Annotated in this window: 49 protein-coding genes (2 of these 49 only partly in view); 16 read left to right on the plus strand and 33 right to left on the minus strand. The window is 71.8% G+C overall.

All coding sequences use genetic code 11. The features are described from left to right. Positions 1–204 carry the final stretch of a FadR/GntR family transcriptional regulator gene (locus AC1ROW_RS08420; RefSeq protein WP_493018429.1) on the plus strand. 492 nt of this gene lie to the left of the window's left edge, so 204 of the gene's 696 nt are visible here — the last part of the coding sequence; the start codon falls outside the window, past its left edge; it ends in the stop codon at positions 202–204. Positions 205–217: 13 nt separating this feature from the next. Here the strand turns inward: AC1ROW_RS08420 and AC1ROW_RS08425 are convergent, their stop codons facing one another. Continuing rightward, positions 218–1432 carry a protein kinase domain-containing protein gene (locus tag AC1ROW_RS08425; RefSeq protein WP_493018430.1) on the minus strand — a complete coding sequence of 405 codons (1215 nt, stop codon included), beginning with the start codon at positions 1430–1432 and terminating at the stop codon, positions 218–220. Beyond that, positions 1429–1845, minus strand: coding sequence for a hypothetical protein (locus AC1ROW_RS08430; RefSeq protein WP_493018431.1), 417 nt, complete (start codon positions 1843–1845; stop codon positions 1429–1431). Before AC1ROW_RS08430 ends, AC1ROW_RS08425 begins: the two co-directional genes overlap by 4 nt. Positions 1846–2007: 162 nt before the next feature. On the opposite strand from AC1ROW_RS08430, the gene AC1ROW_RS08435 reads away from it, so the two are divergent. Further along, complete coding sequence (locus AC1ROW_RS08435) at positions 2008–2172, plus strand: hypothetical protein (RefSeq protein WP_493019022.1); 165 nt, start codon at positions 2008–2010, stop codon at positions 2170–2172. Positions 2173–2217: 45 nt separating this feature from the next. Here the strand turns inward: AC1ROW_RS08435 and AC1ROW_RS08440 are convergent, their stop codons facing one another. Continuing rightward, positions 2218–2559, minus strand: coding sequence for a hypothetical protein (locus tag AC1ROW_RS08440; protein ID WP_493018432.1), 342 nt, complete (start codon positions 2557–2559; stop codon positions 2218–2220). 124 nt (positions 2560–2683) lie between these two features. Here AC1ROW_RS08440 and mgrA point away from each other — a divergent pair, with 124 nt between their 5' ends. The 4 genes from mgrA to AC1ROW_RS08460 all read left to right on the plus strand — a co-directional run bounded on the left by mgrA (position 2684) and on the right by AC1ROW_RS08460 (position 8680). Then, a complete protein-coding gene (gene mgrA, locus AC1ROW_RS08445) occupies positions 2684–3721 on the plus strand; it encodes an L-glyceraldehyde 3-phosphate reductase (protein WP_493018433.1) in 1038 nt (345 codons plus the stop codon). A gap of 327 nt (positions 3722–4048) precedes the next feature. Continuing rightward, positions 4049–5629, plus strand: coding sequence for a glycosyltransferase family 39 protein (locus AC1ROW_RS08450; RefSeq protein WP_493018434.1), 1581 nt, complete (start codon positions 4049–4051; stop codon positions 5627–5629). A 59-nt stretch (positions 5630–5688) separates the two neighbouring features. After that, a complete protein-coding gene (locus tag AC1ROW_RS08455; protein ID WP_493018435.1) occupies positions 5689–6786 on the plus strand; it encodes a DUF998 domain-containing protein in 1098 nt (365 codons plus the stop codon). A 307-nt stretch (positions 6787–7093) separates the two neighbouring features. Continuing rightward, a complete protein-coding gene (locus AC1ROW_RS08460; protein WP_493018436.1) occupies positions 7094–8680 on the plus strand; it encodes a DUF4082 domain-containing protein in 1587 nt (528 codons plus the stop codon). Positions 8681–8753: 73 nt separating this feature from the next. Here AC1ROW_RS08460 and AC1ROW_RS08465 read toward each other — a convergent pair whose 3' ends face one another. Further along, positions 8754–9626, minus strand: coding sequence for a GNAT family N-acetyltransferase (locus AC1ROW_RS08465; protein WP_493018437.1), 873 nt, complete (start codon positions 9624–9626; stop codon positions 8754–8756). A gap of 148 nt (positions 9627–9774) precedes the next feature. On the opposite strand from AC1ROW_RS08465, the gene AC1ROW_RS08470 reads away from it, so the two are divergent. After that, a complete protein-coding gene (locus AC1ROW_RS08470; RefSeq protein WP_493018438.1) occupies positions 9775–10668 on the plus strand; it encodes a glycosyltransferase family 2 protein in 894 nt (297 codons plus the stop codon). Continuing rightward, positions 10665–11318 (plus strand): polysaccharide deacetylase family protein, encoded by a 654-nt coding sequence (locus tag AC1ROW_RS08475; RefSeq protein WP_493018439.1) that lies wholly within the window; start codon positions 10665–10667, stop codon positions 11316–11318. The genes AC1ROW_RS08470 and AC1ROW_RS08475 overlap by 4 nt, the downstream gene beginning before the upstream one ends. Here AC1ROW_RS08475 and AC1ROW_RS08480 read toward each other — a convergent pair. Next, a complete protein-coding gene (locus AC1ROW_RS08480; protein WP_493018440.1) occupies positions 11302–12000 on the minus strand; it encodes a YveK family protein in 699 nt (232 codons plus the stop codon). The genes AC1ROW_RS08475 and AC1ROW_RS08480 overlap by 17 nt on opposite strands. A gap of 81 nt (positions 12001–12081) precedes the next feature. On the opposite strand from AC1ROW_RS08480, the gene AC1ROW_RS08485 reads away from it, so the two are divergent. The 4 genes from AC1ROW_RS08485 to AC1ROW_RS08500 are packed head-to-tail and all read left to right on the plus strand — an operon-like array spanning position 12082 to position 16425. Continuing rightward, positions 12082–12987 carry a hypothetical protein gene (locus AC1ROW_RS08485; protein ID WP_493018441.1) on the plus strand — a complete coding sequence of 302 codons (906 nt, stop codon included), beginning with the start codon at positions 12082–12084 and terminating at the stop codon, positions 12985–12987. Further along, positions 12984–14300, plus strand: coding sequence for an O-antigen ligase family protein (locus AC1ROW_RS08490; RefSeq protein WP_493018442.1), 1317 nt, complete (start codon positions 12984–12986; stop codon positions 14298–14300). The genes AC1ROW_RS08485 and AC1ROW_RS08490 overlap by 4 nt, the downstream gene beginning before the upstream one ends. 5 nt (positions 14301–14305) lie before the next feature. Next, a complete protein-coding gene (locus AC1ROW_RS08495) occupies positions 14306–15205 on the plus strand; it encodes a glycosyltransferase (protein WP_493018443.1) in 900 nt (299 codons plus the stop codon). A gap of 2 nt (positions 15206–15207) precedes the next feature. Beyond that, positions 15208–16425: a glycosyltransferase family 4 protein gene (locus AC1ROW_RS08500; RefSeq protein WP_493018444.1), complete on the plus strand. Its 1218-nt coding sequence runs from the start codon at positions 15208–15210 to the stop codon at positions 16423–16425. Here the strand turns inward: AC1ROW_RS08500 and AC1ROW_RS08505 are convergent. From AC1ROW_RS08505 to AC1ROW_RS08545, 9 genes are read right to left on the minus strand one after another with little or no spacing between them, the layout of a single operon-like run. Further along, positions 16395–18176: an asparagine synthetase B family protein gene (locus AC1ROW_RS08505; RefSeq protein ID WP_493018445.1), complete on the minus strand. Its 1782-nt coding sequence runs from the start codon at positions 18174–18176 to the stop codon at positions 16395–16397. The two genes, AC1ROW_RS08500 and AC1ROW_RS08505, sit on opposite strands and share 31 nt — an antisense overlap. Positions 18177–18180: 4 nt before the next feature. After that, positions 18181–18435 (minus strand): acyl carrier protein, encoded by a 255-nt coding sequence (locus AC1ROW_RS08510; RefSeq protein WP_493018446.1) that lies wholly within the window; start codon positions 18433–18435, stop codon positions 18181–18183. After that, positions 18432–19703 (minus strand): pyridoxal-dependent decarboxylase, exosortase A system-associated, encoded by a 1272-nt coding sequence (locus tag AC1ROW_RS08515; RefSeq protein WP_493018447.1) that lies wholly within the window; start codon positions 19701–19703, stop codon positions 18432–18434. The genes AC1ROW_RS08510 and AC1ROW_RS08515 overlap by 4 nt, the downstream gene beginning before the upstream one ends. Further along, positions 19700–21274, minus strand: a complete 1575-nt coding sequence (locus tag AC1ROW_RS08520; protein WP_493018448.1) for an acyl-CoA ligase (AMP-forming), exosortase A system-associated — start codon at positions 21272–21274, stop codon at positions 19700–19702. Before AC1ROW_RS08520 ends, AC1ROW_RS08515 begins: the two co-directional genes overlap by 4 nt. Next, positions 21271–22617 (minus strand): glycosyltransferase family 4 protein, encoded by a 1347-nt coding sequence (locus AC1ROW_RS08525; protein WP_493018449.1) that lies wholly within the window; start codon positions 22615–22617, stop codon positions 21271–21273. The genes AC1ROW_RS08520 and AC1ROW_RS08525 overlap by 4 nt, the downstream gene beginning before the upstream one ends. Next, complete coding sequence (locus AC1ROW_RS08530) at positions 22614–23894, minus strand: rhamnosyltransferase WsaF family glycosyltransferase (protein ID WP_493018450.1); 1281 nt, start codon at positions 23892–23894, stop codon at positions 22614–22616. The genes AC1ROW_RS08525 and AC1ROW_RS08530 overlap by 4 nt, the downstream gene beginning before the upstream one ends. Beyond that, positions 23891–25330, minus strand: coding sequence for a glycosyltransferase (locus AC1ROW_RS08535; protein WP_493018451.1), 1440 nt, complete (start codon positions 25328–25330; stop codon positions 23891–23893). The genes AC1ROW_RS08530 and AC1ROW_RS08535 overlap by 4 nt, the downstream gene beginning before the upstream one ends. Next, a complete protein-coding gene (locus AC1ROW_RS08540; protein WP_493018452.1) occupies positions 25327–26781 on the minus strand; it encodes a lipopolysaccharide biosynthesis protein in 1455 nt (484 codons plus the stop codon). The genes AC1ROW_RS08535 and AC1ROW_RS08540 overlap by 4 nt, the downstream gene beginning before the upstream one ends. Further along, complete coding sequence (locus AC1ROW_RS08545; RefSeq protein WP_493018453.1) at positions 26778–28025, minus strand: glycosyltransferase; 1248 nt, start codon at positions 28023–28025, stop codon at positions 26778–26780. Before AC1ROW_RS08545 ends, AC1ROW_RS08540 begins: the two co-directional genes overlap by 4 nt. Before the next feature lie 97 nt (positions 28026–28122). On the opposite strand from AC1ROW_RS08545, the gene AC1ROW_RS08550 reads away from it, so the two are divergent. Beyond that, a complete protein-coding gene (locus AC1ROW_RS08550; protein WP_493018454.1) occupies positions 28123–28836 on the plus strand; it encodes an SOS response-associated peptidase in 714 nt (237 codons plus the stop codon). Between the two features lie 14 nt (positions 28837–28850). Here the strand turns inward: AC1ROW_RS08550 and AC1ROW_RS08555 are convergent, their stop codons facing one another. The 12 genes from AC1ROW_RS08555 to pip form a co-directional block, all read right to left on the minus strand. Beyond that, positions 28851–29864 (minus strand): TolB-like translocation protein, encoded by a 1014-nt coding sequence (locus tag AC1ROW_RS08555; RefSeq protein ID WP_493018455.1) that lies wholly within the window; start codon positions 29862–29864, stop codon positions 28851–28853. Between the two features lie 24 nt (positions 29865–29888). Then, positions 29889–30560: a hypothetical protein gene (locus tag AC1ROW_RS08560; RefSeq protein ID WP_493018456.1), complete on the minus strand. Its 672-nt coding sequence runs from the start codon at positions 30558–30560 to the stop codon at positions 29889–29891. After that, a complete protein-coding gene (locus AC1ROW_RS08565) occupies positions 30557–31201 on the minus strand; it encodes an acyltransferase (protein WP_493018457.1) in 645 nt (214 codons plus the stop codon). Before AC1ROW_RS08565 ends, AC1ROW_RS08560 begins: the two co-directional genes overlap by 4 nt. 48 nt (positions 31202–31249) lie before the next feature. Further along, a complete protein-coding gene (locus AC1ROW_RS08570; protein ID WP_493018458.1) occupies positions 31250–32782 on the minus strand; it encodes a sugar transferase in 1533 nt (510 codons plus the stop codon). A 362-nt stretch (positions 32783–33144) separates the two neighbouring features. Beyond that, entirely contained in the window at positions 33145–34347 is a 1203-nt protein-coding gene (gene lhgO / locus AC1ROW_RS08575) for an L-2-hydroxyglutarate oxidase (protein ID WP_493018459.1), read from the minus strand. 126 nt (positions 34348–34473) lie between these two features. Further along, the gene (locus tag AC1ROW_RS08580; protein ID WP_493018460.1) at positions 34474–35577 is read right to left on the minus strand and encodes a DegT/DnrJ/EryC1/StrS family aminotransferase; all 1104 of its coding nucleotides are present in this window, start codon (positions 35575–35577) and stop codon (positions 34474–34476) included. Beyond that, positions 35574–36203, minus strand: a complete 630-nt coding sequence (locus AC1ROW_RS08585) for a NeuD/PglB/VioB family sugar acetyltransferase (protein WP_493018461.1) — start codon at positions 36201–36203, stop codon at positions 35574–35576. The genes AC1ROW_RS08580 and AC1ROW_RS08585 overlap by 4 nt, the downstream gene beginning before the upstream one ends. Further along, positions 36200–37333, minus strand: coding sequence for a DegT/DnrJ/EryC1/StrS family aminotransferase (locus tag AC1ROW_RS08590; protein ID WP_493019001.1), 1134 nt, complete (start codon positions 37331–37333; stop codon positions 36200–36202). Before AC1ROW_RS08590 ends, AC1ROW_RS08585 begins: the two co-directional genes overlap by 4 nt. A 14-nt stretch (positions 37334–37347) precedes the next feature. Continuing rightward, positions 37348–38346 carry an NAD-dependent epimerase/dehydratase family protein gene (locus AC1ROW_RS08595; RefSeq protein WP_493018462.1) on the minus strand — a complete coding sequence of 333 codons (999 nt, stop codon included), beginning with the start codon at positions 38344–38346 and terminating at the stop codon, positions 37348–37350. Continuing rightward, positions 38343–39413: a Gfo/Idh/MocA family protein gene (locus tag AC1ROW_RS08600; RefSeq protein ID WP_493018463.1), complete on the minus strand. Its 1071-nt coding sequence runs from the start codon at positions 39411–39413 to the stop codon at positions 38343–38345. Before AC1ROW_RS08600 ends, AC1ROW_RS08595 begins: the two co-directional genes overlap by 4 nt. Before the next feature lie 69 nt (positions 39414–39482). Then, a complete protein-coding gene (locus AC1ROW_RS08605) occupies positions 39483–44006 on the minus strand; it encodes a DUF4082 domain-containing protein (RefSeq protein ID WP_493018464.1) in 4524 nt (1507 codons plus the stop codon). 90 nt (positions 44007–44096) lie between these two features. Then, positions 44097–45155: a prolyl aminopeptidase gene (gene pip / locus AC1ROW_RS08610; protein WP_493018465.1), complete on the minus strand. Its 1059-nt coding sequence runs from the start codon at positions 45153–45155 to the stop codon at positions 44097–44099. 182 nt (positions 45156–45337) lie between these two features. Between pip and AC1ROW_RS08615 the strand changes: the two genes are divergently transcribed. Next, positions 45338–46318, plus strand: a complete 981-nt coding sequence (locus tag AC1ROW_RS08615; protein ID WP_493018466.1) for a malate dehydrogenase — start codon at positions 45338–45340, stop codon at positions 46316–46318. 313 nt (positions 46319–46631) lie between these two features. Here AC1ROW_RS08615 and AC1ROW_RS08620 read toward each other — a convergent pair whose 3' ends face one another. The 5 genes from AC1ROW_RS08620 to recQ all read right to left on the minus strand — a co-directional run bounded on the left by AC1ROW_RS08620 (position 46632) and on the right by recQ (position 53867). Further along, complete coding sequence (locus AC1ROW_RS08620) at positions 46632–48755, minus strand: acyl-CoA dehydrogenase family protein (protein ID WP_493018467.1); 2124 nt, start codon at positions 48753–48755, stop codon at positions 46632–46634. A 184-nt stretch (positions 48756–48939) separates the two neighbouring features. Beyond that, the gene (locus AC1ROW_RS08625; protein ID WP_493018468.1) at positions 48940–49392 is read right to left on the minus strand and encodes a DapH/DapD/GlmU-related protein; all 453 of its coding nucleotides are present in this window, start codon (positions 49390–49392) and stop codon (positions 48940–48942) included. Between the two features lie 161 nt (positions 49393–49553). Next, complete coding sequence (locus AC1ROW_RS08630; protein ID WP_493018469.1) at positions 49554–51347, minus strand: glycoside hydrolase family 3 protein; 1794 nt, start codon at positions 51345–51347, stop codon at positions 49554–49556. A 48-nt stretch (positions 51348–51395) separates the two neighbouring features. Further along, positions 51396–51788 (minus strand): immunity protein CdiI family protein, encoded by a 393-nt coding sequence (locus AC1ROW_RS08635; RefSeq protein ID WP_493018470.1) that lies wholly within the window; start codon positions 51786–51788, stop codon positions 51396–51398. Positions 51789–51857: 69 nt separating this feature from the next. Continuing rightward, positions 51858–53867: a DNA helicase RecQ gene (recQ, locus tag AC1ROW_RS08640; RefSeq protein ID WP_493018471.1), complete on the minus strand. Its 2010-nt coding sequence runs from the start codon at positions 53865–53867 to the stop codon at positions 51858–51860. Positions 53868–54052: 185 nt separating this feature from the next. Between recQ and AC1ROW_RS08645 the strand changes: the two genes are divergently transcribed. Next, a complete protein-coding gene (locus AC1ROW_RS08645; RefSeq protein ID WP_493018472.1) occupies positions 54053–54898 on the plus strand; it encodes an EamA family transporter in 846 nt (281 codons plus the stop codon). Positions 54899–55050: 152 nt separating this feature from the next. Then, the gene (locus AC1ROW_RS08650) at positions 55051–56607 is read left to right on the plus strand and encodes an amino acid permease (protein ID WP_493018473.1); all 1557 of its coding nucleotides are present in this window, start codon (positions 55051–55053) and stop codon (positions 56605–56607) included. Positions 56608–56659: 52 nt separating this feature from the next. Here AC1ROW_RS08650 and AC1ROW_RS08655 read toward each other — a convergent pair whose 3' ends face one another. Both AC1ROW_RS08655 and AC1ROW_RS08660 read right to left on the minus strand, forming a co-directional pair. After that, a complete protein-coding gene (locus AC1ROW_RS08655; RefSeq protein WP_493018474.1) occupies positions 56660–57121 on the minus strand; it encodes a MarR family winged helix-turn-helix transcriptional regulator in 462 nt (153 codons plus the stop codon). Then, positions 57105–57671, minus strand: the end of a protein-coding gene (locus AC1ROW_RS08660) for an MFS transporter (protein ID WP_493018475.1). The gene runs 1128 nt beyond the window's last position; 567 of the gene's 1695 nt are visible here — the last part of the coding sequence; the start codon falls outside the window, past its right edge; its stop codon occupies positions 57105–57107. The genes AC1ROW_RS08655 and AC1ROW_RS08660 overlap by 17 nt, the downstream gene beginning before the upstream one ends.

The following is a 57671-nucleotide window of genomic DNA, read 5'->3' on the forward strand; positions in this document are numbered from 1 at the left end:
AGCAAGGCGGTCGTGGAGGCGCTCTCCGGCCGGACGACGCACGCGCTCATGCCGCACACGGCCAACCCGGAGGCCATCCGGCTGCACGAGGAGGTCGCGGGCGCGGTGCGCGCGGGCGACGGGGCGCGAGCCGAGGCGGCGATGCGCGCGATCGTCGAGGAGGCGGACGCGGCGGTGCAGGCGATGGCGCACGGGGAGGACTGAGGCCGCCGCGGCCTCACGGCCCCGAGTTCGACACGTCGTGCTCCAGCTGCTTCAGGTGGTCTCCGAGCGTGCCGCCCACGGCCGGGTAGGACTTCACCGGGTCCGGTGACGACGCGCCTCCGCCGGCCATGGTGCCGAGGGCGATCGCGATGACCACCGCGATGAGGGCGACGCACGCGACGAGTATCCACAGGATTCCGCGGCGGAGGCCGCGCAGGGGGCCGGGCAGGCGGGAGCTCGTGGCCGTCGGCCGGGGCGGCACAGGCTCCTTGCGGGCGCCCGGGAGGAGGGCGGTCGGGGCCGTGGGCTCGCGGGCTTCGGGCGGCTCCGTCGGGAGCAGGAGGGTGGGTTCCAGCCCGTCGTCGTCGACCGCCGGGGCCGCGTCCCGCGCCAGCAACCCCGCGAGTTGCTCCGCCACCACGGCCGCTGTGGGGCGGTGATCCGGCTCACGGGTGACCATCGAGCGGATCAGGCGACGCCACTCCGGATCGAGCGTCTCCGGTACGTCCGGGTCGCGCGACAGGCGCGCGACAGCGGACTCCACGCCGCTGCCCGGGAACTCCCGCGTGCCGGTCAGGCACTCCAGCAGGACCAGGCCGAGCGAGTACACGTCGCTCGGCGGCCCGACCGGCCGGCCCGCGGCCTGCTCGGGGCTCAGGTAGCTCGCCGTGCCGATCACGAACCCGGTCGAGGTGATGCGGGCGTCGTCGACGAGGCGGGCGATGCCGAGGTCCGTGAGCTTCGCGTGCACGCCGGAGGACGTCGCGCTCGGGAGCAGGATGTTGGCCGGGGCGATGTCCCGGTGCACGACGCCCCTGCCGTGGATGTAGGCGAGCGCGCTTGCGACGTCCAGGCCGAGCGCGGCCACGGCGTCGGCGGGCAGCGGCCCCTCCTTCAGGCGAGCGCCGACGTCCGTGCCGTCCACGAACTCCAGGATCAGGACGCCGCGGCCCTCGTCGTCGGAGGTGGTGTCGAAGAGGGTGACCAGCGACGGGTGCGACAGGTTCGCGAGCAGCCGGACCTCGCCCTTCTGCCGGCGCAGGTCGTCGGCGGACGCGAACTCGCGACGGAAGACCTTGAGGGCGACGTCGCGGCCGAGGAGCTCGTCGTGGGCGCGGTAGACCTCCGCCATGCCGCCGGAGCCGACGCGCTGCAGCAGGCGGTAGCGGCCGGCGATGCGGCGGACGTCAGGCGTCGTCTCCGCCGGTGTGCGGCCCGTCCCGCTCATCCGCCGTCACCGCCGTCCTTGCCGCCGTCCTTGCCCTTGCCCTTCTTGTCCGGAGGGCTCGGATGCTGTTGCTGTTGCTGGAGTTGCTGGAGCTGCTGCTCCAACTGAGCCCGCTCGGCAGCGGCCCGAAGCTCGGTGAGGTCGGCCTTGACGGCCGCGAGCGACGTCGCGATCGCGTCGTGCCGGGCGGCGGAGATGGTTCCGGCCTTGAGCGCGGCGTCGTTGCGCTGCTGCAGGGACGCGACCTGGGCCAGCGCGCCGGCGTAGTCCTTCCCGTTCGCGGCGGTGGCCACGTCGAGCACGCCGTGCTGCAGCGCGCTCGCCGTGTCCGCCGAGTACGTCCCTCCCCCGGCGCAGCCGGACAGACCGAGCGCGAGGGCGACGCCGGCGGCCGCGATGGGTAGTCGTCTCATAGCCCAGAAGACAGTAGACGCCGAACCGCCGGATGTCGAGTCCGGGCGAGCGCGCCGCAGTGCAGGCGGAATGCGCGTCCCTGACATCGTGCACACCAAGGACGGTCCCCGCACGAGCACGGTGCCCAGCCCGTTGACGAAACGCTTTGCAGGGAGTTCGGTGTGAGCATGATCGCACTCATCATCGTCCTGCTCGTCATCTGGCTCGTCCTCGCCATCCTCGGCTTCGCCATCAAGGGGCTGATCTGGCTGGCGATCCTCGGAATCGTCTTCTTCGTCATCACCGCCATCGTCGGCTGGATGCGGCGCGGCGCGTCGCGGAGCTAGCGGGCGCGGGTCGCGCGGCCGATCGCGCCGCGCGACCTCACCCGATCACCGGATCGCGTCGACCGCCGACAGCACCACCCCGCCCAGCGCGACGGCGGCCATCGCGCAGAACAGCAGCCCCAGCACCACCAGCCGCGCCCGGCGGAGCGGGATGGCCGCGCGGGCGAGTCCCATCGCGGCCAGGACCAGCAGCACCAGCCCGGCGGCGCCGAGGGCGACGCCCGCCCGCATCCCGCTCAGCGGGAGGAGGACGGCGAGCGACGCGGCGGCGAGCAGAACGCCGAGCCCCAGCCATTCACGGCCGGGGGAGTGCACGTGAGCGTGCTGGGCATCGTCCCGCGGGGGTTCGGGACGGCGGATGCTGCTGTGAATCTGGTCCACCTGCATGCACCGATTGTCCGCGACTGGGAATCCCGGACGACCCCTTGACAACGGATTCATCCGTGCTGGAGCACAATCGCATCGGCGCCGCCGGTTGGACGAACGACCTCCTGTCGACAAGGCTGGTGACATGACCTACGTACCGAACCCGTCCCGCTACGACCGGATGGTGTATCGCCGCACCGGACGCAGCGGTCTCGACCTGCCCGCGCTGTCGCTCGGGCTCTGGCACAACTTCGGCGACGACCGCCCGTTCGAGACGCAGCGCGCGATCGTCCGCCGCGCGTTCGACCTGGGGATCACGCACTTCGACCTCGCCAACAACTACGGGCCTCCGTACGGCGCCGCCGAGGTCAACTTCGGCCGCATCCTGCGCGAGGATCTGCGGCCGTACCGCGACGAGCTCGTGGTCTCGTCGAAGGCCGGCTGGGACATGTGGCCCGGCCCGTACGGCCAGGGCGGCGGGAGCCGCAAGTACGTTCTCGCGAGCCTCGACCAGTCGCTGTCGCGGCTCGGCCTCGACTACGTCGACATCTTCTACTCGCACCGTCCCGACCCGAGCACGCCGCTCGAGGAGACGATGCAGGCGCTCGACACCGCGGTCCGCAGCGGGAAGGCACTCTACGTGGGCATCTCCTCCTACGGCGAGGAGGACACCCGGCGTGCGGCGGAGATCCTCCGCGAGCTCGGCACACCGCTGCTCATCCACCAGCCCAGCTACTCCATGCTGAACCGCTGGATCGAGACCGAGGGCCTGCTCGACGCTGCCGGCGAGCTCGGCGTCGGCGTGATCGGCTTCACCGCGCTCGCGCAGGGGATGCTGACCGGCAAGTACCTGGACGGCGTGCCCGAGGACTCTCGCGCGGCGGCCGGCACATCGTTCGACGCGGACTGGCTCACCGACGAGGCGGTGGAGCGCCTGCGCGGCCTCAACGCGATCGCGGAGCGCCGCGGGCAGACTCTCGCCCAGCTCGCGCTGGCCTGGGCGCTTCGCGACCCGCGCGTCACCTCCCTGGTCATCGGCGCCAGCAGCGTCGCCCAGCTCGAGCAGAACGTCGGCGCGCTGGACAACCTGGAGTTCACGCCGGAGGAGCTCGCGGCGATCGACGAGCTCGCCGTCGACGCGGGCGTCGACCTGTGGGCCGGCGCGCGGCGCGGGGAGCTGTAACCCGATCCTCTACCACGGCCGGGCCGCGGCGTTAATCCCCTGCCCCGGATTCGCGCGCCCACGTACTGTTCCAACCAGCACGCTGGATGCGGCGGAGCGTGGATCACGGACACCCCGTCTTCCCGGCGTGTGTGGGGCGGATCCCGGGCGGCAGGGCCAGCGCGCCCGCCACCCGGGATCCAGCACCTCCGTCGGCGCCGGCCGTTCCACTGAACGGAAGGCCGACGTGTGAAATATGTGGTTTCGCAGCCGGTGTTCAGGGTCTCCCCGGGGACGTCTGGTTGGCTGGAATCGGCACCGTGCGTGCGCACAGGAAACGGGGGTGGGATGAGCGCGCTGACAGCGACAGAGCGCGAGGCCGCCGGCCCGCCGCTTCGCGCGATCCGGCCGTGGACCATCGCGGTCGCGTTCGGTCTGCTCGCCACCGTGATCTGCGCGGCCGGGAGCTGGATCCCGTCGCTGTGGGGCGACGAGGCGGCCACCCTGCTTTCGGCGCGGCGGCCGGTGTCGACGCTCATTCCGATGCTGTTCCACGTCGACGCGGTGCACGGGCTCTACTACCTGGCCATGCACGGCTGGATCCGGATCGCGGGCGAGAGCCCGTTCGCCCTGCGCCTGCCGAGCGCCGTGGCCATCGGCTTCGCCGTCGCCGCGGTCACGCTGCTGGCCGGGCGCCGGGGCGGCCCGAAGGCGGCGATCGTCGCCGGCCTGGTCGCGTGCGTACTCCCCCGCATGACCTACGCGGGAGAGGAGGCGCGATCGTTCGCGTTCACGGCGGCCGCCGCAGGCTGGCTGACCCTGCTGTTCGTCTGGCTGATCGACGGCGGTGGACGTTCGGCCCCCGCCTCGGTGCGCCGCACCTGCTGGGCGGTCTACGCGGCGGGCATGGCCCTCACGTCGTACCTCTTCCTCTATACGCTGACGCTCCTCATCGCACACCTCGGCGTCCTGCTGCTCTCGCGGGCCTCCCGGCCGACGCTGCGCGCCTGGCTGATCGCGGCCGGCTGCGCCGTCGTCGCCCTGTCGCCGCTCGCCCTGCTCGCCTACTTCGAACGCAGTCAGATCGGCTACCTCGCCGATCAGCCCCTCGACCCGTCGAGCCTGGTGTGGCAGCCGTGGTTCGACAACGGCTGGGTCGCACTCGTGGCGTGGGCGCTGATCCTGCTTGCGATCGGCGCCTGGGCCTGGCAGCGCCGGGATCCCGGTGCGGACGACGTGCGTCCGGTCGCTGCGCCCCTCCCGATCGGCGCCACGCTCGTCGGCGCGACCTGGCTCATCCTGCCGACCGGGGCGATGCTGCTGGTCAACCTCGTCTTCCCGATGTACACCGGGCGCTACTCGACCTTCGCCGCCCCTGCCGCCGCGCTGCTCATCGCGGAGGGCCTGCTCGTCCTCGGCCGGTTCGTCGCCGGCCGCAGCGCGATCCCCGCCATCGCGGCGACCGGCGCCGGCGCGCTGCTGTTCGTCGCCATCAGCACGCCCGCCTACCTGAACCAGCGCGGACCGTACTCGAAGAACGACTCGGACTGGTCGGAGGTCAGCAGCGCGATGGCGTCGGTGCGGCAGCCGGGCGACGCGGTCGTGTTCGACGAGTCGACCCGGCCGTCGCAGCGGCCGCGGCTCGCGATGCGCACCTACCCCGCCGGCTTCGCGGGTGTCGACGATCCCACGCTGCGGACCATCTACTCCCACAACATCGGCTGGGCCGACAAGATCTGGACCGTCCCCGAGGCCGCCGCGCGCGGTCGCTTCGACGGCGTCACGCGGGTGTGGCTGATCGAGAACGACATCGACGGCCGACTGCGCAGCTACGGTCTGGCCGACCTGAAGGCGCTCGGCTTCCACGAGACCGGGCGCACCGTCCCCACGCACCGGAGCATGCTCATCGAGCTGACGCGGTCGAACTGAAGCGCGGGCCCGCTGGAAAGGCACTCGGCAGGGCTGCCACCGCCGCCTAAGCTCGGACCATGAGGGAAGCCGTCTCGCAGCACGGCGTCGGCGAGCGCGGCGCCGCGGATCGTCTCTCGCGGCGGCTGCGTGCGGCCTCCGTGGAGTCGCTCGCCCTCGGCGCCGGCGGCGCGGCGTTCGTCGCCGTCGGCCTGGTCGCGTTCCTCGTCTTCGCCGGGCACGACCTCTCCATCTCCGGCGGAGGCTCGGTCGGCCAGTTCGCGGCGATCGCCTGCTGCGTCGTGACCCTGGTCGCCTACGGCGGCGGACGGATCGCGACGTGGAGCATCCCCTGGTACAGCCGCCCCAAGGAGCACCGCTCCCGGATCGGCGCCGCGATCGAGGTGTTCGACTCGCTCGCCATCGCCGTCGCGCACGCCGTCGTGGTGCTCCTGCTCTGGACGGTGCTGAGCGACGTGCTCGCCCGCAGCTTCCAGGACGCCCAGGTCTTCGCCATCCCGGCCACCCTGCTGGTCGGCACGGCCGCCGCCGTCACCGGATACTACGTGTTCCTGGCGGCGGCGAACATGAACCCGCTGCTGCTGTCGGCGGTGCTGGCGGTGTTCCTCGTCGTCGGCGCGCTGACGAGCATGCTGACCGCGTCGAACCCGCACTGGTGGAAGCAGAACCTCAGCGTGCTGGGGATCACGGACGACTGGTCGTCGGCGACCTTCAACCTCACCGTGATCGTGGGCGGCGTCCTCGTCACGGCCATCGCCCGCTACGCCACCGACAGCGGGCCCGACCGGCGTCCGAGCCGCGGCGAGCTCCAGGTGCGCGCCGCCCTGGTCGTCGTCGGCGCGATGCTCGCCTGCGTCGGGCTGTTCCCGGTGAATCACTTCTTCCTGCTGCACAACACGGCCGCCACCGGGATGGCTGTCGTCTTCTGCGTGCTCGCGGTCGGGATCCGGTGGGCGATGCCGCGCCTCCCTCGCGCCTTCTACGTCCTCGGCTGGGTGTTCATCGGCGTGATCGTCCTGGTCGCGCTGTTCTTCGCGGTGGGCTACTACAACCTGACGGCCGTGGAGCTGGTCGCGGCCGTTCTGATCTTCAGCTGGATCATCGTGTTCCTGCGGGTGAGCGTCGCGGCGCGGAGCGAGCCCGATCCGTCACCCTGACGGGGGCTTGCCAGTGAATCCCGTGTCAATTTCGACCCGCGCCGGCTCGCCCGGAGCGCCGACCCGGCCGTCCGGGCTGCGACGGGACTCTCCGCTGGGCCATTGGCGCCTCCGTGGAACCGCTCTCTCACGCCGACGCCGAATCCCCCGAACTGGGGTCGAGCACCCGGCCTGGTTTTCGGTTGCGACCTGATATAGCTCCCCATACGATGACTCCCGAACGGCGAACCCCCCACCCGCCGTGACCCCCAACCCACCCACCCGACGAAGTGGACCCCGGTCCAACAATCGAACGGAAGATTCATCTATGTCCGACATGCCACGGCACAGACTGTCCGCGCGCAAAACTCGAGGATTCCTGGCCGGCGCCGCAGCGCTGGCCACGATCGCGGTCACCGCCGGTGCGCTCGCGATCGGCTCGGCGGCCGCGAAGGCCGACACCACCGGCATTTTCCCCGATGATCTGAGCCCCCGCATCGCTGCGGCCTCCGACACCGGCTCCGTCGTGCTCGGCGTGAAGTTCGCGCCGACTCGGGCGGGCAACGTCACCGCCCTCCAGTACTACCAGGGCCCGAAGAACTCGGGCATCACCACCGCGACCCTGTGGTCGGCCTCCGGAACGGCACTCGCGACCGCTTCCGTCCCCGCCAACCGCACGGTCGGCTGGCACACGGTCCCGCTCGCCAAGCCGGTCGCGGTGAAGGCGGGCTCCAGCTACGTCGCCTCCTACCTCGCGACGAAGGGCAACTACGCGGTCACCCAGAACGCGCTGACCAAGGCGAGCACCGTCGGCGGCTTCGCACTCCCCGCGAACGCGGGCGTGTACCGCTACAGCGGGACGAACGCCTTCCCCACGAGCACCTACAAGGGCTCGAACTACATGGCGGACATCGTGTTCTCGGCCACGGGCACGGGCTCGACCACGCCCACCCCGACGCCGACCGCCACCACCACCCCGCGGCCGACGCCGACGCCGACGACCACGCCGACGCCGGTGAACACCCCGACCGCCACCCCGACGCCGACTCCGACGCCGACGACCACGCCCACGCCCACGCCGCCCGCGTCGGGCACCGGGCTCACGGCCCTCGGCCGGAGCTTCCCGTCGCCGTCGACCACCGGCGTGCCGGCCGGCACGGCGCTGACCCCGTACACGGGTCCGTGCACCATCCAGACGCCGAACGTCGTCATCGACGCCAAGGTCGTCAACTGCTACCTGCGCGTCCTGGCCAAGGGCGTCGTGATCACCCGGTCGCAGATCAACGGAGGCGTGTACGCCGACTACAACGACAACGTCGGGTCGTTCACGATCTCCGACAGCCTCGTGGACGCGGGCAACTCGGCCGGCACCGGCATCGGTGACGCCTACTTCACGGCGACCCGCGTGCACGTGACCGGCGGCTCCCGCTCGATCAACTGCTACGCGGACTGCACCGTGCAGGACTCGTACGTGGCCGGCCAGTTCACCGACAACACCGGCGTCAACCACGAGTCCGGCATCCGGGTCAACACCAACAGCCACCTCATCCACAACACGATCGGCTGCACCGCTCCGGACGTGGCGCCGGACGCGGGCTGCTCGGCGGCGATCACCGGCTACCCGGACTTCGACCCGGTGCAGGGCAACGTCATCCAGAACAACCTGATCCTCGCCGGCTCCGGCGGCTACTGCTCCTACGGCGGCTCGACCGCGGGCAAGCCGTTCTCCGGACAGACGAAGAACATCACGTTCAAGGACAACATCTGGCAGCGCGGCACGGAGATGGGCGCGGGCAACCGCGGCTACGTCTGCGGCTACTGGGGCCCGATCACCTCGTTCGACATCAACGCGCCTGGCGCGGTGTGGTCGAACAACCTCTACGACGACGGAACGGCGGTCGCCCCGGCAAACTGAGTCACGGCGAACCGAGTCCGCGTCAGGGCTGCAAACGGGAGGCCTCCTTCACAGGAGGCCTCCCGTTTCGCGTTCACCACTGCACGAGCGTGAGCTCGCTGTAGAGGTAGTCGAGCGATCCGCCGTCGAGCTCCTTGCTGCGGATCATCTTCGGCCGGCCGCTCGCGAAGCCGCGGCCCACGCCGGGCGGCGTGAAGCCCAGCAGGCGGCGCTCGGCGAGAGTGACCGGGAGGCCGTGCCGCAGCAGGTGCGTGCCGACCCGGGGCCAGGCCCGCTCGAGCAGCGCGCGGTCTCCCCCGGCGTACAGCGGGACGGCGAAGACGGGCACCCGCTTGCGGCGCTCCCTTCGGTAGACGAGATAGGCGTACGAGCCCTCCGCCTCGACCAGGAGGTGCCGCGTCGCGGCGGCCTCACGATGATCGCGGTAGGCCTCCGCGTCACGACCCTCGAGCCGGCCCTCCAGCGCGACAGGGTCGTCGGTGACCCGGACGCCCCGCACCGGGCCGCGCGGCAGGTTCAGCAGGAGGCGTCCGGCGGTGTCGAGGTGACGGAAGCCGAGGCGCTCGTTCATCGCGATGACGTTGCCGCTCGGCGAGAAGTCGGTGAACACGAAGCCGCGCTGGCCCAGGAGCGCGCGGATCAGCCGGACGCTGTGCCCCCGGTGCTCCTCGAGGACGCAGAAGGCGGCGAGGTTGCAGATGTCGCGGAGCTCGCCCTCGAGCTCGCGGCGCGAGTAGACCGCCGCGTAGACGCCGAGGATGTCGTCACCCTGGACCAGCTGGAACCCGCGGTTGGGCGAGCGGCCGTCATCCCACGGCGGAAGCAGCAGCCGCGCCCAGCCGTCGCTGCTGACGCGGGGGTTGAGGTTCGCGTGCAGGAATCGTGCCACCGCGGGCGCGTCGCCGGAGGTGATCGCTCTGACCTCTGGCCCCCCGGCTGTCTCCACGAGACACACCTTAGCGGCGCTCCGGAGCCCGGGCGGATTCCCCGACCCGAATGCGTGCATTTCCCGCAACGCTGCACGCGTTTCCCGCTACTCTGGTGCCCTGACCGTCGCCGCGACGTCGCATGGGACAGCTGTAGGGGGGTTGCCGGTGCCGAGCGTCGTGATCGCCGCTCACAACGAGGAGCATGTCATCGGGGCCTGCCTCGACGCCCTCGCCGCCCAGGACCTCCCGGGGCCGCTGCAGATCGTGGTGAGCGCGAACGGCTGCACCGACAGGACCGCGGAGCTGGCCCGCGCCCGCGGCGCCGACGTCGTCGACCGCCCCGAGGCGGGGAAGCCGGGCGCGCTGAACGCCGGCGACGCCGTCGCCGCCTCCTTTCCCCGGATCTACCTCGACGCCGACATCGTCCTGCCGCCGCACGCCGTCTCCGCCCTGGTGACGCGGCTCTCGGAGACGCCGGGCGCCCTGGCGGCCGTGCCACGGCGCCGGCTCGACACCGCAGGGCGGCCGTGGCCGGTGCGCGCGTACTTCGCCATCAACGAGCGGCTCCCGGTGTTCCGCGCGAGCCTGTTCGGCCGCGGAGTCATCGTGCTCTCGGAGGAGGGGCGCCGCCGCTTCACGACCTTCCCCGACGTCATCGCCGACGACCTCTTCGTCGACTCGCTGTTCGCCGAGGACGAGCGCGTCGTCGTGCCGGAGGTGGAGGTCGTGGTGGAGGCGCCCCACACCACCCGGGCGCTGCTGCGCCGGCTCGTGCGGGTGCGCCGCGGCAACGCCCAGCTCCGGGCGTCGGCCACCCGTACGGCGGCCCCGGCGGACACCCCGACAGCGAACGTGCGTCCGACCAGCCGGTGGTCCTGGCTGACCGACGTGGTCATCCCCCAGCCCCGGCTGGCCCTCGCGGCCATCCCCTACGTGGTGATCACCCTCGCCGCGGCGCTCTCGGCACGGCGGCCGGTGCGGGATGCGAGCACGGACTGGGGCCGCGACGAGAGCACCCGGGGCGGCTCGGCCCCGGCCGGCGAGCGAGGAGCCTCGTGATCATCAACATCTGCTTCCACGGCATCGGCACGCCAGGCCGGGAGCGCGAGCTGGGCGAGGCCGGCTACTGGATCGGCCGGGACCTCTTCTTGGGCGTCCTCGACGAGCTGCGCGAGCGCCCCGACGTGCGGCTCAGCTTCGACGACGGGAACACGTCGGACATCGAGACCGCCCTGCCTGCGCTGCTCGAGCGCGGCCTGCGCGCCACCTTCTTCCCGATCGCGGGCCGGCTGGAGGATGCCACCAGTCTGAGCGCGGACGATCTCCGCGCGCTCCGGGCGGCCGGTATGGAGATCGGCAGCCACGGTTGGGCGCACATCCCCTGGCGCCGGCTCTCGGCGCCGGAGCAGGAGCGCGAGTTCGTCACCGCGCGGGAGGTGCTGGCCGCGGCGAGCGGAGGCACCGTCGCGGACGCCGCCCTCCCGCTCGGCCGCTACGACCGGGCGACGCTGAGCTGGCTGCGCGGACTCGGCTACCGGACGGTGTTCTCCAGCGACCGCTATCCGACGCAGCCCGGCGCGTGGCTGCAACCCCGCTACAGCGTCACCGAAGGCGACACGGTGGCCTCGGTGCGCCGCATCGTCGCGCAGCGCCACCGCGTCGCCGACCTGCGCGCCCGAGCGTCGAGCGAGTTCAAGAGACGGCGCTGAACTCCGCACGGCGGTTCGGACTGCGCAGACCGTCGGCACGGGAGGCGGGCCTGCGGCGTCGACCGAGCTGTTCGGCGGTCACGACGAGGGCTGCGGTCACCCCCAATCCGAGGGCCGCGACCATCCCGAGCGACCGGGGCTTGCTGCCTCCGACGTGGTAGATGACAGTCGATCTCGGGGCCGGTTGCACGGTGATGTCGTTGATCGGTTCGACGCCGCGAGCGCGCTGGAGGGCGTTCAGTTCGTCCTTCACGCGCTGCAGCAGCGCCGTCTGCCGGGCGAGGACGGTCGCTCGTGCGGGAGCCACGATCTCCAGGTTGAGGATCTGGCTCTGGAAGTTCGTGGCCCACTGTCCGCCGGTGTCCGGCAAGCCCAGAGACCAGCCGTCGCGTACGCCCTGGCCGATCAGCGTCACGTCGGGGGACGCGTATTTGGTCACCGGACCGGGCCCGGTGATCCGCTTCGCCACCACCCCTGCGGTGTCGACGATGTCCTCCGACTGGGTCGCGAGGGTGTTGGGATAGTCGGTGCTGCTCGGCGCCAGGAAGACGATCTGCGTGCGCGTGTAGTAGACGCCCTTGTCGCTGACGACACCGAAGGCGGCGATGCCCGTGCAGAGGACTCCCACGAGCACGAGAGGCCATCGTCGGAGGCAGGCGGCGAAAAATTCCCACAGAGTCATGAGTGTTCCTCGTCTAGACTAACTCTCGACTCGCTACACCGACCAGTCGCAGTGGCCCACTCGCTGTGAAGGGGGTACCTCGTGACACGTGACGTTCTCCGAGCGCTCGGCCGCCGCTGGTACATCGTGGTCACCGGCCTCCTGATGACGGTCGCTCTGGCAGTGGGCGCCTATCACATCACGCCACCGAACTACACGGCGAGCGGCCTCATCCTGCTGCTCCCCTCCAAGACGCAGATCGGGCCGGGCGGGAACCCGTTCCTGGCGCTGTCGGACCTCGATCAGCCGGCCGGCATCCTCGTCGCCTACTTCTCCGGGGCCTCCGCCACCGCCGATGTGAAGTCGAAGTACCCGACCGCGCAGTACACGGTGCTGATCAGCACCTCCGCCCGCGGGCCGATCATCGAGGTCGATGTCACGGACAAGTCCAAGGCCGGGACGCTCGGGGCGCTCGACTACATCACCGCCCAGATCCCCATCGAGCTGCACCGGCTCCAGTCCCAGGTGAACACGCCGGCCAACGCGATCATCACCTCGATGCCGCTGACAGTGGACGGAAAAGCGAAAGCCGACTACGCGAGCACCATCCGGATGGTCATCACCGCCACGCTGGTGGGCCTGCTGATCACCGGCCTCGTGGCGTTCGCCGTCGACGGACTGCTGGCCAGCCGCCGCGCCCGCCGTCAGGCCCGGGCGGGACGCGAAGACCGGCACATCGAGATCACGCCCGCCGGCCCGCGACCGCCCCGGTCGCCGCGCCGGGCCACCTGGCGGCGGCCGGTCCCGGTCGGGCCCGAGGGACCACCGGAGGCGCAGGGTCCACCGGAGGCGCAGGGTGCGCCCGAGTCGGAGCGTCCACCCGAGTCGATGACGCACGACGTCGCAGTTGAGACCCATCGCGAGCCGGACGCGGCAGGGCACCCCGAGGACGAGATGGTGTCCCAGCTGACCGGGCGGCTCCCGGCCGACACCGGGCGGGAGCGTTGACGACGACAACGCTCGCCGCGACGGAGCGGCGATTGGCGCCCAGCCAGGTCGACGCCGTCGGGTGGCTCACGGTCTACGTGCTGCTGCTGCTGTTCATCCCGACGCGGCTGGTGTTCGGCCCGCTCGGCAGCGCAGGCGCCCCGTCGATGCTGTTCGGGCTCGGCAGCCTCGTCCTCTGGATGCTGATCCGGATCGGCGCCGGACGCGGCGGCTCGCGCGCGGTGCACCCCGTCCGGATCGCGCTCGGGATCCTCCTCCTCTGCGTCGGGATCAGCTACGTCCTCGCGATGGCCGGGCCGATGCCGCCCGCCGAGATCAGCCCAGGCGACGTGGCCCTGCTCGCGCTGGCCTCCTGGAGCGGGACCCTGCTGCTCACGCACGACAACGTCCCGGACCGCAGCCGGCTGGAGACCCTGATCTGGCGGATCTGCGTCTGCGGGGCGATCGTCGCGCTCCTCGGCATCGTCCAGGTGCTCACCCGGCAGATCTGGGTGGACCGGATCTCGATCCCCGGCCTGACCGGCGGCGCGGGCTACGCGCTGAACGCCCGGGGAGGCTTCCCCCGGCCCGCCGGCACCGCGACGCACCCGATCGAGTACGGCACCCTGATCACCATGATCCTTCCGCTCGCGCTGTACGTGGGCTTCAACCGGAAGGACCGGCCGCTGCTGGTCCGCTGGCTGCCCGCGGCGGCGCTGGCCGCCGTCGTCCCGCTCACCTCGTCGCGCTCCGCCTACCTGGGAGCGGCCGTCGGTCTCCTGGTCTGCCTGATCGGCTGGAAGCCGGTGCGCCGGCTCCGGATGCTGGCGTTCGTGGCGGTCGCCGTCGGGGCGATGAGCGTGGTGACCCCGAACCTGTTCTCCTCGATCATCGGCCTGTTCGCCGGAGCGTCGTCGGACCCGAGCATCGCCTCCCGCACCGACAGCTACTCGCTCGCCGAGGAGTTCCTGCTGCGAAGGCCCGTGTTCGGCCGCGGGCTCGGCACCTTCCTGCCCATCTACCGGATCTTCGACAACCAATACCTGCTGCTCCTCGTCACGATCGGGGTGGTGGGCACGGTCGCCTTCCTCGCCCTGGGCGTCACCGCCATGGTCACGATGGGCCGGCTCCGCCTGCGGCGCAGGGACGACGCGACGCGCGACCTGGCGATCGCGCTCATGGCGTCGATCGCGACCGGCTTCATCTGCCTGCTGACCTTCGACGCGTTCGCCTTCCCGATGACCATGGGGACGCTCTTCCTCATCCTCGGCCTCGCGGGCGCGCTCCGGCGCGTGGAGAGCGGGGAGCCGACGTTCAGCCCGTTAGTAGGATGACCGCCATGGGGGTGGACGTCGCTGCCGTGGTCGTGACCTACAACAGTGAGGCTCACATCGACGCGCTGCTGGACAGCGTCCCGGCCGCTGCCGGCTCGCTGACATACTCCCTGGTCGTCGTCGACAACGGCTCGACGGACGGCACCCTCGCCCGGCTGGACCGGCGCACCGACTGCACGGTGGTCCGCTCGACCAATCGCGGCTACGCGGCCGGCATGAACGCGGCAGTGGCCGCGTCGCCCGACGCGGAGGCCGTCCTCATCCTCAACCCGGACGCGACGCTCGACCCGGACTGCGTCCCCCGGATGCTGGCCGTGCTGCGCAAGCCCGGGGTCGGTATCGTCGCCCCGCGGGTGCGCGAGGCCGACGGGAGCCTCTCGCCGACGCTGCGGCGGGGGCCGACGATGGCCCGGGTCGGCGGGCTGAGCTTCACCGGCCTCCCTGTGTTCACCGAGCGCATCGAGGACCCCAGGGAGTACGAGACCGAGCACGAGGTGGAGTGGGCTGTCGGCGCCATCCTGCTCGTCCGCGGCGAGTGCTACCGCGCGCTGCACGGCATGGACGAGTCGTACTTCCTCTACTCCGAGGAGACCGACCTGAGTCTGCGCGCGAAGGACGCCGGCTGGTCCACCGTCTACACGCCGGACGCGGGCGCGATGCACATCGGCGGCGGGTCGGGTGAGAGTGCGACGACGCACACGATGAAGATCCTGAACCGTGTCCGCCTGTACCGGAGGCGCCGCGGGACCATCCTCGCCTCGGTCTACTTCGCGCTGACGGTGCTGATCGAGCTGCGCCGCGCGATCCTCGGGCACGACAAGTCGTGGCCGACCGCGCGCGCCCTCCTCCAGCCGTCCCGCCGGCCACCGGCCCTCGGCGCGAGCCGGACGCTGATCCCGCGGTGAGCATGGGCGAGCGGAAGAAGGTCCTCCTCGTCGCCCCGGCCTGCGACGGCGACGATGTCGGCGAGTCGTGGGTCGCGTTCCAGTGGGCGTCGCTGCTGGCGGACCGCGTCGACCTCACCCTGCTGACGACGTACAAGCGCGGCCACCGGCCGCCGTCCGAGCAGCTGCCCGGCGTGGAGGTCGTGGAGTGGCAGGAGCCGCCGGGCATCGGCCGGTTCGAGCGGCTGAACTCCCTCATGCAGCCGGGCTACGCGCCGTTCCACTCCCGGGCGCGGCGCTGGCTGAAGCGGCGGCTCGACGCCGGCGGCGCCTTCGACATCGCGCACCAGGTCGTGCCGGTCGCCATGCGGTACCCGTCGCCGGCGGCCGACCTCGGCATCCCGTTCGTCATCGGTCCCGTCGGGGGGAGCCTCACCTCGCCGCCGGCGTTCGCCGAGGAGGAGGGCGCGACGCCGTGGTGGCAGCGGCTGCGCGCACTCGATGGCTGGCGTATGCGCGCCGACCCGCTGCTGCGCCGGACCTACGAGTCGGCGGACTGCGTGCTCGGCATCGCGCCATACGCGGCCGAGCTGCTCTCGGACATCGCGGTGAAACGGTTCGAGGTGATGAGCGAGACCGCCGTCCACGAGGCCAAGCCGCCGATCGACCGCTCGGGACGCGACGGGCCGGTACGACTGCTGCACGTCGGCAGGATCGTCCGGACCAAAGGCCTGCGGGACGTCATCCGGGCGATGGGACTGCTCGGCGACCTCGACGTGGTCCTGGACGTGGTCGGCGACGGCAACGACCGGGCGGCGTGCGAGGCGCTGGTGACCGAGCTGGGGCTCCAGGACCGGGTCGTCTTCCACGGCGCCGTTCCGCGCGCGGAGGTCGACGGCTTCTACGAACGCGCCGACGTCTTCGTCTTCCCGAGCTACCGCGAGCCGGGGGGCAACGTCAGCCTTGAGGCGATGGCGTACAGCCTCCCGCTCGTCGTCTGCCGCCGCGGCGGTCCCGGCGCGAACGTGGACGACTCGTGCGCGTTCCGGCTGGAGGCGGTGTCGCCGGAGCAGCTGGCGGCCGACTGCGCGAGGGCGGTGCGCCGGCTCGTGGCGGACCCGGCCCTCCGGGCGCGGATGGGCGCGGCCGCCCGCATCCACGCCGAACGCAACCACCTCTGGAGCGCACGCGTCGAGCAGCTCCTCGCGCTCTACGAGGAGCTCGCCCCCTCCGCCGGCTGAGGGCCGGCCACCGCCACGTACAGACTCGCCAGGAACCCGACGGAGCTGGGCCGCGGATCCACCTCGCCGGACATCATGCCGTCGAGCCACCGCTCATCCAGGAGGCCGGTGCCGGAAAGGATGTCGCGGACCGCGGGGTCTACCCGCCAGTGCTCGACCACCTTGCCGGCCAGCACCTCGCCTCCCGCGGGCGGCCGGTTGCCGCGCCTGACCCGCTGAGCGGCCTTCCTGACCAGCCGCGTGCCCGTGCGCACCGTCTGCGTGACCGGATGCAGCGGCGACGGATGCGCGTAGGCGGCCGGGCTCGGCCGGCCCTCGAGCGGGAGCCGTCCCAGCTCCGGGTCGAGCTCCAGCTGGAGCGCGGCGAGGAACCGCGAGTGCGCCTTGTCCTGCGGCGTCAGCCGGCCGCTGATGGCGAGGAAGTCGTGGTCGAGCATGGGGTTCACGACGACCCGCCGGTAGCCGACGGCCGTGTCGGTGGCACCGGCCCAGCGCTGCATCCGGTCGCGCAGGTAGAGCGTGTCGGTGGCCCGGTACCACTCGTCGCCGCCGCGGCGGAGCGCCGCGTACACCTCGCCGTTCGCGGCCTCCCGCGCCCACGACGCGAACTCCGCCGTGAGCAGCCCGGGCTCGACCGCCTCGTTGACGAACATCCGCCACGCGGCCAGCTGCTCGGCGTCCTTGCGCGTGTACGGCCGGTCGCGGACCCGGCCGACGTAGTAGAAGCCGCGCGCGACCTCCCCGCCCAGCCCGGAGATGCGGACGCCCTGCGCGAACCCGCGCTCGGCCACGCCGAGCGCGGCGAGGGCGACGGGGTCGGACATGCCGTCCAGCTGGATCGCTGCGGTGCGGCAGAGCTCCCACGCCTCCTCGGGGTCGAGCCCGCCGAGGTCGGTCAGGCCGTGCACGTCGTGACGCATCCCGTACCGGGACGTGATCCCGCGCGCGATCTCCACATCGCCGCTGCCGGGGACGCTGAGCGTCATCGCCCTCAACCCCCGCCGACGGGCGGGCGGGATGGCGCTCAGCAGGAGACGCGAGTCCAGGCCGCCGGTGAGCTGCAGGACGGCGTCCGGCTCCTCATCGAGGAGGGAGGACAGCGCGGTGCGGAGGACGGCGGCCGCCTCCGTCACGGCGCGCTCGAGCGGCAGCGGGGTCGCGGGCTCGTCCTCCGGCCGCGTCAGACGCACGCCGTCCCCGCCCAGCTCCGCCGTCGCGCCTGGCTCGAGCTTCCGGATGCCCTCGTGCAGGGTGCGCTGGCCGAGCTGCCAGCCCAGCAGGGACTGCACCCCGACGGCCACCCGGTCCAGCTCGGCGCCGCGCGTCCAGCCGGCCAGGAGTGCGGAGGTCGACAGGACCCCCTGGCCCGGCGTCCCCGGTTCCGAGTGGAAGAGCTGCCGGAAGCCCATCGAGTCGGCGACCATCCGGACGCCGTCGTCGCCCGCGTCCGCCGCCGCGAACGGGGGGAGCAGGCGGGTGAGCGCAGCGGGGTCGGACACGATCAGTCCGGCGATCTCCACCGGCTCGACCGCGCCCGTGGAGCGCCGCCTGACGCGGGACAGCGGGAGCGTCCGTCCTGATCCGGCCGACTCGAGCCCCCAGTGCTCGATTCCCCAGTGCTCGATTCCCCAGTGCGCGAGACGCACGGAGCCCGTGTCGAGTTCCCGGGCGTCCCCGACCGCGGCCAGGACCTCCGCGGGCAGGGCGCCGGCGTCGGAGGCGAGGACTCCGGGAAGCGGCGCGGCTGCCATGACGCTAGGCGGCCAGCTTGGCGTCGACGAAGTCGGACAGCGACCCGACCGTCTCGAACAGCTCGGCGCCGAACTCGTCGTCGTCGATGACGATGTCGAAACGCTCCTCGAGCGCGACGACGAGTTGCACGACACCGAACGAGTCCAGCTCGGGGAGCGCGCCGAACAGCGCGGTGTCGCGGGTGAGCTCGTCGGGGGTCTTCGACAGCTCCAGCGTGTCGATCAGGACCTCGCGGACGGCGTCGACGGTCTCGGTCATGCGGGACTCTCCTCTGGGGTTCGGTCGAGGGCGTCGTCGGTTCCGACGAGGACCTCTGCGGGTGCGGGGTGGCCGAGGAACGCGATCGGGCTCGCGGTGAGGCCGTAGGCGCCCTGCTGGAAGATCACGATCAGGTCGTCGATGTCCGCGGGCGGCAGGACCACGTCGTCGCCGAGCAGGTCCAGCGGCGTGCACAGGCACCCCACGACCGTGACGCCGTCCTCGTCCGCCGCCTCGACCCGGTTGCCGACGACCAGCGGGTAGTTGCGCCGGATCGCCTGCCCGAAGTTGCCCGAGGCGGCGAGCTGGTGGTGCATCCCGCCGTCGACCACCAGGTAGGTGGTGCCGCGCGAGACCTTCCGGTCGAGCACGCGCGTGACGTAGACGCCGCACTCGCCGACGAGATAGCGGCCGAGCTCGATCACCGGCGTGGCCTCCGGAAGCCGCTCGCCGAGGACGCCGTCGACCAGCTCGCGGAGCTCTCCGGTCACGGCGTCGAGGTCGAGCGGCCGGTCGCGCTCGGTGTACGGGATGCCGAAACCGCCGCCGAGGTTGAGGTAGCGCAGCGGGCCGGGCAGGTGGTCAGCAAGGCCGCTCACCAGGTCCACGGTGCGCCGCTGGGCCTCGGCGATGATCGCCGCGTCCAGGTTCTGCGAGCCCGCGAAGACGTGGAAGCCCTGGATGTCGAGCCCGGACGACCCGTACGTCGCCAGCAGCTCGGGCACGCGCTCCGCGTCGACGCCGAACTGCTGCGGGCCGCCGCCCATCCGCATGCCAGAGCCCTTCACCGCGAAGTCCGGGTTCACCCGCACGGCGATGCTCGGCGTGAGGCCGAGCTCGTCGCCGGCCGCGATCACCCGGCGGACCTCGGTCTCCGACTCCACCTCGATCAGGATGCCCGCCGCCACCGCCTGCAGGAGCTCCGCCGGCGCCTTGCCCGGCCCCGCGAAGCTCACCCGGCCGGGACGGATGCCGGTGTCGAGCGCGGCACGCAACTCCAGGCCGGACGCGACGTCGATGCGGTCGACCCGGGAGGCCAGGTGCTGCACCACGGCCGGCATCGGGTTCGCCTTCATGGCGTAGCTGAGCTCCACCCGCTCGGGCAGGGCAGCGCGGAGGCGTGCGACGCGCCGGTCCAGCAGACCGCGGTCGTAGGCGAAGAACGGCGTGGAGCCGACGCGCGCGGCCAGCCGGGACAGCGGGAGGCCGCCGACGCTGAGCTCGCCGCCGACGGTGCCGAACGCGTCGACGTGCTCGCGCGGCTTCATCCGGCCACCTGCGCCTTCTCCGCGGCCTGCGCTTTCAGCAGGACGCGGTCGAACTTGCCGTTGGGAGAGCGCGGCAGCTCGTCGCGGAGGTCGACGGTCGAGGGCACCATGTACAGCGGGAGGGCCTGGCGGAGGGCCGCGATGAGTTCGGCGGCCTCCAGGCCGTCGGAGGTCGGCGCCGCGACCAGGACCACGCGGTGGCCGATGCCGGGTTCCTCCACGCCGAGCGCGACGGCGTCGCGCACCAGCCCGGTCGAGTAGGCGGCCTCCTCGATCTCCGACGGGCTCACCCGGTAGCCGGAGGTCTTGATCATCTCGTCCGTGCGGCCCACGAAGTAGAGGAAGCCCTCCTCGTCGGCCACCACGGTGTCGCCCGACCACACGGCCAGTTCCGGCGCGCGCCACTCCTCCCCCGGACGGACGACCGGACGGTAGCGTTCGGCGGTCCGCGCGGGGTCGTTCCAGTAGCCGAGGGCGACGAGCGCGCCGCGGTGCACCAGCTCGCCCTCCTCGCCCGGTGCGCAGCGCGTGCCGTCGGGCCGCAGCACGAGCACCTCCGCGTTCGGAATGGCCTTCCCGATCGAGTCGGGGCGGCGATCCACTTCGCTCGGGTCGAGGTACGTCGACCGGAAGGCCTCGGTGAGTCCGTACATCAGGTAGGGGTCCGCCTCGGTGAAGATGGCGCGCAGGCGGTCGAGGATCGCGCGCGGCATCCGGCCGCCGGTGTTCGCCCAGTACCGCACCCGCCGCGCCGCCTCCTCCGGCCACGGGACGTCGGCCAGCTGGAGCCACAGCGGCGGCACACCGGTGATCCCGGTGACACCGTGCTTCGCGCACAGCCGGGGCACGTCGCGCGGGAGCAGGTAGTTCATCAGGACGCAGTGCGCGCCGACCGCGAACGCGGTCGTCACCTGGCTGAGCCCGGCGTCGAAGCTGAGCGGCAGGACGCTGAGGATGACGTCGTCGCGTGTGTTCTTCAGGTAGCTGCTCACGCTCTCCGCGCCGACGATGAGGTTGCGGTGGCTGAGCACGACGCCCTTCGGCTTCCCGCTGCTGCCCGAGGTGTAGAGGATCGCGGCCGGATCCACGTCGATGGCGCGGGCGGCCGGGAGGTCGCCGGCCGGCGCCTCGCCTCCCCACGGGTGCACGCCGAATCCTGCGGCGGCAGGCGGCTCCTGCGCGCCGACCACGACCAGGTCGCTCACGGCGGTTCCGGCGAGTTCGCCGGCGAGCTGGCCGAGACGCTCGGCCGAGGTCACCAGGAGGCGCGCGCCGCTGTCACGGAGGATGTGCCCGACCTGAGCGGGCTTGAGCACAGGGTTGACCGGCACGAAGACGCCGTCGGCGAGGGTGGTCGCGAAGATCGCGACAACGGTCTCGATCCGCTTCTCCAGGTAGATCGCCACCCGGTCGCCCGGCCGGAGGCCCAGCGCCGCGAACTGCGCGCCGACGGCCTGCGTCTGCTCCCACAGCCGCGCGTAGGACTCGGTCGTGTCCTTGTAGGTGACGGCGGGCCGGTCCGGCGTGGAGGCGGCGGCCTCCACGAGGAGATCATGCAGGTGCGTCCTCACCGCGGAGCCCTCCGTTCCAGGACATACCGACGGAATCCCTCGGCGTCGTCGAGATCAACATAGCGCCGGCCCTGCTCGTCCGTCGTGGCGACCTCGCCGTCGTCCGGAACCGCGGGCCCGGGCCGGGAGAACCCGGACACCTCGTCGAACACTCCGACGTACGCCTCCGCCTGCGGGCGCCAGTCCAGCTCCGATGCGACCCGCACGCGGCCGGCCATCCCCAGGTCGGCGCGCAGGCCGGGGTCGTCGATGAGCCGCTCCACCGCGTCGGCGAACGCCGCCGTGTCGCCGGAGGGCACATAGAGGAGGCTGTCGCCGCCCGACACCCGGGTCTCGGCGAGGTCGAACGAGACCGAGGGCAGCGCGTAGGCCATGTACTCCATCGTCTTGTTCATCGTGGACAGGTCGTTCAGCGGCGTCTTCAGGTCGGGGCAGACCCCGATGTCCGCGCGGCTGAGGTACTCGGCGATCGCGACCCGGTCGACGCGACCGGTGAAGGTCACGAAATCGTCCAGGCCGAGCCGCGTCGACAGCGCCTTGAGGTCGTCGAGGCAGTCGCCGAACCCGAGGAGGGTGGCCGTCACATTCGCGCGGCCGCGCACGTGCACGAGCTCGTGCATGACGTGCAGCACCTGGTCCACGCCGTCCTGCGGGCCCATGATGCCGAGGTAGGCGAGCACGATCTCGTCCGGCGGGCGCGGATCGCTCGGGTAGATCGGGCGCATCTTCCGGGTGTCCGGACCGCTGCGCACCACGGTGACGTGCCCCGGTCGCCGGCCGCCGCGCGCCACGGCGATCGCCTTGTAGGACTCGTTCGTGGAGATCACCCGATCGGCCGTGTGGAAGGTGCGCCTCTCCAGCCACAGCAGAGCCCGGAACTCGAGCCGCTGGGCGAGCCCGCGCGGCCTCCCGAACCGCGAGACGAAGAGCTCGGGATTCAGGTCGTGGTGGTCGAAGACGAAGCGCACCCCGCGGGCTCGCCACAGCAGTGCGAGCAGCCAGTAGGTGTCCGGCGGGTTGCAGGCCTGGATGATGTCGAACCGGCGGCGCCGCCAGGCCTTCAGCGACAGGAAGAAGGTGCTGATCCAGCAGAACGCGAACTCCCATGCGAAGCCGAGCAGCCCCTCCGCCTCCGGGGGCGGGGCGTACTTGTAGATGTCCACGCCGTCGAGGTGCTGACGCGCGGGGTCCCCCGGCCCCTTGGGGCAGATCACGCTGACGTGGTAGCCCCGGGCGACGAGCGCCTGGCACTCCAACCACACCCTGCGGTCCAGCGGGACCGGAAGGTTCTCCACGATGATGAGCACGTGCGGCGGCCGCGTCCCGGCCGTGGCGTCCGTCATCTGTTCTCCCCCTGTTTCAGCGACTCCGCCTGGTTCCCCGACTCCGCCTGTCGTGCCGGTGCCGGCTCCGGTCCGTACACCTCGTCCTCCACGATCTCGACGACCGCGCGGCTGGTCGGCTCCCACGAGCGGCCGACGACCGACGCCGCCGCGGCGGCCGCGCGCGATTCGACGTCGGTCGCCGAGACCGCCGCGCTCAGCTCCCCGGCGAGCGCCGCCGCCGTCGGCCGCGCCCAGCGCACGTGCGGGTTGGGCAGCACCAGGTGGGCGAGCGCCAGGTCGTTGACGACCGGGATGTTCCCGGCCGCGAGCATCTCCTCGGCCACGAGCGTGATGTTGGTGAACGACATCGCGAGCCCGGCGATCGTGCGGCCGTAGAGGTCGTTGAGCTCGCTCGTCGTCAGCCGCCCGTGGAAGGTCACCGGGATGCCGAGGCCGCGGGGCCGCGCGCCGTAGACGTGGATCTCCTGCTCGGGGTGCAGCTCGTGGAACAGCCGCAGCGCGACGCAGGCCAGCTCGTACCCGCGCCGGGGGAAGTCCGGGCGCGAGTAGAAGACGATCCCGCTCCGGGCGACCTCCGGCTCGGGCAGCCGGTACACCCGGGAGTCGCAGCCGAACGGCACCACGTCGTTGCCGAGCCCGGTGGCCTCGGTGATCATCGCGTCGAGCATCTCGCCGAGCGCGATCCGGCGGAACGGCAGCCGGTAGGTCATCGCCGCGAGCTCGTACTGGGAGCCGTGGCCGTAGAAGTAGGGCTCGAAGTCCTGGATGAAGTACAGCCGGCGCACCGGCTCGCGGCCGAAGCGCACGATGACGTGCGCGGACTCCCATCCGGACGCCACGATGGCGTCGACACCCCGGATTCCGGCGGTGACATCCCGTACGGTCGCCTTCAGCCGGGGCCAGTGCTCGCGGAGGACCGCGGTGACCGCGGCGACGTCCACTCCGTGCTTGTCGTAGAGGAACAGGACGCACCGGTGTCCGCGGGCCTCCAGCGCCTCCATCATCCGGAACAGGGTGGTGTGGCCCCCCGACCCCGGGGCGGGCGGCGTGGACACCCAGCCGACCGTCAGCGGCGCACCCCGCTCGGGGCGGGACGCCGGGACCGGGAGGTCGCTCGGGACGTCGGTGAGCACGTCCTCCAGCGCCAGGTTGAAGGAGAGCTCGGCCGCGCCGGTGCGCAGGTACGCACGCTGGGCGAGACGTTGCGCGATGCCGCCGATGCCGACGTCCCTGGCGCGCCGAACGGTGGAGCGGATCGTGTCCAGTGTCTTCATCGTCTCCCCGTCTTCAGCTGCGCCCGGCCGGCGTGTGCGGTGTGCCGCACCTCGGCGACGTGCGCGTCGCGGTCCGCCGTCGCCGCGCGGAGGACGGCGGCGTGCCCGTCCACCATCGCGGTCAGCAGCGCGGAGGCGTCCTGCGGCCGCGGCCGCGAACCAGCGCGCACCCGGAGCGCGAGCGCATCGACCGCCGCGCAGAGCTCGGCGGCGTTGGGCTGCCGTTCGGGGCGGCGGCGCGCCCGGGCGACCGCCGCGTCCGAGACGGCGGCGGCGGCTCCGCAGGGGTTGGCGACGAGCGACGAGTGCTCGGGGTTCCGGCCGACGAGTTCGCGGGCGCCGCCGACGTCGGCCAGCACGAGCCCGAGCCCCGCCGCGGCGGCCTCTGTGGCCGCGACGGGCCAGCCCTCGAAGAAGGAGTCCAGGACGAAGCCGTCCGCGGCGGCGAGCAGGGTGCGGGCGTCCGAGCGGCCGAGGAGGCTCACCCGGTCCGCCGCCGGAGAGCAGCGCCGGAGCGCGTCCGCCCTCCGCCATTCGGCCCAGTCGGTCGGCTCGCCGGCGACGACGAGGCGCAGCCGGTCGTCGGTCGTGTGCGCGAGGAACGACGCCACCAGGCCCGCCACGTTCTTCTGCGCGTCGTAGCGGGTGAGACTGACCAGCACGACGTCGCCCGCGAGGTCGGCGCCCAGTGCGTGGCCGAGGGCGGCCCGCGCGGCGCTCCGCTCCTCAGCCGTGGGCGCCCCCGGCGAGCGCACGGCGTTCGGGACGACGCGGATGCGCGCCGCGTGTTCGCCGGGGACGTGCCTGGCGTGGAAGTCCCGGACCGACTCGCTCACCGCGACGGCGGCGGCCGAGTGCCCGAGCACGCGGGCGAACCGGCGCCAGCGCGCCCGGGTGTAGTGGATCTCCGTGTTGTGCAGCACCGGGACGACCGGGAGGCCCGACGCGAGCGCCGCGGTCTCCAGGTGCTCCGGGGCGCCGTGCAGCTCGATCGCGTCGAGCGCCAGCTCGTTCAGCACCGTGCGGGCGTCCGCCTCGCTCGCGGCGACGGCGACCTCGATCCCGCGGGAGCGCAGCTCCTCGGCTCGCCTGCCGTCCTCGGTGCAGACGACGACGGCCCTGACTCCAGCAATCGGGAACGCGTCGGCGAGGAGTTCCACGACCGATCCGATCCCGCCGATGTCGAGGGCGCCGGCCAGGAGCCCGCAGCGGAGGGCGCCGCCGGTCGCGATGGCGCCGACGCCCGGTGCGGCGTCGGGCGCCCCGGCCGAGTCGAGGCCGACCAGCGGACGCGCCAGGATCCTGGCGGTGAGCGGATGGACGTAGCCGTAGCGGATGCGCGGCGGGAGCAGGTCCGTCAGCGTCACGACCACGCCGTACCGGAATGCCTCGCGGCGCGCCCGGGTGCCCCGGGCGCCGGTGGTGTCGCCGGTCATGCGCCGGCCCCGCTCCCGGCCGGGACGGAGGGCGCCCGCAGCACCCGGAGCTGCTTGCGCAGCCAGGGCCAGACCAGCGCCGCGTAGATCACGAGAGCAGCGAGGCCGCCGGCGAGCAGTGCCGGCAGCGGATCGGGGATCAGCACCGTGGCGGCGACTGCGGCGGCCACCGCCGGGATGGTGGCCACCGTGGGCAGCCACGCCATCCGGACGAGCTCGCCGATGCGCACGCCCGACAGTCTCAGTGCGATCAGGTACGCGGGGAGGATCACCAGGGCCGCGACGAGCACGTGCGCCCACCCGGCGCCGGCGATGCCGTACGCCTCGGTCGCGGCGATCATCGCGCCGACCAGCGCGACGAGCCAGATGATCTGGATCCACAGCACAGGCCGAGACCGGCCTTGCGAATAGAGGTATCCCGCCGAGATGTCGAACGCGACCCGGAGGCTGCCGTAGAGTCCCAGCGCCGCCAGGACGGGAGCCCCTGGCAGCCAGCGGGCGCCGTAGAGCACGTCGATCAGCGGGAAGCTCAGCGCGGCGAGCACCGTTCCGGCCGGCAGGGCGCCGGCCCAGGCCACGGCGGTGAGCCTGGTGAACGCGTGGCGCCCCCCTTCCGACCGGGAGAAGAACGGCAGGGCGATCGACCGCACCACCTGGGACAGGGCGTTCATCGGCCAGCTGGAGATGTTGAAGGCGAGCACGTAGTAGCCGAGGGCGGTCGCACCCGCGACGCGGGCGAGCACGATGTTGTCGACGTTGAGGAGCGCCCAGGAGAGCAGGTTGGCCGCCGCGATCGGGAGGCCGAAGGCGAGCACTCCCCCGACCACCCTGCGATCGATCGAGAATCGCGGCTTCACGCGCGCGAGGAGGAACTGCATCGCCGACGACACGGACTGGGCGGCGACCCGGCCGATGGCCAGTCCCATGACACCGAACCCGAGCGCGACCAGCACCAGGGTCACGGTCGTGGAGACGACGAAGTCGGCCACGCCCACGAAGAACAGCTCGCGCTGCTGGAACCGCCGTTGCAGCATCGCGTACGGCACCACCGTGCCGCCCGCGAGCAGCAGCGTGATGGAGAGCACGCCGATCGCAGGCGCCGCCTGCGGGCTGCCGAGCAGCGTGGCCAGCCCGGTGCTGGAGGCCGCGGTCGCCAGCATCGTGATCGTGCCGGCGGTGAGTCCCAGGGTCGCGACGGTCGGCGCGATCCGGTCCGGATCGTCGGACCGGATGAGGTCGGCGGAGAGCCCGAGGTCGGCGACGGTGATCAGGATGCCCTGCACGGTCAGCGCGACGGCGTAGACGCCGAACTGCTCCGGCGCCAGCAGACGCGCGAGCACGATCCCGACGACCAGGCCGCCGAGCCGGAGCACCACCGTGCTGACGCCGCTCCAGGCGGCGCCGCGCGCGGCGCGCGATGCCAGCGACGTCGGGGCGGCCTCCCGCGTCACGCCGGCACCCCGTCTTCGCGGGTCCGCCTGCGTGCACGCCAGGAGATCGCGCCCGCAGCCTTCCTGGCGAGGATGCCGAGCTCCGGAGCGAGATCGCCGCACCACTGCCGCAGCCCGTAGTCCCCGGCCGCCTCGGCGTAGAAGCCGGCCAGTTTCGCGGCCATCGCCGTCAGCCCGAAGCGCTCCAGCGCGAATCGCCGGCCGAACTCGCCGAGCTCGGCGCGCCCGGCGTCGTCGCCGAGCAGGGGCTCGATGATCCCGGCCAGCCTTTCCACCGGTCGCTCGACGGCGTCGGCGCTCCAGTAGCTGTTCCGGGCCAGGGCGGCGGCGGTGCGCTCGTCGAACAGCGCCGACCAGCCGGCCTCGCCCTGGACCACCAGAGGCTTGCCGAACGCCAGGCCGCGAGCCGCAGAGCTGCCCATGCCGAGGACGATGTCGGCGGCGGCGTACGCGGGCCGCGGGTCCGCCATCGGCCCGACGAACCGGACGGCGGCGCGGCCCCGGTCTGCGTTCACCCGGTCGCCGAGCGCCCTCAGCCGCGCGGCGTCGTCGCCGGCGCCGACGATCACGAGCGTGACGTCCTCCGGGAGGGTGCGCATGGCCTCGACCGCGAGGCCGATCGGCAGCGCCTTCATGCTGGCGTCCAGCCGGCTGACGATCACGAGGAGCGTGCCGTCGAGCCCGTGCTCCCGCCGGAAGGCGTCGCCCGCGGCGGGGTCCGGCCGGTCGGCGTCGGTGTCCACGGGAGGGCTGATCAGGACGGTCCGCCCCGGACGGTGCTCGAGTTCGTCGATGAGGTAGCCCGTCCCGACGATGAGCGGCATGTGCCGCTTGATCTTGGGCGAGACCTCCATCTCGTAGACGGTCTGGATCCAGGGCCGCCGGCCGAAACGGGAGTACCCCCAGTACGTCGGGCGCGCCCCTCCGCCCCAGGAGCCGTAGACGTGGAGGAGGGTCGAGCCGTGCTTCTCGGCGAGGGCGGTGAGCTGGCGCCCGCGGGCGAGGATGGACTCCTCCGGCCGGTAGACCTCGACGGCGATCCCGCGCCCGGCGGCGACGTCGAGCAGCGACGGCCCGCTGGGCAGGGTGTCCTCGGCTCCGACGAGCACCGACTCGATCCCGTGCGCGCGCAGCGCCACGGCCAGATCCAGGGCGTTGATCTGGGTTCCCCCGAGTTCGAGGCTGTTGAGGTGGACGAGGACACTCCCCTCGAAGGCCCCAACCTTCGACTGAGTCTTGCTCACCTTTGAACAGTAGCCGGGGGGAGGAAGGGATAGTAAGCCCCTCGTTGGAGGGGGTAGCGGCGCCCGCGACGTCACACGCCGGGGGTACGCTTCCCTCATGTGCGGACGCTTCGCCCTCGACTCGGAGACCGATGAGCTGATCCAGGAGTTCGTCGCGGACGGCGGCGATTTCCGGGACTGGCGGCCGAGCTACTCCCTCGCGCCGACCGACGCGGTGCCGATCGTGCGGGAGCGCGTGCGCAGCGGAACAGGCGAGCTCGAGCGCACCGTGGATGCGGCCGCGTGGGACTTCCACCCCGCCTTCATCCGGGAGTCCAAACGGCCGAACTTCAACGCGCGCCTAGAGACCGTGGCGAGCAACGGAATGTGGAAGGGCGCGTTCGCGTCCTCACGCGCCCTCATCCCGATGCGGGGCTACTACGAATGGACAGGGGAAGCCGGTCACAAGGACGCGCACTTCCTGCACGCGGCCGACGGCGGGCTGCTCGCCGCCGCCGGGCTGTACACGGCCAGGAAGGTCGGCGACGAATGGCAGGTGTCCGCCGCCATCATCACCCGCCCCGCCCGCGACGCCTCCGGCGAGATCCACGACCGGATGCCGGTCTTCCTCGAGCGCTCCGCGTGGGACGACTATCTCGACCCGGCCAAGCTGGACGCGGCGGGCACCGCGCGGATGGTCGACTTCCTGAGCGCCGAGTCCGAGACGGTGGCGGCCACCATCACGAGCTACGAGGTCGACCGCAGGGTCAACAACTCGCGGACGATCGACCCGTCCGACCCGACGCTCATCGAGCCGCTCGCGGAAGGCTGACCGGGCCGTCGCACTCAGCGCACGACCGACGGCGACCAGGCGTGCGCGAGGTACAGCGACGGCGCGGCCGACCCGTCGGCCGTGACCGAGTACACGTTGCTGTTCCCTGGCGCCGCCGGATCGGCGAGGCCGTAGAGCAGCGTGCCGTCGTCGAGCCATTCGGCCTGGTCGTCCACGCTGACGGAGGAGGGGATGGGCAGCTCCTTCTCGACTCCGGTCGCGAAGACGAGGACCGCGAGCGTCCAGTGCTTCGTCGCGGTGGTCGAGATGTTCTTCTTGTACACCACCCTGGTGCCGTCCGGTGACAGCGACGGGCACTCGGCGCCGTCCTTGACCGCGACGAGGGTCCGCCCGCGCAGGTTGCCCCGCACCAGCCAGATCCGGCCCCCGGACATCGCCGTGGCGAAGAACGTGTTGTCGTCCGACGCGAAGGTCACCCCCCAGATCTCGTGGTCGGCGGTCAGCTTCTGGCCGTCCACCAGCAGCGTGAACGTCTCCAGGTTGCCGTAGTCGATTCCGCTCACGGCCGAGATCGTGGTCTGGGTGGCGAACCCCGGCGACCCGTAGGAGGATCCCGTGACGAAGGAGGTCTGGGCGACCAGGGTCGAGTCGGGTGAGATTCGCGTGCGGCTCGGGAATCCGGGAAGGGGCCAGGATCTCAGCTGGTCGCCCGCCGCGTCGTAGAGCGTCGCGGTGAAGCTGGTGACCGTCCCGCTCCGGGTGCTGAGGCACATCAGGTTCCGGTGGGTGGCGTAGACCCGGTCGCAGACGAGGCCGGTGGAGGTCCGTGCGGCCCCCGGGTCCGCCAACGGCACCGACGCCACCTGGCCGTAGTGCGCGCCGGGCGACGTGTCGCGGAAGACCAGCAGCGGGCCGGAGGGGAGCGTCGGCTGGGGCGTCGCCGCGCCGGCCGTGGCCGTCGCGCGCGACTGGTAGCCGGCGATCGCGACGCCTGCGTAGGCGACCGCGGCGCCGAGCGCGAGCACGGTGGCGCCGGCGAGCAGCCAGTTCCTCCGCACGGCCTTCATGCGGTCATTCTGCACGATGCTCCGTCAGCTCGCAGCGGTGAACGCCGCGAAGAGCGCGTACGTCGTTCCACCGCTCGCCGGCGTCACGGTGACCGTCACCGTGTTCGCTCCGCGCACGAACGACGCCGAGGTGGACCCGGAGAGCGCGGGCGCCGCGCTCTCGTACATCCCGTACTTCGAGAGGATTCCGCGGTAGAACGCGATGATGTCCGTGACCTGCTGCTTCGAGCCGGCGGTCAGGGTCACCTGCAGGTGGTTGCTCTGCGAGGCGATCGAACTGGTCTTGATCGTCGATCCCGGCGCCTGCGGCAGGACACCCGCCGGGTAGCCGTCGGCGAGTGCGCCCACTGCGGAGGCCGATTTGGGGAGCGGTGCGCGCACCGGGTACGGCAGCGGGGTCGTCGGGGGCAGCGCCGGCGATGTCGCGGGCGCTGCGGGCAGCACCTCCGTGGTGAACCGTTTGGTCGCCGCCGGAGGGGTCGCGGGGGCGGTCGGTGCGTGCGTCGATCCGGGCGAACCCGGCGTCGCGCCCGATCCCGTTCCCGCTGCCGGGTGCGACGCGGACGGAGACGAGCCCGCCGCCGCCGGCGCCGGCGCCGGCGCGGGCGCCTGCGAGATCGCGAACGCGCCGATGGCGATGACCGCGGCGGACGAGAGGCCCAGGATGATCCAGGTGCGCTGGGATGGCCGCCTCATGCGAGGTCCTCCTCCCGGATCAGGATGCCGTCGTGCTCGCGGTAGCCGTGCCGGGTGCGCGGGCAGCGCCACCGGCCGTCGCCTTCGTCGACCAACGGGAAGCCGGCCTCCCCGACCCAGCCGATGCGGCGGGCGGGCACGCCGGCCACCAGCGCGTAGTCGGGGACGTCCGACCGTACGACCGAGCCGGCCGCGATCAGCGCCCAGCGCCCGATCCGCACCGGCGCGATGCAGACGGCGCCTGCGCCGATCGAGGCGCCGCTCAGGACGGTCACGCCGACGGCGTCCCAGTCCTCCGCGGACTTGAGGGAGCCGTCCGGGTTCACTGCCCGGGGGAAGACGTCGTTGGTGAAGACCGCGGCCGGGCCGACGAAGACGCCGTCCTCGAGCACGGCCGGTTCGTACACGAGGGCGTAGTTCTGCACCTTGCAGTTGTCGCCGATGCGCACGCCTGGGCCGACGTACGCGCCTCGGCCGATGACGCAGTCCGCGCCGATCGTGGCGTCCTCGCGGACGTGGGCGAGGTTCCACACGCGGGTCCTCGCGCCGATCCTGGCGCGGGGGTCGACCTCCGCGCCGGGCGCGATCGTCGTCGCGTCGGTCGCTCCCTCCGCGCTCGCTGTGCTGGTGATGATGGTCATCGGCGTCGCCCCCAGGTCGTCGCTCGTCGTCGGTCGGGTGGTGGCGCCTCAGTAGGCGCCGGTGGGATGCAGGAGCACGCGAGCCGTGCGCCAGAGGATCACCAGGTCGCCGGTGAGCGACCAGTTCTCCACGTAGTAGAGGTCGAGCCGGACGCTCTCCTCCCAGGAGAGGTCGGAACGGCCGTTGACCTGCCACATCCCCGTGAGACCCGGCTTGATGTACAAGCGGCGGTGGACGTGGCTCTCGTAGCCGTCGACCTCGCGCCGCAGCGGCGGGCGGGGACCGACGAGACTCATATCGCCGACGAGCACGTTCCACAGCTGCGGGAACTCGTCGATCGAGAACTTGCGGAGGACGTGGCCGATGCGTGTGACGCGCGGGTCGTCCTTGAGCTTGAAGAGCAGGCCGTTGCCCTCGTTCCTGGCGTTGAGCTCGGCCAGCCGCGCCTCCGCGTCGACGACCATCGAGCGGAACTTCAGCATCTTGAAGGTCGAGCCGTTGCGGCCGACCCGGTCCTGCCGGAACAGCGCGGGGCCGGGAGAGTCCAGACGGACCAGCAGGCCGACGATCAGCATCGGGACGGCGAGGACCACCAGCGCGGCGCCAGCGAGCACGATGTCGAGCATCCGCTTGAGGACGTGCTTGCCGCCTTCGAACTGCGGGATCTCGACGTGGATCAGCGGCAGTCCCTCGACCGGCCGGAAGTGGATGCGCGGGCCGGCCACGTCGGTCAGCCGCGACGCCAGCACGAGGTCCGTCGCGGTGCCCTCCAGCGCCCAGCCCAGACTGCGGATATACCGGCTCCCGCCGCGCGGCTGCCCGGCCACGATCACGGTGTCGACGCCGAGGCGGCGCGCGGCCTCCGTGACGTCGGACAGACCGCCGACGACCGGGAGTCGCTCCGTGCCGATGTCGATCACGTCGCGCCCGGCTCCCTCGGTCGCGACGCCGACCACGTGGTAGGCCGCTCCCGACTTCGCCTGGATCTGCGCGGCCACGTAGCCGACGTCGTCGGGGTCCCCCACCACCAGAGCGCGGGAGAGATAGTGGTCGTAGCGCTGCTGGCCGATGAGCCAGCGCCGCCACATCCACCGGCTGCCGAGCAGGGCGAGCGCGCCGGCGGGAAGCGCGAGGATGAAGTAGCCGCGGGCGACCTGGACGTCGCCGACGAGGAAGACGATGGCCAGCAGGCCGAAGGTGAGCGCGCTGGCGGACGCGACGCGGCGGTACTCGGTGAGACCGGTGCCGCAGACCCGCGCGTCCCTGGTGTGGCCCGCGGAGAGGGCGATCGACCAGCTGAGGGCGATCAGCAGCGAGATCAGCGCGTACGGCACGGGGAAGCCTGCGACGCTCGCGGCGACGTCGTGGGGGCCGAACCGGACGACGAAGGCGGTGGCGATCGCGGCGAGGATGATGATGGAGTCGCTGATCCGCAGCCGCAGCAGGTAGGCGTGGGCCCAACCGCGACCGTCGGCCGGGCGGAGGCCGTCGATCCCTCCGGAGATGGCGAAGCGCCGCCAGGGCCGATGGGCACGGCCTCCGACGGTTCCGGCGACGGAGCGGGGGCGGACGACGGTCACGACCGGCCCCCTCGCACTCCGGCGCCGTGGCGGGCGCGATGGACAGAACCGGCGGCGGCTGGGGGAAAGCCGTGGTCTCGAACGACTTTGCCGCCGCCGGCCCCATTCAAGGGGACGGCCGTGTGGACGCTGACCGGGCGGACCGCCCCGGCGCGTTGACTCGGAGTTATCGGGTGCATCACGACTCGTCCCTGCTCATCGGGTTTCACAGGTGTATTCGGGTTGCAGGACTGAGGGTCGTCATAAAGTGACTGTTCCTCAGCTCTACAAAAGTGAGGATACATCGCCTTTTGTGACGCACCCTATCCCCCGTCCGGGGGTGGTGCGGTGGGGCCCTAGCCGGGGGCTCCGCGGGCGGCGCCTTAGGCCGGGATGCCCGTCTCCGCGAAGAGGTAGGCCGCGATCTCCAGTGCGCTCGTTGCCGCGGGGGACGGCGCGTTGAGCACGTGGAGCTGGTGCCGGGAGCGCTGGATGACGAAGTCGTCCGCGAGCGTCCCGTCGCGGCGCACGGCCTGTGCGCGGACCCCGGCGCCGGCGCGCACGATGTCCCTGCGCTCGATCCGCGGCACCATGCGCGCCAGGCTCGCGGCGAAGGCCGACCGGCTGAGCGAGCGGGTCACCTCGCGCACGCCCGTCTCCAGGTTGTGCGTAGCCATCCGCAGGAACCCGGGATAGCTGAGCGCGTCCGCCGCGTCGCGCAGATCGATGTCCCGCCAGCGGTAGCCCTCGCGCTTGAGCGCCAGCACGGCGTTCGGACCGAGATGGACGGAACCGTCGATCATCCGGGTCAGGTGCACCCCGAGGAACGGGAGCCGCGGGTCGGGCACCGGGTAGATGAGCCCGCGGACGAGGTCGCGCCGCTCCGGGACGAGCTCGTAGTACTCGCCGCGGAACGGGACGATGCGCACCTCGGGCTCGACGCCCGCGAGGAGGGCGATGCGGTCGGCCTGCAGACCGCCGCAGTTGACCAGCAGGGAGGCGCGCGCTTCGCCGCCGTCGTACTCGACGACCACCCCCTCGGGCGCATCGTTGATCGCGGTCACTCGCGCGCCGGTGCGCAGCTCGGCGCCATTCTCGCTCGCGATCCCGGCGAGGGCGCGGCTGACCGCGGGGTAGTCGATGATGCCGGTGTTCTCGACGCGGAGCGCTTCGACGGCGTACACCTCCGGCTCGTACTCCGAGGCCTCCTCGGCGCCGATGAGGCGGCAGGGCACCCCGTTGGCCACGGCCCGGCGGTGCAGCTCGTGCAGCCCGTCGAGTTCGACGTCGTCTGTGGCCACGATCAGCTTGCCCGGCACGTCGTACGGGATGCCGTGGTCGCGCGCGAAGGCGATCATCGACGCGTTCCCCGCCGCGCACATGCGCGCCTTGAGCGACCCGGGACGGTAGTACGGACCCGCGTGCACAACCCCGCTGTTGTGACCGGTCTGGTGGGCGGCCCAGTGGTCCTCCTTCTCCAGGAGCGTGACCCTGGTCCCGCGCTGTGCGGCGTGAGCCGCGACGGCCAGGCCGAGTATCCCTCCGCCCACGACGACGATGCTCGGGCCCATCGACTCCTCCAGCACGATTCGGTGATGCGTGGCACTGCCCCGAGACCTCAGGGAAACTGAATAGTTCTCATCATCTGCGTGTCGACGCGCGAATCCCAGTCCCCCGTCCGGGAATCGGGCCGAATCACCCCCGCTTTGGGGTCAGCGCACCGCCGCAGCGAGCTCCTCCGCCACGAACTCCTGCTGGTCCGCCGTGATGTGCGGGTAGATCGGGAGCGAGAGGATGCGCTGGGCCGCGGCCTCCGCGATCGGGAACGAGCCGCGACCGACCCACCGGGCCGCGTAAGCGGAGGTCAGGTGCAGCGGAGTCGGGTAGTGGATCGCCGCCCCGACGCCGGCCTCGTTGAGCCGCGCGAGCACGCGATCGCGGTCGTCCACGCGCACGACGTAGAGGTGCCACACATCGAGGTTGCCCGGCGCGCTGGACGGCAACCGGACGCCCTCCACACCCTCCAGCAGAGCGTCGTACCGCGCCGCGGCGACCCGGCGGCGGCGGTTCCAGTCGGCGAGGTGCCGCAGCTTCACCCGGAGCACGGCCGCCTGCAGCGAGTCCATCCGCGAGTTGAAGCCCACCAGCTCGTGCACATACTTGCGCTCGCTGCCGTGCGACGCGATGAGCCGGACCGTGCGGGCGATCTCGGGATCGCCGGTGGTCACCGCGCCCGCGTCGCCCGCCGCCCCGAGGTTCTTGCCCGGGTAGAAGGAGGTGGAGGAGACCAGGCCCAGGCTGCCCGCCCGGCCGTCCCGGCTCTCCGCGCCCTGGGACTGCGCTCCGTCCTCCACGATCGGGATGCCGCTCGAGCCGAGCGCCCGCCGGAGCGCGCCGACCGGCGCGACCTGGCCGAACAGGTGGACGGGGACGACCGCCTGCGTGCGCGACGTGACCGCAGCGGCGGCCGCGGCCGGATCCAGGAGCAGGTGCTCGTCGTCGACGTCGGCGAAGACCGGGACGGCTCCGATGCGCGAGACGGCCTCCGCCGTCGCGATGAAGGTGTTGACCGGAAGGACGACCTCGCCGCCCGCCGTCACCCCCGCCGCACGGAGGGCGAGCTCCAGCGCGTCGGTGCCGTTGCCGACGCCGACGCAGTAACCGGCTCCGGTGGCCGCGGCGTACTCCTGCTCGAAGGCTCCGACGTCGCTGCCGCCGATGTAGGAGGCGGTCTCGAACACCCGGTCGACCGCGGTGCGGATGTCGTCCGCGGTCTCGGTGTTCTGGGCGACCAGATCGACAAGTGGGACTCTCACAGCCGTACCCCCAGTTCTCGTGCGGGCACTCCGGCCCAGGTCTGTCCGGCCGGGACGTCCGAGAGCACGACCGCCCCCATCCCGATCGTCGCGCCCGCCCCGACGGAGACCCGCTGCCGGATGGACGCGTTCATGCCGAGGTACGCGGCCTCGCCGATGCGGACCACCCCGCCGACGGCGACGCCCGCCGCCAGCGTCGCGTAGTCGTCCACGATGTCGTCGTGGGTGAGGGTGCAGTTCGGCATCACCACGACGTGCCGCCCGAGGATCACGTCGGCCGTCAGGACCGCGCCCGCCAGGATGATCGACCCCGCCCCGATCAGGCTGTTGTCGGACAGCCGGGCGTCGTCGTCGACCACCGTCGCGTACCGCTCCGCGCCGATGCCGAGCGCCGTCAGCCGTTGCACCACCGCGCGCCTGGCCTTCCCGCTGCCGACGCAGACGGTGATCGCCCCGGGAAGCTGCGCGGCCAGCTCGAGCCCGCCGAGGACTTCGACACCGCCGATGCTGTGCCCGTGCAGTCCGGGGTCGTCGTCGAGCACGCCGATCGCCCGGAGGGCGGGCTGCCGCATCGCCAGCACTTCGCGCGCAAGGCCGCTGGCGCCGATCAGGACGAGGTCCCTCATGCCGCACCCCGCAGTTCTGCGGCGTCGCGGAGGGCGTCCACCACGCGCAGCTGCTCGGCCTCGGTCAGTTCGTGGAAGAGCGGCAGGATCAGCGTGCGGTCGGTCAGCCGTTCGGTCACCGGCAGCGCCGCCGAGCCGGTGTCGACATCGCGGTAGGCCGGCTGCCGATGGGCGGCCATGATGCCGCGCCGGGCGGAGACACCCGCCTCGGCCAGGACCTCCATCGTGCGCTCCCGCGTCGCGGCGAACGACGGATCGACCTCCACCCAGTAGGACTGGAAGTTGCCGGTGCCCCACTCCGGGTCGGCGACAGGACGCAGACCCGGGAGGTCGGCGAGCAGCTCGGCGTAGCGCGCGGCCAGCTCCCTGCGCCGCCGGACGATCTCCGGCAGCCGGCCGAGCTGGACGATCCCCACCGCGGCCTGCAGGTCGGTCATCCGGTAGTTGAAGCCGATCTCGGTGTACTCCTCCTGCGGCGCCAGGATACTGGCCTGGCGGTCGGCCGCCGAGACGCTCATGGAGTGCTCGCGGAGCCGGCGGGCCCGGTCGGCCCAGTCGCCGTTCGGCGTGGTCAGCATCCCGCCCTCGCCGGTGGTCAGCAGCTTGCGCGGGTGGAAGGACCACGCGGTGACGTCCGCGCCCGCTCCGACCGGGCGGCCGCGGTAGGTCGAGCCCGCGCCGCACGCGGCGTCCTCGATCACGACGATGCCGCGCGGGTCGCACACCGCGCGGATCGCGTCGAGGTCGGCGGGCACGCCGCCCTGGTCGACGACGATGACCGCGCGGGTGCGCTCGGTGAGCGCCGCGGCGACCGACCCAGGGGTGAGGTCGCCCGTCGCGGCGTCCACGTCGGCGAACACGGGTCGCGCGCCGACGTAGGTGGGCGCGTTCGCCGTGGCGATGAAGGAGAAGGACGGGACGACCACGTCGTCGCCCCGCCCCACACCGGCCACGACCAGCGCCAGGTGCAGCGCCGTCGTGCAGTTGGAGGTCGCGACCGCGTGCGGTGCGCCCATCGCGGCGGCGAACTCCTCCTCGAACCGCGCCACGCGCGGCCCCTGCGCCACCCAGCCGGAGGCGATGACCTCTGTGACGGCGGCGATCTCCTCCTCACCGAGCCACGGCTTCATGACGTTGATCCGGTTCACGAGGTCACCAGCTCCGTGCGGCCGGCGGCGATCTCCTCGCGGAGCGGGCGCCACCACTCGACCAGCTCGCGCAGTCCCTCGGCCAGGGGCACCTCCGCGGTGAACCCGAGGTCGCGCTCCGCCGCCCTCGTGTCGGCCAGCCGGCGGGTGACGCCGTTGACCGCGCGCTCGGGTCCGTGCTCGACCTCCAGGTCGGAGTCCATCGCCTGCAGCAGCGCCTGCGCCAGCTCCAGGAGGCTGGTCTCCGTACCGCTCGCGATGTTGTAGAAGCCCTCGTGCACGTCCGCGGTCGCCGCCAGCAGGTTGGCCCTGGCGATGTCCCGCGTGAACACGAAGTCCATCGTCTGCCGGCCGTCGCCGAAGATCAGCGGCGGCTTGCCGTCGGCGATGCGCTCCATCCAGCGCACCAGCACCTCGGTGTAGAGGCCGTGCACGTCCATCCGCGGTCCGTAGACGTTGAAGTAGCGGAGGATGACGTAGTCGAGCCCGTTCATCGCGCGGAAGCTGCGCAGCATCCCCTCGTTGAACGACTTGGCGGCGCCGTAGAAGGTGTCGTTGTTGTGGTGGTGGTGCCGCTCGGGCGTCGGGAACTCGTCGGCCAGTCCGTAGACGGACGCGGAGGACGCGGTGATCAGCTTGTCCACGCCGTGCTCGACCGCCGCCTCGTAGACGTTGAAAGTGCCGTCGACCAGCACCTCCAGCGCCAGCCGGGGCTCCTCGGCGCACTGCGTGATGCGGATGGCGGCCTCGTGGTAGACGAGGTCCTTCCCGCGGGTGACGTCGTGCACCAGGTCGCGGTCGCGCAGGTCGCCGTGCACCAGCGTCACCCGGCCGGACGCCAGCGCGTCCTCCAGGTTGGCCAGCCGGCCGCGGACGAGGTTGTCGAGCACGTCGACGTGCGCCGCGCCCGCGTCGAGGAGCTGGTCGACGATCTGCGAGCCGATGGTGCCGGCGCCTCCCGTCACCAGGACGTCGGCGCCGTCCAGGGCGGTCACCGCGCACCCGCCAGCTGCTCGGCGCCCGCCGGATCCTCGACGTCGACCACGGCGCCGTCCTTCGCGAGGCTGCGGCTGGCCGCTTCCAGGACGGACAGCACCCGCAGGCCCGCGGCGCCGTCGGTGCGGGGCGCCCGCCTCTCCCGGATGCTCTCGGCGAACTCGGCCGCCAGCTGGCCGAGGGCCTCGCGCTCGGGAAGCGCGGGCGACCAGGTGTCGCCGAGCCGGTAGGAGACGGTGGCCGCCGTGCGTTCGACGCCGTCGGCGGCCTGGAGGCCGAGGTCGACGCCTCGGTCGTAGACGCTGAGGCGCTGCTGCGGGTTCAGGTCGTCCCAGACGAGCGTGCGCTTGGTGCCGCCGATCACCATCTGGCGGATCTTGGTCGGGCTCAGCCAGTTGACGTGCACGTGCGCCATCGCCCCGTTCTGCAGCGGCAGCACCAGGTAGCCGACGCACGACTTGCCGGCCCCGAGCGGGTCCGCGCCGTGGGCCGCCAGGGTCTGCGGCCGCAGCCCGCCCGGGAGGATGAAGTCGATGATCGACAGGTCGTGCGGCGCCAGGTCCCAGAACACGTCGACGTCGGGCTGGATGAGCCCGAGGTTGATGCGAGTGGAGTCGATGAACAGGATGTCGCCGAGCGCGCCCTCCTCGATCAGCTCACGGATCTTCAGCACCGCAGGGGTGTAGCAGTACGTGTGATCCGCCATCAGCACGAGGCCGCTCGCCGCGGCCGCGTCGACCATCGCCCTGCCGCGTTCGCCGGCGTCGGCGAGCGGCTTCTCCACCATCACGTGCTTGCCCGCGGCGAGCGCCTTCAGGGCCAGCGCGTGGTGGGTCCGAGCCGGCGTGGCGATGGCGACGGCGTCGATGTCGTCCCGCGCCAGGAGTTCGTCGACATCGGTGACCACATCGACAGCGCCGACGCGGGCGGCGAGACCTTCCGCCCGTTCGCGATCCAGATCGCAGATGGCGACGAGCCGCCAGTCCGGGCCGGCCGAGAAGTTCCTGGCCAGGTTCGGGCCCCAGTAGCCGGCGCCGATCACCGCGATTCGCAATTGTGTTTCCATGAGTGCCCCCAGCACCTTTCTTGTCGACGGGGCCGCCTTCGGGTGACGATCCCGGGGTGTGTGGAACCGCTACTGACTCGCGACGAAGTTGACGTCGACCCAGTAGTTGTTCGAGACCGTGTTGCTCGGGAAGTTCGTCGAGTACGTGTAGACACCGCCGGTGGCGTACGTCGACAGAGGTCCGTTCACGACGGGGTTGGCCAGCGTTCCCGAGTCGACCGCATAGGCCAGGTTGGTGGTGTAGTACGACGCCCGGTACTCGGTTCCGGCCGTGATCGTCACGGGTGTGGTGAAGAAGACGTCCTGCCAGCCGCTCGCCGTCTCGCCCGTGGAGACCGCGGTGGCCAGCTGGGTGCCGGTCGCCGACCACAGGTAGACGGTGTGCGTGCCGGTGTCGCCCGCTCCCTTGTAGAACCGGATGCCGGTGATCGTGCCTGCCGCTGTGGAGCTGAACCGCACGCCGAGTTGCACCGCCGCCGTGTCCGGCCACGCCGTGTTGGCGGGGGTGGCCGTGCTCGGGAAGATCGAGACCCCGGCCGCGGGGTTGGTGCCGCCTGTGCCTCCCGTGCCGCCCGTGCCTCCCGAGCCGGTCGTCGTCGTCCCGCTGCCCGCGGCAGGCGAGTACACGATGTCGACGAAGTAGTTCGTGGAAGCGTAGGAGTAGGTCGGGAAGCCGCCGCTCGACGCGTAGAGATAGAGTCCGTTCGCTCCGGAGGGCGCGGTCAGCGGGCCGTTGGTCTTCGGCTGGGCGAAATCGTTGCCGGTGAAGGCGTAGTTGCCCTGCGGTGCGAAGTACGAGACCACGTAGGTCGTCCCGGCCGTGACCGCCAGCGGCGTCGCCAGCTGCGCGGTCTGCCAGCCGACCGAGGTCTCGTTGGTGAACGTCACCGTGGCGAGCTTGCTCCCGGTCGAGGACCAGATCGAGCCGACGTGGGTGCCGACGTTGCCTGAGCCCTTGAAGAACCGGATCGCCGAGACCGTGCCGTCCTGCGACGGGACGAACTTCATCCCGAGCTCGACGGCCGAGGAGTCGTTGGTCGCGTCCTGCGTCGCGGGCGCCTCGTTCCCGAGCACCGTGTAGTTCGTGACCGTCGCCGCCTTCACCGTGAACGACCAGGTCTGCGTCCCGAGCGTCGACCCCTCGGTGGACTTGATGCCCGACAGCGAAGCCGTCACCACCGCCCCGGCCGGCAAGGCCGCCGCCGGCGTGAACGTGACGGTCGTCCCGTCGCTCGAGAGCGAGGTCGTGCCCGCCACCGCCGCGCCGCCCGCTGTGACCGTCATCGCGTAGCCGCTGGCGAGCGGGGTCGACATCGTCGCGGAGATCGTCGCCGACGGATCGACCTCGACGGCTCCGTTGGCCGGCGACTCGGACACCACCGCGACCGGCGCCGGCGCCTTGTTGAAGACCACGTCGACCATGTAGCTCGTGGTCGAGGTGGAGGACGGGAAGCCGCTGCCGTAGGTGTACATGCCGGTGGCGGTGCCCGCGACCAGCGGCGGCTTGCTGATGCCGGAGCCGGAGAAGGCGCCGGGCGTAACCGAGTAGTTGCCGGTCGGGGTGCGGTACGACACGACGTAGTCCGTGTTGGCCGCGATATTCACCGGTGTGCTGAAGGTCAGCGTCTGCCAGCCCGAGGTCGACTCTCCGGTGAAGGTGCCGGTCGCCAGCTGCTGGCCGCTCATGTTCCAGAGCGTCCCGGTGTGGGTGCCGGTGTTGCCCGCGCTCTTGTAGAACCGGACTCCGGTGACCGCGCCGGCCGCCGTGCTGTAGAACTTCACACCCAGCGTGACGGGCGAGTCGCTGACCTGCAGGACGGAGGGCACGGCCGAGTCGGAGTACAGGCTGCACGGGCAGACGCCGGGCGCCGGATCGGGCTTGGCCGTGAGGAAGCTCCACGAGCCGCCGCCGGACATCACGTTCCCGTAGGTGTCCTTCGCGGTGACGACGACCGAGTAGTTCACGAAACCGTTCAGCGGCGCCGAGGGCGTGAACGTCGCGGTCCGCGTCGACGACGCGTAGCTCACGCTGCCGGCCACGGTGTTGCCGAGGGCGTCCTTGACGGTGAAGGCGATGCTCGCCGGATCGACGGCCTTCGACATCACGGTCCCGATGGTGGTCGAGAGCGGCACGCTGGAGGAGCCGGGGAGCGGCCACTGGCCGGTCGCCACGAGGGGCGAGTTGTCCACGGTCGAGAAGACGGCGTCCACGAAGTAGTTGGAGCTGTTGTAGCTGCCCTGCGGGAAGGTGCCCACACTCGTGCTGTAGACGCCGGGGGATGGCGAGCCGAAGCCGCCGGCCACGCCGAAGACGTTGTCGGTCGGGCCACGGTACGAGAACGTGTTGGGGATCGCGGTGTAATGGCCGGCCGGGTCGGAGTACGAGACGGTGTACTTCGCCCCGGTGCTGACCGAGACCGGTGAGACGAAGCTGGCCGCCTGCCAGCCGGAGGCCGTCTCGTTGCTGAACGTGACCGTCGCGAGCCGGTTGCCCGAGGCGTCCCACAGCGAGCCGGTGTGGGTCCCGGTGTTGGCCGCGCTCTTGTAGAAGCGGACGCCGGTGATGAAGCCGTTCTGCTGCGCCGTGAACTGCAGGCCGAGTTCGACGGCGGACGCGTCGCCCGCGTCGGCGACGGCCGGGGTCGCCGTGCTGAACACGGTCGCCGGTCCGGTCACCGTGATCGGCTGGGTGAGGGGCGTGGACGTGTTGGCGCTGTCGTCGGTCGCGCGGACCATGATCGACCGCGCTCCGAGGCCCTTCTGCAGGTAGCTGTACGACCAGGAGGTGGTGCCGGTCGCCGGGTGCCAGCTCGTACCGCCATCGGTGGACACCTCCACGCCGGCGACGACGCCGCCGACGTCGGTGGCCGTGCCGCTCACCGTGACGGACGCGCCGTTCGCGACGCCGGCGCCGGCCGCGGGCGACGAGACCGCGACGGTCGGCGCTGTGTGGTCGGTGCTGGCCGTCGCGGCGACCAGGCCGGACTGGAGCGACCCGGGCTGCGCGCTCATGTCGGCCAGCAGGTTCACCTGGGCCTGCTGCATCCGCGGGTCGGCTGCGGCGCCGGAGCCGTCGTGGGTGGCGTCGAGGCCCCACGACCACTGCACGGAGCCCGCCGAGAAGACGAGCGCTCCGCTCGGGGCGCGGTACAGCGTCACGTGGTGGGTGGTCGTTCCCGCCACCACCGTGTTGCCGAAGTCCTGCAAGTACTGGGGGACGGCGCCGACCGTCGTGGAGAGGTCCACCAGGCCGGCCGGTCTGAACCCGTTGTCCAGGTCCTCGTCGGACTCGTAGCCGATGGTGTGCGCCGCCAGAGCGGTCGTGCTCCCCGCGCCCATGGATGTCAGGCTGGTGTTGCGCCACAGTCGTGTCTTGCCCTGCGCGGCCGTGACCGTGATCGGGAGGTCGGAGAAGTTGGACATGTACGCGGTGCCCGTGATCCCGTTCTCCGGCAGCCCTGCGCCGTTCGCCTGGGACGCGAAGCGCGGGTCGCGCCAGGTCCCGGTCCACTCCGGGGTGGGGTCGATCTTGGCGTTCGCCCAGGTCTCCTTGTAGGTCACCAGCGTCCGGTAGTTCGCGGCGGTTCCGGCGACGGACGCCTCGTACCTCGTGTGCCAGTACATCTCGTTGCCCGAGAGGAACTGGGCGTTGACGCCGCCGTTGATCGCGGTCTGCACGTTGGCGCGCTGGTTCGCCGACCAGTACTCGTCGTGGCCGACCGAGAGGAACACCTTGTGGTTCAGCAGCTCCGAGCCGTAGCGATCGGTGTCGACCCCGGAGAAGTACGACATGTTGTAGCCGTTCTTCTCCAGGAAGCGCACCTCGGGATACTCGGCGCTGAAGTAGAAGTCGCGGCCGGCGTTGTTGCCTCGTGTCGCGATCGGGCGGTTGTAGCTGACCTTGTACGCCCTGCCGTTCGCGGCGCCCTGGTAGAAGTCCGAGCCGCCGTACGTGTTGTATGCCTGCCAGGTCGGGTCGGACGTCTGGTACAGCACATCGGAGTGGCTGGCGTCATTGCGCACGACGAACGTGATCTGGCTCTCGTCACTGTTGTCGTTGCGGTGAAGCAGCGCGATGTAGACGCCGGAGACCGCCGACGGCGGTACCGTCCAGGACGCCGACTGGGCCCAGTTGCCGCAGTCGGTGAGCTCGACCGTCGGGTCCCAATAGCAGGCCGGCTGCGTCTGCGGGAGGGTGGCCGACGGCGTGACGTCCGCGATCTTGCGCGCACCCAGGCCCTGGTAGTAGCCGGTGCGGAAGATCTGGATCGTGTACGACTTCGCGGTGGTGTTGATCTTGAAGCCGATCGTCCCGCCGATGTTGACGCTGATGTCGGTGGAGAAGCCCTGGATGTCGGAGTCGCCCGCGCCACTGACGTCCCAGACGGACGGGTCCGTCCCGGGAAGCGCGTTCTCGCACACGATCGGGTTCGCCGCGGCGTTGCAGCCCTGGTCCGCTCGCGCGGGCTGGCTGGTCACCAGACTGACCCAGGCGAACAGCACCACCACCAGCGCGCACGCGGTCGCGAACATCACGTTGCGCCGGCGGGTCGGGTGCCCGGCGCGGATCCCCACAGATTGAGCTTTGCTCATATCTGAGAGATTGTCACAAATTTGGCGGGCTCGCTCACCCCCTAATAGGGGGCGAACCACCAGACGACCCGGGCGCGCTGCCCGGCGGGGTCAGTCCTCGGAGCCCTCCTCGGGCGTCCCCGCCGAGTCCTCCTCCGCCGAGTCCTCCTCCGCTGAGTCCTCCTGTGCCGAGTCCTCCTGTGCCGAGTCCTCCTGTGCCGCGAACCGGTCGGTCGCCGCGATCAGCGCGTCCAGGATCCCCGGCTCGTCATAGGCGTGCCCGGCGTCCGGGATGATGTTCAGCTCCGCCTCCGGCCACGCCTTGTGCAGGTCCCACGCCGTCATCGCCGGCGTGCACACGTCGTAGCGGCCCTGCACGATGACGCCGGGGATGCCCTCCAGCTTGTACGCGTCGCGGATCAGCTGGTCCTCCTCGAACCAGCCGCCGTTGACGAAGTAGTGGTTCTCGATGCGCGCGAACGCCACCGCGTACTTCTCCTCGGTGAAGGCCGCCACGACCTCCGGCCGCGGAAGCAGCGTGATCGTGGAGGACTCCCAGCGCGACCAGGCGACGGCGGCCGGGCCGTGCACGGCGGGGTCCTCGTCGGCGAGCAGCCGGCTGTAGGCGCGGATCAGATGGCCGCGCTCCTGCAGCGGCACCGGCTCCACGAAGCCCTCCCACAAGTCGGGGAACAGCGCGGCGGCGCCTCCTTCGTAGAACCAGTCCAGCTCGGCCGGTCGCAGCGTGAAGATGCCGCGCACGATCAGCTCGGTCACCCGCTCGGGGTGCGTCTCGGCGTACGCCAGCGCCAGCGCGCTCCCCCACGAGCCGCCGAACACCTGCCATCGCTCGATCTCCAGGTGCTCGCGCAGCTTCTCCAGGTCGGCGACGAGATTCCAGGTGGTGTTCGCCGACAGGTCGGCGTCCGGGTCGCTCGCGTGCGGGAGGCTGCGGCCGCAGTTGCGCTGGTCGAGCAGGACGATCCGGTACCGCTCGGGATCGAACAGCCGGCGGTGGGAGGGCGTGCTGCCGCCGCCGGGGCCGCCGTGCAGGAAGACCACGGGCTTGCCCTCCGGGTTGCCGCTGGTCTCCCAGTACACCTGCTGGCCATCGCCGACGTCCAGCATCCCGCTGTCGTACGGCTCGATCTCCGGGTAGAGAGTGCGCATGGTGCGACTGTAGCGGCCCACTGCCCGCGCGCCCCCACGCCGCGCGGCCCCACATCCCCGTGCGCACACGCGCGCAACGGAGGACATCCGCCCTCCGGCTGCCCCGATCTCCTCCGTTCGCTGCGATCCGGCCCCTCACGCGGCCGGATGTCCTCCGTTGCCGACAGCGCTAGGCTCGCCGCATGAGCACCCCCGTGACCGTCGCCGTCACCGGCGCCGGTGGACAGATCGGCTACGCCCTCCTCTTCCGCATCGCCTCCGGGCAGCTGCTCGGGCACGATGTGCCGGTGCGGCTGCGGCTGCTGGAGATCCCGGCCGGGCTCGGCGCCGCGGAGGGCACGGCACTGGAGCTGGAGGACGGCGCCTTCCCGCTGCTGCACGGCGTCGACGTGACCGACGACCCGCGGGCGGCCTTCGACGGGGCGAGCGTCGCCCTGCTCGTCGGGGCCCGGCCGCGCACCGCCGGGATGGAGCGTGCCGACCTCCTGGAGGCCAACGGCGGCATCTTCGGCCCGCAGGGCGCTGCGCTGAACGAGGTGGCGGCCGACGACCTGCGCGTGCTCGTCGTCGGCAACCCCGCCAACACGAACGCGCTCATCGCGAGCGCCCACGCGCCGGACATCCCGGCCGAGCGCTTCACGGCGATGACCCGGCTCGACCACAACCGCGCTGTCGCGCAGCTCGCGGCGAAGCTCCGCGTGCCCGTCCACGCGATCGAGGGCGTGATCGTGTGGGGCAACCACTCGGCCAGCCAATACCCCGACCTCAGCCACGCGACCGTGAACGGCCGGCCGGCGACCGAGCTCGTGGACGAGGACTGGCTCGTGGACGAGTACATCCCGCGGGTGGCGAAGCGCGGAGCGGAGATCATCGCGGTGCGCGGCTCGTCGTCGGCCGCCTCCGCGGCGAGCGCCGCGATCGACCACGTGCGCGACTGGGTGGACGGCACCGGGGACCGGTGGACCTCCGCCGCCGTCGTGTCGGACGGCTCCTACGGCGTGCCGGAGGGCCTCATCTCGTCGTTCCCCGTGCGCAGCGTCGACGGACTCTGGGAGATCGTCCGAGGCCTGGCGATCGACGCGTTCTCGCGGGAGCGCATCGACGCCTCGGTCGCCGAGCTCGTCGCGGAGCGCGACGCCGTGCGCGCGCTCGGACTGCTCTAACTGCGCCACGCGCGTTCCCACATTCGTCACGAATGTCGCGTTGCCCGGCCCGAAACCCCACATTCGTCACGAATGTCGCGTTACCCGCCCTGCGCGGTTCCCCACATTCGGCACGAATGTCGCACCACCCCGCCGTTCCCACATTCGTCACGAACGTCGCGTTACCTCGCCCCAATCTCCACATTCGTGCCGAATGTCGCGTCGCGGCGATCTGCGCATTCGTGCCGAATGTGGCGTTAGGGCGCGCCATAGGGCGCATTCGCGCCGAATGTCGCAGCGGGGCGGGCGCGACGTTCGGCACGAATGTGGCGCGTCAGTGGTGCTTGGCCGGCGCCTTCTCCGGCGTCGGCAGCGTGCCCGCGGCGCGGCGCTCGGCATAGTAGGCGCGGGCCTCCGCCTGGCGCTCGGCCTCGGCGCCGCTCGCGATCTTGGCGCGCACCAGCTCCGGGCCGTAGCCGAACGCGTCGACCAGGTCGACCGCGTGCGGGCGGATGCGGGTGAGCAGCCGGTCGATGTACGCCGAGACGGCCTGCGCGCGCTGCGGCGAGAGGCGGCCGTGGATGAGGTACCAGGCCAGGTGCTTCTCGATCAGCCCGAAGCCGAACAGGTCGCGCAGCCAGGTCAGCACCTGCTTGGTGCCGGCGTCCGGCGCCTGCTCCAGCGCCTCGGTGAACGCCTCCCATTGCAGCAGCTCGGCGTGAGCGCGGGCGGCCTCGATGAGCTCGTTCTGCTGCGAGTTGAACAGGTCGGCCGCGGCCTTCTTGCCCAGCTTGGAGGCCGGGCGCAGCCGGCCGCCGATCTCGGCGATCATCGTCGCGACGCGGTCGGTGAGCAGCTCGCGCTGCGTCGCCGACTCCTGGAGCCAGTTCACCGAGCGCGCCGTCGAGCCGAAGTCGCGCACGGTCTGGCCGACGCTGCGCAGGCCGGAGCCGTGGTACGCCTTGCCGGCCGCCTGCACGACGACGTACCGGGCGAGCGCGCCCGCGTCGGCCTTGGCGAACTTGCGGCTGAAGTCGGTCAGCAGCCGCTTGGCGACGAGCTGCAGGAGGACGTTGTTGTCGCCCTCGAACGTCACCCAGATGTCGAGGTCCTGGCGCAGCGAGGTGATCCGGTTCTCGGTGAGGAAGCCGGCGCCGCCGCACGCCTCGCGCGCCTCCTGGAGGGTCTCCAGCGCATGCCACGTGCTGAGCGGCTTGAGCGCCGCCGCGATGGTCTCCAGGTCCTGCCGGTCGGCGTCGGTGTCGGTCTTGCCGCTGAACACGTCGTCGAACTTGTGCAGGAACATCTCGTGCGCGAAGCTCGCCGCGTACGTGGTGGCCAGCAGCGGGAGCAGCCGGCGCTGGTGGCGCTGGTAGTCGAGCACGACCTCCTCGTCGGTGTCGCTGCCGGCGGTGAACTGGCGGCGCTGGTCGCCGTAGGTGATCGCGATCTTCAGGCCGAGCTTCGCGGCGATGTTCGCGGAGCCGTCGAGCGAGACGCGGCCCTGGACGAGCGTGCCGAGCATGGTGAAGAAGCGCCGGCCCGGGCTCGCGATGGGCGAGCTGTAGGTGCCGTCCTCCGCGACGTCGCCGTAACGGTTGAGGAGGTCGGCGCGCGGGATGCGGACGCCGGTGAAGTGCAGGCGTCCGTTGTCGATGCCGTTGAGGCCGCCCTTCTGGCCGTCGTCCTCGCCGCCGATGCCGGGCAGGAAGTGGCCGTTCGCGTCGCGGATCGGCACGTAGAAAGCGTGCACGCCGTGGTTGACGCCCTTCGTCACGAGCTGCGCGAACACGACGGCCGCCGTGGCGTCGACCGCGGCGTTGCCGAGGTAGTCCTTCCACGCGCCACGGAACGGGGTGTCGAGGACGAACTCTCGGCTCTCCGGGTCGTACGTGGCGGTGGTCGCGATCGCTGCGACGTCCGAGCCGTGCCCGGTCTCGGTCATCGCGAAGGCTCCGGGCACGTCGAGCGACATGATCCCGGGCAGGTAGGTGGTGTGGTGGTACTCGGTTCCGAGGTGCAGGACGGCGGCGCCGAACAGCCCCCACTGGACGCCGGACTTGATCTGGAGCGACGGGTCGGCCGCGACGAGCTCCTCGAACGCGGCGATGTTGCCGCCGTGGTCCTCCATGCCGCCGACCGACTTCGGGAAGGCGCGGTGCACCTGGCCGTGGTCGACCAGCAGCTTGAGCTGCCCGAAGACACGCTTGCGGTGGTCGGCGACGGAGAGGCCCTCCACCTTCTGCAACTCGGGCTGGGAGGACAGCGCACGCGAGGCCAGTCGGACCTCGGCCCAGGTGCCCAGGAGCTGACGCCCCAGCGCCTCCACGTCGACGCGTGGCCCGGCGCCGGCCGGGGCGGTCGCGGCCGCTGCTGCGGCCGCTTCGCTCTCGGCCGCGTCGACGACGGGGGCGGAGGTGCGGGACTTCTCGGGTGCGCGCTCGGCGGTATCAACCATGAGTTTCCTCTTCGATGTCTCGGGGTCATCGTCACGCTACGACGGGCGGCGAGCCGAGCGAAACCGTCGGTGCGGAGGCGACAAAAACGGCCCGCGAGGTCCGCGGGCCGTTTGTGGGATGCTCCAAAACGCCGTCCCGAACGTCATCGGGTATGGACAAGACGGGCCGTTCCCCGCTAGCGGCTCATGCCGCCCGGCGGGTCACCCGGGTCTCACGTGGCAGGGAGGCGAGCGCCGCGCGCGCCGCAGTCGCGCCGCGCAACTCGATCACGGTTCCGGCCGCGATCTGCTCGTCGCGGTCGACGCGGGCGCCGTTGCCGATCATGGCGTTCTCGCCCACCTTCACGTTGCTGCCGATGCGCGCGCCGCTGCCGATGACGCAGCCCTTGCCGATGTGGACGTTGGCGCCGACGAAGGTGCGGTCGCCGATCGTCGCGCCCGAGTCGATCCAGCTCCCGGCGCCGATATAGGCGTCCAGCCCGATCCGGGCGTCGGCCTCCACGTAGGCAGTCGGCTCGATGCGGGCCGAGTCCGCCACGCGCGCTGACGGGGACACCAGTCCCTTGCCGTTCGCGTGCCGCCTGTACTTGATGATTGCGCCGGTCTCGTCTTCGAGCTCTTCGATCCTCCGTGCCATTTCATCCCCTCCTTCGAGATCGTCGCGAAATTATGCCACCTGACATAACCGTGAACGGGGACGAAAGATTCCCTGATCGCCCCACGGAAAGGGCACTGTACGCCGGTGATCCGGGGGCGACCAGGGGCAACGCTCGGAAGATGCTGAGCGCGGTCGCGGCGCTAGTAGCTCAGCCCGTGACCGAAGCGGTAGAGCGGGTCGGCGGTGTCGAACGGCACGTCCGGCCGGTTCTCGACCACCGCCGTCATCGACGACGGCAGGTCCATCGGGAGCCGGCCCCGCGGAGCGGCCTCCCCGAAGAGCACGTCGAGCAGCGCCGCGGAGTTCGCGCCGAAGTCGGCCGCGATGGCGGGGACCTCGGTCGCGAACGGCGTGAGGATGGCCGGCCGGTCGAGGAACACCTCCAGCACGGTCGGCACCGCACGGGCGATGGCGAGGACCTCGTCGATCGTCTGCTGCGGGAAGTCGAGCGACCCGGCGTGGAAGAAGTTCTCGAACATCGTCGCGCGCTGCTCGTACGGCGCGTGCAGGCGCACCAGCGCCACGTCGGCCTCCTCGGCGGTGGCCACCACGGTCGCGTACCCGGCCACCGCCTCCGGGTCGAAGCCGTGCACGAACACCTTCGCGCCGAGGGGCAGCGGAAGGATGGCGTCGTTCTTCAGGAGGGTCACGGATGCGCGCTGCGCGGCCTCCCCCGCCGCCACGAACCCGGCGTTGCCGACGACCGCGGCCGCGCGCGCCGGGTCGACCGTTGGCGCGTCGAACAGGCCGAGCCGGAACTTCTCGCGCAGCAGGCGCCGGGCGGAGACGTCGAGACGCTCCTCCGGCAGCTCGCCGCTGCGGACCAGGTCGACCAGGAGGTCCGGGATGGCCTCCCCGCCGAACTGGTCGGCGCCCGCGTCCAGCACCTTCGTCATCCGCTCTCGCGTGCTCAGGTGCTCGACGCCCCAGGCGCGGGCCGGGAACGGCTGGCCGGCGATCTCGGCGTCCGAGAGCAGCCCCCAGTCGGTGCAGACGATCCCGTCGAAGCCGTAGCGCTCGCGCAGCAGGCCGGTGATGACGGACTTGTTGAACCCGAAGCCGACCTCCTCGTACTCGGTACCGACCGGCATCCCGTAATACGGCATGATCTGGCTGGTGCCCGCCTCGAAGGCGGCTTCGAACGGCTTGAGGTGCGTCTCGAACTCGCCGCCCGGGTAGACCTGCTCGCGGCCGTACGGGAAGTGCGGGTCCTCGCCGTCCTTCTGCGGGCCGCCGCCCGGGAAGTGCTTGGTCATGGTCGCGACGGAGTCCGGCCCGAGCTCGGCGCCCTGGAAGCCGCGGATGTACGCGGCGCCCAGGCGCGAGGTGAGATCGGCGTCCTCGCCGAACGTGGCGACCTGGCGCGCCCAGCGCGGCTCCGTCGCGAGGTCGATCTGCGGGTGCAGCGCGACTCGGATGCCGACCGCGGTGTACTCCTGGCGCGCGATGTCGGCGAAGCGCTCCACGAGGGCCTCGTCACCGATCGCGGCGAGCCCGAGCGTCTCCGGCCACTGCGAGAACGGCCCGGCCATAATCGCCGCGCCGGGGTTGTCGCTGAACGAGTGGCGGGGGTCGGTGGAGAGCGTGACCGGGATGCCGAGGCGCGTGCTCGCCGCGACCTCCTGGACTCGGTTGTGCCACTCGGCCATCTCGGCGGCCGAGCTGGCCGCGCCGAACACGTTGAAGTGCGTCATGTGCCGGTCGCGGATCATCTCGACGCTGTCCGCGATCCCGAACAGCGGGTTCGGCCCGGCGAGCGCGCCGCCCTCGCCGATGGTGATCATGGTCTGGAAGAAGAGGCCGGCCTTCTCCTCCAGGGTCATCTGACCGAGAAGGTTCTCGACGCGCTCGTCGAGCGGGAGGCTCGAGTCGCGGAAACGAGGGTCGACGGGGAGGTCGTCGGCTGTGGTCTCGGTGGTCGTGGTGTCGGTCATTCGCACTCCTTCGGGCGTCACGGGTTGACGGTTCCGATCATAAACCGACTAGTGATTGGTTTTTGCCGTGAGTGCCGGGAATCCTCGTTCGATCACCGCCACGTCCCAGAGTTCGAGCTCGAGCGCGTCTTCCAGCTCGCACGCTCGCCGAAACCACCCGTCACGGGCGTCGGCAGACGACCACTCCCCGTTCATCCCCAGGTGGGTCGCCCAGAACTGAGACCACTCGCGCAGACCGGCATTCAGGGCCGGACTCAACGGCAGCGAGTTCTCCTCGAGGAGTCCGACTTCGCGCTGCCAGATCGGCCATGAGACTCCGTGCTCGGGGAGCAATCGAACGGACATCAGCATTCCGTCCCGCTCGAGCTGAGCTCGCCGGATCGCACTGTCAGGGTCACGACCGTCCGGGACCCACAGCTCGACCTGGGTGATGGGGTCCACGACCCAGCTGCCCCGATGCCCCATGAGTTCAGCCTATTTCCCATCGGGGTGATGGCGCGGGGGGGGTGACTACCCGTCGGCCGCCACGACCTCCAGCAGCGCCTCCCCGTAGGTCTCCTTCTTCTTCGCGCCGATCCCGCTGATGCCGTCGAGGTCGGCGAGCGAGGACGGGCGCGCGGCGGCGACGGCGCGCAGCGTGGCGTCGCCGAACACGATGTAGGCCGGGACGCCCTGCGTCTTCGCCTCGCCCGCGCGCCACGCGCGCAGAGCCTCGAAGAGGCCGGCGTCGGCGGGCGCCAGGTCGGCGGCGGCGGAGGAGCGGCCGGCGCGGGAGGCGCGCGCCGCGCGTTCGGGCTCCCGGCGGAGGATGACCTCCCGGCCGCCCGACAGCACCTCAGCGCTCGCGGGGGTCAGCGTCAGGACGCCGTACTCGCCTTCGGGCTTCAGCAGTTCCTGCGCGATGAGCTGGCGGACGACGCCGCGCCACTGGCTTTCACCCAGGTCTTCGCCGAGGCCCCAGGTGGAGAGCCGGTCGTGGCCGTACTGGTCGACGCGCGGGGTGCGCTTGGCGCGGAGAATGTCGATGAGGTGGCCGGCGCCGAAGCGCTGGTTGCGCTCGCGTTGCAGGCGCACGACGGTCGAGAGGAGCTTCTGGGCCGGGACCGTGCCGTCCCACGTCTCGGGCGGGGTGAGGCAGGTGTCGCAGTTGCCGCAGGGAGTCGCGCGCTGGCCGAAGTAGTTGAGCAGGTTCACCCGGCGGCACTGCACGGTCTCGCACAGGGCGAGCATGGCGTCCAGGTGCTGGGTGAGCCGGCGACGGTGCGCGAGGTCGCCGGGGGACTCGTCGATCATCCGGCGCTGCTGCACGACGTCCTGCAGCCCGTACGCGAGCCAGGTGGTCGACGGGAGGCCGTCGCGGCCGGCGCGGCCGGTCTCCTGGTAGTAGCCCTCGACCGACTTGGGGAGGTCGATGTGGGCGACGAACCGCACGTCCGGCTTATCGATGCCCATGCCGAAGGCGATGGTCGCCACGACGATCACGCCGTCCTCGCGGAGGAACCGGGCCTGCGTGCGTGCCCTGGTCTGGGCGTCGAGGCCCGCGTGGTACGGCAGCGCCGTGAGCCCGCGGCCGGCCAGGAACTCGGCCGTACGCTCGACCGAGTTGCGGGACAGCGCGTAGACGATGCCCGCCTCGCCCGGGTGCTCGCCGGTGATGAAATCGAGGAGCTGCTTGCGCACCTCCACCTTCGGCACGATGCGGTACTGGATGTTCGGGCGGTCGAAGTCGGAGACGAAATGCTCGGCGTCCTGCAGCCGCAGGCGCTCGGTGAGCTCGCGGTGGGTCGCCTCGGTCGCCGTCGCGGTGAGGGCGATGCGCGGGACGTCGGGCCAGCGGTCGGCCAGCTCGGAGAGCGCCAGGTAGTCCGGCCGGAAATCGTGGCCCCACTGGGACACGCAGTGCGCTTCGTCGATGGCGAACAGCGCGACGCGGCCGCGCTCCAGGAAGCGCTTGGTCGCCTCGCTCGACAGCCGCTCGGGCGCGACGTAGAGGATGTCGAGCTCGCCCGCGAGGTAGGCGCGCTCGACCGCGGAACGCTGGCCGGCGTCCTGCGTCGAGTTGAGGAACGCCGCGCGCACGCCGACGGCGGTCAGCGCGTCGACCTGGTCCTGCATGAGCGCGATGAGCGGCGAAACCACCACGCCGGTGCCCTCGCGGACCAGCGACGGGATCTGGTAGCAGAGCGACTTGCCACCGCCGGTGGGCATGAGCACGACCGCGTCGCCGCCGGCCACCACCCGGTCGATGATGGCGGCCTGCTGCCCGCGGAAGGAGTCGTAGCCGAACACTGTGCTCAGCGCCTCGGCGGGAGTGGCGAAGCGCGCCGGCGTCGCCCGCGGAGTCTTCGGAGCGGAGGCGGACAACGAGCCACCCGGGGACGCGGCCGGCGCCGCGTCCTGGAATGGCACGTCCGCGTACGGGTCGTCGCCGAAGTCGGGCAGCGGGGGCTCGACGTCGAACGGCGGCTCGTCGAAGGGCGGCGCCTCCCGGTCGTCGGGCTCCCACGTGTTCCAGCTCATTCCTCGATCGTAACGACCGCCGCCGACCGCGCCGCCCGGACCGCGAATCTGTGGAGAAGTCACACCGAAAGAGCGGCGGTGGAGGACGAACCGGACCGCGTCCGCGCCCTCCGCTACGATCGGCCCATGCGGACGCAGCCTCACCCCAGCACCGCGTCCCTGGCCCGCCCGGCGCCGGCAGCGTGATGCCGGCCGCGATCCTCGGCCTGCTCAGCGCCCTCGTCTACGGGTCGGCCGACTTCGTCGGCGGCGTCGCCGCGCGCGCGATCGGCCCGCTGCGCACCACTGCGCTCGGTGCGGTCGGCGGCCTCGCGCTCCTCCTCGTCGCCCTCCCGTTCGTCGGCGGCGTCTGGTCGGGCGCCGCGCTGGGCTGGGGCGCGGCCTCCGGAGCGGTCGGCGCGCTCGCGGTCGCGCTGCTGTACGCGTGCCTCGCGATCGGGCCGATGAGCATCCTCTCGCCGCTGACCGCACTCGTCTCCGCGGTCGTGCCGATGGTCTGGGGGCTCGCGGGAGGCGACCGGTTCGCCCCGATCGGCTACGTCGCCCTCGGGCTGGCGCTGGTCGCGGTGGTGCTGGTCGGCTTCGTCCCGGAGCGCGGCGCCGTGCGCCCCAGCGGCCGTGCCCTCGGGATGGCGGTCGCGGCGGGCGCGCTCATCGGCGTCTTCCTCATCCTGCTCGACCAGACCCCCGCCGACTCCGGGCTCGTCCCGCTGGTCGCCAACCGCACCGTCAACGCGGCGATCATGTGGACCATCATCGGCGTCCTGGCCGCGCGCGGCGTCACCCGGGGGCTCACCCGGCGCGGCCTGCTGCTCGCCGTCGGCTCCGGGCTGCTGGACGCCTCCGCCAACGTGCTCATCCTGCTCGGCCTGCGTGCCGGCGACCTGACCACGATGTCGGTGCTCGTCGCCCTCTATCCCGCTGGCACGATCGTCCTCGCCGCGGTCGTCCTCCGCGAGCGCATCGCTCCCGTGCAGTGGGTGGGGCTGGTGCTCGCCGTCACTGCCGCCGCCCTCCTCGCCGTCGCCTGACCTTCCACCGCCGAGCGGCGCGTGAACCCACCGCCGAGCGGCACATGAACGCCCCTGAAGCCGTCGGCTGAGGGCGTCGACGTGCCCCTCGGCGATTGCGGTCGCGGCGAAACCACCGGGTACTGTGGGACGCCGGACCACGGGAGGCGCCGATGAGCACACCACAGCACGACCCCGCCGACGATCTGGAGAACCGCCGCGAGCACCTGGGCGACCTCTCGCAGGCGGTGCAGGACTTCTCCAGCGAGCAGGAGGGCTACCACAAGGCGCTGTCGTCGCGGCAGCTCCAGATGATCGCCATCGGCGGCGCCATCGGCACCGGCCTGTTCCTCGGCGCGGGCGGCCGGCTCGAGCAGGGCGGACCGCTGCTGGTCCTCGTCTACGCGGTCTGCGGGTTCTTCGCGTTCCTGGTGCTGCGTGCGCTCGGCGAGCTGGTGCTGCACCGGCCGTCGTCGGGCTCCTTCGTCTCGTACGCGCGCGAGTTCTACGGCGAGAAGATGGCGTACGTCGCCGGCTGGATGTACTTCCTCAACTGGGCGATGACGGCGATCGTGGACTCCACCGCCGTCGCGCTCTACGTCAAGTACTGGCAGCTGTTCACATCCGTGCCGCAGTGGCTGCTCGCGCTGATCGCGCTCGTGGTGGTCGTCAGCCTCAACCTCATCTCGGTGAAGGTGTTCGGCGAGATGGAGTTCTGGTTCGCGATCATCAAGGTCGGCGCGCTGGTGGCGTTCCTGGTGGTCGGCATCATCGTGCTCGCCGCCGGCTGGCCCACCGACCAGGGCCCGACCGGCCTGCCGATGCTCGCCCAGAACGGCTGGCTGCTTCCGCACGGCGTCGCCACGATCGGGATGGCCATCGTGCTCGTGCAGGGCGTCGTCTTCGCCTACGCGGGTGTGGAGCTGGTCGGCATCGCGGCCGGCGAGACGGAGAACCCGGAGAAGATCATGCCGCGCGCGATCAACAGCGTGGTCTTCCGCATCGCGGTCTTCTACTGCGGGTCGGTACTGCTGCTCGCGCTGCTGCTGCCGGCGAGCACCTACAGCGGCAGCGAGAGCCCGTTCGTCACCTTCTTCAGCCACCTCGGCGGCCCGCAGCTCAGCGCCGTCGTCGGCTCGGTGATGAACTTCGTCGTGCTCACGGCGGCGCTCTCGAGCTTGAACGCCGGGATGTACTCGACCGGCCGCATCCTGCACTCGATGGCGCAGACCGGCGCGGCTCCGGCGTTCACGGCGCGGATGAACACACGCGGCGTGCCGTACGGCGGCATCCTGCTAACCGCGGCGATCGGCATCCTCGGCGTCTTCCTCAACCTGATCGTGCCGGCGGAGGCGTTCAACATCGTGCTGAATGTGGCGTCGCTCGGCATCGTCACGAGCTGGGCGATGATCATCCTCTGCCAGATGCAGTTGCGGAAGTGGTCGCTGCAGGGCAAGCTCGCGCGTCCGTCGTTCCGGCTGTTCGGGGCGCCCTTCACGGCGTATCTGACGCTGGCGTTCCTGGCGTCGGTCATCGTGCTGATGGCATTCGACTACCCGACCGGGACCTACACGGTCGCGTCGCTGGTCATCATCATCCCCCTACTCATCCTCGGCTGGTACGCCCAGCGCTCCCGCATCCTAGCCATCGCCCAGTCCCGCGAAGGCTACACCGGCGCCCACCCGGTAGTCGCCGCCCGCCGCCCCCGCCAACCGCGCAACGAGACGTGAGTAATCGCGGAAATCCGGGCCGGGATTTCCGCGACTACTCACGTCTCGGCGGCTAGGGGGCGGGGCGGGTTTGGGCGGCTTGTTCGAGGGCGGGGAGGGCGGTTCGGATGGCCGCCACGTCCTCGGGGGATAGGTCGACGAGGATCGCGGCCACGGCGCGGGCGCGGTCGGAGCGCGCGGCGAGCAGCAGGTCGTTGCCGGCCGGCGTGCCCGAGACGAAGAACGAGCGGCCGTCGGCCGGGTCGGGTGCGCGCTCGACCAGCCCGCGCGCCTCCAGGTCGGAGACCACGCGAGTGATGGTCGGCGCCGCCACGAGCTCGATCGCGGCGATCTCGCTCGGCCGCAGCGGCCCGCGGCGCACGATCGTGGAGAGCGCCGAGAGCTGGCCGTGACTGAGGCCTCCGGTTGCCGAGCGGATGCGGCGGTTCAGCCGTCCGACGGCGAGGGCCAGGCGGCCGGGGACATCGTCGTCACCGGCCGTCGGCCGCTCCGCATGCTCACGCTCGCCCTGCACCGACTTCCTCGCCTTCCACAAGGGCCGGCCGCGCGGCTGCGACGGCCTCCTCATGAACATACTTCGATCCGCCGAGGAACGAGGCGATCGCGCCGATGATCGACATGACCGCGGCGGCGATGAACACCACCACGAGGCCGTCGTGGAACGGTCCGGAGATGAGCTGCGGGAAGAATTCCTTGCCCGTCAGCGTCGCCGCGTCCACGTGCGGGGACTGCAGGAGACCGGTCGGCCCGAGCAGGCTCGCGATCGGGTTGTAGCCGAGGAACGCCGCGAACAGGCTCCCTACCGGCGGGGTCGCGCCGATCTGCGCCGCGACGTTCTGCGGCACGCCGTGCGAGGTGAGCCCGGTGGTGAGCGCCGTCGGCAGCGCGACCGACAGGCCCGCGATCATCAGGGAGAAGAAGATGCCGATGGAGAGCGAGCTTCCGGCGTTGAGGGCGACGCCCGCCATGCCGGATGCCGCGCCGCGCTCGTTCGGCGGCACGCTGTTCATGATCGCCGTGCGGTTCGGTGATGAGAACAGGCCGGAGCCGATGCCGTTCAGGCC

Source organism: Leifsonia sp. GW821-FHT13C09 (assembly GCF_058806435.1).

Excerpts from the sequence above, each read along its gene's own strand:
- AC1ROW_RS08425 (WP_493018430.1), bottom strand. The coding sequence starts at position 1,432 with ATGAGCGGGACGGGCCGCACACCGGCGGAGACGACGCCTGACGTCCGC.
- AC1ROW_RS08430 (WP_493018431.1), bottom strand. The coding sequence starts at position 1,845 with ATGAGACGACTACCCATCGCGGCCGCCGGCGTCGCCCTCGCGCTCGGT.
- AC1ROW_RS08440 (WP_493018432.1), bottom strand. The coding sequence starts at position 2,559 with ATGCAGGTGGACCAGATTCACAGCAGCATCCGCCGTCCCGAACCCCCG.
- mgrA (WP_493018433.1), top strand. The coding sequence starts at position 2,684 with ATGACCTACGTACCGAACCCGTCCCGCTACGACCGGATGGTGTATCGC.
- AC1ROW_RS08450 (WP_493018434.1), top strand. The coding sequence starts at position 4,049 with ATGAGCGCGCTGACAGCGACAGAGCGCGAGGCCGCCGGCCCGCCGCTT.
- AC1ROW_RS08455 (WP_493018435.1), top strand. The coding sequence starts at position 5,689 with ATGAGGGAAGCCGTCTCGCAGCACGGCGTCGGCGAGCGCGGCGCCGCG.
- AC1ROW_RS08460 (WP_493018436.1), top strand. The coding sequence starts at position 7,094 with ATGTCCGACATGCCACGGCACAGACTGTCCGCGCGCAAAACTCGAGGA.
- AC1ROW_RS08480 (WP_493018440.1), bottom strand. The coding sequence starts at position 12,000 with ATGACTCTGTGGGAATTTTTCGCCGCCTGCCTCCGACGATGGCCTCTC.
- AC1ROW_RS08495 (WP_493018443.1), top strand. The coding sequence starts at position 14,306 with ATGGGGGTGGACGTCGCTGCCGTGGTCGTGACCTACAACAGTGAGGCT.
- AC1ROW_RS08500 (WP_493018444.1), top strand. The coding sequence starts at position 15,208 with ATGGGCGAGCGGAAGAAGGTCCTCCTCGTCGCCCCGGCCTGCGACGGC.
- AC1ROW_RS08505 (WP_493018445.1), bottom strand. The coding sequence starts at position 18,176 with ATGGCAGCCGCGCCGCTTCCCGGAGTCCTCGCCTCCGACGCCGGCGCC.
- AC1ROW_RS08510 (WP_493018446.1), bottom strand. The coding sequence starts at position 18,435 with ATGACCGAGACCGTCGACGCCGTCCGCGAGGTCCTGATCGACACGCTG.
- AC1ROW_RS08515 (WP_493018447.1), bottom strand. The coding sequence starts at position 19,703 with ATGAAGCCGCGCGAGCACGTCGACGCGTTCGGCACCGTCGGCGGCGAG.
- AC1ROW_RS08525 (WP_493018449.1), bottom strand. The coding sequence starts at position 22,617 with ATGACGGACGCCACGGCCGGGACGCGGCCGCCGCACGTGCTCATCATC.
- AC1ROW_RS08530 (WP_493018450.1), bottom strand. The coding sequence starts at position 23,894 with ATGAAGACACTGGACACGATCCGCTCCACCGTTCGGCGCGCCAGGGAC.
- AC1ROW_RS08535 (WP_493018451.1), bottom strand. The coding sequence starts at position 25,330 with ATGACCGGCGACACCACCGGCGCCCGGGGCACCCGGGCGCGCCGCGAG.
- AC1ROW_RS08550 (WP_493018454.1), top strand. The coding sequence starts at position 28,123 with ATGTGCGGACGCTTCGCCCTCGACTCGGAGACCGATGAGCTGATCCAG.
- AC1ROW_RS08555 (WP_493018455.1), bottom strand. The coding sequence starts at position 29,864 with ATGAAGGCCGTGCGGAGGAACTGGCTGCTCGCCGGCGCCACCGTGCTC.
- AC1ROW_RS08560 (WP_493018456.1), bottom strand. The coding sequence starts at position 30,560 with ATGAGGCGGCCATCCCAGCGCACCTGGATCATCCTGGGCCTCTCGTCC.
- AC1ROW_RS08565 (WP_493018457.1), bottom strand. The coding sequence starts at position 31,201 with ATGACCATCATCACCAGCACAGCGAGCGCGGAGGGAGCGACCGACGCG.
- AC1ROW_RS08585 (WP_493018461.1), bottom strand. The coding sequence starts at position 36,203 with ATGAGGGACCTCGTCCTGATCGGCGCCAGCGGCCTTGCGCGCGAAGTG.
- AC1ROW_RS08590 (WP_493019001.1), bottom strand. The coding sequence starts at position 37,333 with ATGAAGCCGTGGCTCGGTGAGGAGGAGATCGCCGCCGTCACAGAGGTC.
- AC1ROW_RS08600 (WP_493018463.1), bottom strand. The coding sequence starts at position 39,413 with ATGGAAACACAATTGCGAATCGCGGTGATCGGCGCCGGCTACTGGGGC.
- AC1ROW_RS08605 (WP_493018464.1), bottom strand. The coding sequence starts at position 44,006 with ATGAGCAAAGCTCAATCTGTGGGGATCCGCGCCGGGCACCCGACCCGC.
- pip (WP_493018465.1), bottom strand. The coding sequence starts at position 45,155 with ATGCGCACTCTCTACCCGGAGATCGAGCCGTACGACAGCGGGATGCTG.
- AC1ROW_RS08615 (WP_493018466.1), top strand. The coding sequence starts at position 45,338 with ATGAGCACCCCCGTGACCGTCGCCGTCACCGGCGCCGGTGGACAGATC.
- AC1ROW_RS08620 (WP_493018467.1), bottom strand. The coding sequence starts at position 48,755 with ATGGTTGATACCGCCGAGCGCGCACCCGAGAAGTCCCGCACCTCCGCC.
- AC1ROW_RS08625 (WP_493018468.1), bottom strand. The coding sequence starts at position 49,392 with ATGGCACGGAGGATCGAAGAGCTCGAAGACGAGACCGGCGCAATCATC.
- AC1ROW_RS08630 (WP_493018469.1), bottom strand. The coding sequence starts at position 51,347 with ATGACCGACACCACGACCACCGAGACCACAGCCGACGACCTCCCCGTC.
- recQ (WP_493018471.1), bottom strand. The coding sequence starts at position 53,867 with ATGAGCTGGAACACGTGGGAGCCCGACGACCGGGAGGCGCCGCCCTTC.
- AC1ROW_RS08645 (WP_493018472.1), top strand. The coding sequence starts at position 54,053 with ATGCCGGCCGCGATCCTCGGCCTGCTCAGCGCCCTCGTCTACGGGTCG.
- AC1ROW_RS08650 (WP_493018473.1), top strand. The coding sequence starts at position 55,051 with ATGAGCACACCACAGCACGACCCCGCCGACGATCTGGAGAACCGCCGC.